We start from the raw sequence: 57,671 nt of genomic DNA, 5'->3' as shown, positions 1-57,671 counted from the left end.
GTGGTAGCTACTGCTAAACATTTTGCAGTACATAGTGGACCGGAAAAATCAAGGCATGAGGATAATTATCATACATCAGATAAAGATTTAAAAGAAACGTATTTACCAGCTTTTGAAGCAGCGATTAAAGAAGCTAATGTACAATCAGTAATGTGTGCATATAATAGATACCGAGATGAAGCTTGTTGCGGAAGTAATTTGTTACTAAATGATATACTTCGTAAAGAGTGGGGGTTTGATGGTTATGTGGTTTCAGATTGTTGGGCGATCAATGATTTTTGGGAACCAAATAAGCATGAATTAGTCGAAACCCCTGCTGAGGCTTCAGCATTAGCAGTAAGTAGAGGTACAGATTTAAACTGTGGAGATGTATATGATCCAAACTTAGGAGATGCTGTTCTTAAAGGCTTAGTAGATGAAGATAAGGTTGATCGAGCATTATCTAGATTGATGGAAGCACGATTTAAACTAGGCATGTTTGATCCTGAAGAAATGGTGTCTTGGTCCAAAATATCTTATGATGTGGTATGTAGTGATGCCCATTATAAATTATCTGAGAAAACCGCTAAGGAATCAATGGTCTTATTAAAAAATGAAGGTAAACTACTTCCATTAAGAAAAGATCTAAAATCCATTGCAGTAATAGGACCCAATGCCAATGCTAAACAAGTCTTATTAGGAAATTATCACGGAACTCCACTTAATAATATCACTCCGCTAAAAGCAATAAAGGAAAAATTACCAAACACTAAGGTAAACTACGCAAAAGGGAGTCACATAGCAAAAGGATGGCCGTTATTACAACCAATACCATCTTCTGTATTGCGAAATGGAGATAACGTTGGATTAAAAGGAGAATACTTTGATAACGAGGAGTGGAAAGGAAAACCAAAATTAACGAGAAATGATAGTATTGTTGATTTTATATGGGTTTCAAAAAAACCAATTGAGATTACTACTTCAGATAGTTTTTCTGTTAGATGGACAGGAAAAATTGTTCCAGAAGAAAGCGGTTCATATCGTATTGGATTAAGAGCTAGTAGTGCAGGTAAACTATATGTTGATGATTCTTTAAGGGTAGATTTTAAAGATGATCACGAGCCAAAAATGAAGTATTTAGATATGAGGCTTGAAGCTGGTAAATCATATGATATTAAAATAAAATATTACAATTATCATACAGATCCACAGGCCCAATTACTTTGGTCTAAATTAGATGAAGATCTATTGTCTCCAGCAATAGAAGCAGTTAAGAAATCAGAAGTTGTAGTACTGTGTTTAGGATTATCTCCAGATATAGAAGGTGAAGAAATGCCAGTAGTTTTGGAAGGTTTTGATAAGGGAGATAGATCAGAAATTTCATTACCACAATCACAGCTTATTTTATTAAAAGAAGTACAGGCTTTGGGTAAACCAACAATATTAGTGTTGATGAATGGGAGTGCCCTTGCTATAAACTGGGCAGATGAAAACATCCCAGCAATTCTTGAGGCTTGGTATCCAGGAGAATTTGGAGGGAGAGCAATTGCCGATGTTCTTTTTGGAGATTATAATCCAGCGGGTAGATTGCCTGTTACCTTCTACAAATCTGTTGATGATCTTCCAGATTTTAAATCTTATGATATGACCAATCGAACCTATAAATATTTTAAAGGAGATCCTTTATATGAATTTGGACATGGATTGTCATATACCACTTTCGAATACTCAAAACTAGAAGCACCAGATGCTATAAAAACAGATGAAAATATTCCTGTAACAGTTCAAATTACAAATACCGGGGATATGAAAGGTGATGAGGTTGTTCAACTTTATGTATCTCACGATAAAAAGCAATATACAGACGGGCCAAAACATTCTTTAATAGGATTTAAAAGAATCAACTTAGAAGTTGGAGAGACAAAAAAGGTAAGTTTTACGGTTACCCCAAAACAATATGCTGTGATTAATTCAGCAGGAAAAGAACAAAAAGCGTCAGGAGCAATTCAAATTTATGTAGGTGGAAAACAACCTAACAGAAATGATGATTCAGATACCGCAACTAACAAACATTTAAATAAAAAAATAGCACTTAAGTAATGCGTAAAAATGAAACCTAGATTAATTGCTATATCTAAACAATTGTAAGGGAAAAGGAATACTAATTAAAGGGAAACAAAAGGAGCTATCAAGCACTTTAAACTTAACTACATAAAAACAATGTCATATGATAAGACTTAAACTAGCAATTATTGTATTTATTTTAATTGGAACACAGCATGTTTTTTCGCAAGAAGATAATGTTAGTGGAACAGTTACGGATAAATCTAATTTGCCATTACCAGGCGTTACCGTTTTGGTAAAAGGCACCACCAATGGTGCTTTAACTGATTTTGACGGTAATTACGAATTACAAGGGGTATCGAAAGGAGATATTATAGTTTTTTCCTATGTTGGAATGCAAACGGTACAAAAAATTGTTATTGACTCCGTACAAATTAATGTTGTAATGATACCCGAAGCAACAGATTTAGAACAAGTTGTGGTTATTGGGTATGGACAAAGCAGAAAAAAAGATCTGACATCTGCGATATCTACAATTAGCGGAGATGTGTTAGATAAACAGACGGTTACTAATATCGATCAAGGGATTCAAGGATTAGTATCTGGAGTTACTGTGACTCGAAGTACAGGTAGACCAGGAGGAGCGGTATCTGTAAGAATACGTGGTACAACATCCGTAACTGGGTCTAATGAACCATTATATATTATTGATGGTGTAAACGTTCAGAATTCAGAGAGTGATTCATTTAATTTTTCGCGTTTTGGAGGAACTGGTGGACAGACGGCTATAAGTCCTCTTTCTGCGCTAAATCCAAATGATATCGAATCCATAACCGTTTTAAAGGATGCTTCTGCCGCGGCAATATATGGAGCGCAATCCTCTAATGGAGTGGTTTTGATTACTACAAAAAGAGGAAAGGCAGGAAAAGCTAAGATAAGCTATGAGACATATGCAGGAATTCAGACAGTTCCTAAGTTATTGGATATGATGAATCTAAGAGAGTTTGCGGCATATTCAAATGAGGTTAGACAGAGTCCGTCAACTAATTTACCACCAGCTCCTCAGTTTGAGAATCCAAATATTTTAGGAGATGGAACAAACTGGCAAAGAGAAATTTTTAGAGCAGCTCCAATAACGAATCATCAATTATCAATTTCTGGAGGAAAAGAGAAAACAAAATTTTATGCTTCAGCTAATTATTTTGATCAAGAAGGTATTGTAATCAACTCTGGTCTTAGAAGATTTGGATTACGATTAAATTTAGACTACAAGTATAATGAATGGATCAAATTTGGACATAACATAAACCTAAGTAGTTCGTTAGAGCAAATAGGATTAAATGATTCTCGAAATGGTACCATTATCAATGCATTAAGACAGACTCCTAATGTACCTGTAAGAAATCCTGATGGAACCTTTGGTTCTCCAGAAAACGGTTTAGGTAATACAGGAGCATTAAACCCGATAGCCGCTTCAGAAATAAGAAACAGTACGCTAGAAAGATTTAAAATGAATGGAAATATTTATCTGGATCTTAAATTGGCGAATAATCTTAAGTTCAGAACAGATTTAGGGTATGACTATAATACAGCTAAAACGCAAAGTTTCTTCCCGACTTATGATTTTGGATCACTTTCGAATCGCTTAAATTCGTCTTTTAGAGCAGCCAATGAAGGGTTATATTACCTATTCAAAAACTATTTAACCTATACTCCTAGTATTGGAAATCATAATTTTGATATTCTATTAGGAACAGAAGCTCAGAAAACCGAGTTTCAAGGATTGTCTGGGCAAAGATCTAACTTTCCTAGTAATGATGTTCCTGGTTTAAATACTGGAGATGCTGAGACATCCTTATCCGAATCATTCGAAGGTGCAGCTTCTCTCTTATCCTATTTTGGTAGAATTAATTATGATTATAATTCAAAATATTTATTTTCAGCATCCTTACGATATGATGGTTCTTCAAAATTTGGACCTAATAATAGATGGGGTTTATTCCCATCAGTATCTGCAGCGTGGGTAGTAAGTGATGAACCTTTTATGGAGAGTATTTCTAGCGCTTGGAGTTATTTTAAAATACGAGCTGGATACGGAACTAGTGGAAACCAGGATATAAATAATTTTCTATATCTGAGCTTTCTTAGAAATCAAAATACGGCACTTGGAAGTGGATTTAGTTTAGCTAATTTTAATAACCCTAATGTTGCATGGGAATCTTTAATTTCTCCAAACTTGGGAGTGGAACTTGGTTTCTTGGATAACAATATTAGATTAGATGTAGATGTGTATAGAAAAACTTCTAAAGATTTCTTAGCAACTAGACCTATACCAGGTTTCTTAGGTAGTTTGAACACCTTGTCTTTTATAGGAGTTAATGCTCCAGTAGAAAATTTTGGTGAAATGATCAATGATGGTATTGATTTAACTTTGAATACAAAGAACATTACGAATGAAAAATTTAGCTGGGATACCAACATTGTATTTAGTTTATATCGTAATGAGATTACTGAATTATCAGGTGAAAATGATGCTATCATTGGAACGCTACAAGATGAGGAAATTATTGCCAATCTAACAAGGTCAGAAGTAGGGCAACCTATCGGAATGTTCTATGGTTTTGTAACCGATGGGTTATTTAGAGATATAGATGAATTAACAGGTGCTGAACCTGCTGCTATTCCTGCAGAAAGCTCTGTGGATGAAGCTAACGGTACTTGGTTAGGAGATGTTAGATTTAAGGATTTAAATGATGATGGAGTGATTGATGATAACGATAGAACATTTATTGGAAATCCACATCCAGATTTTACATTTAGTATGACTAATAATTTCCGATATGGAATGTTTGATTTATCAGTATTCTTACAAGGAACTTATGGAAACGATATTTATAACTATACTCGTACCTATATCGAAGGAGTTAACCGATTTAATGCAAATCAAGCTACTTCTGTAATTGATAGATATAGCGCTACGAATACTGATGGAAGTTTACCTAGATATTCCGATGGAGATAAAAACGGAAATATTAGAGTATCCGATAGATTTATAGAAGATGGTTCTTACTTAAGAATTCAGAGTGTTACTTTGGGATGTACATTACCTAAAGGCACTTTTGGAGAAAAAATTAAGTTTTTTGATCAGATAAGAGTGTATACAACAATACAAAATTTATACACATTTACGAACTACTCAGGATACGATCCTGAAGTAGGATCACTTAATCAAAGTGCTTTATTTAAAGGTATAGATTTTGGAAGATATCCCGTTCCAAGAACAATGACACTTGGACTTAATGTACAATTTTAACATGAAAAAGAAAATAATATGTTTAGTATGAAAAGTATAAAGAGAATTTTTACATATGCTATTGTATTGACCTTTCTCTCATCTTGTGGTGAAGATTTTTTAGAAATAGAGGTTGTTGATTCTATTACTGAAGATAATTTTTATCAAACGGATGAACAATTATTAGCTGGAGCTAATTCCTTGTATGGGCAATCCTTTTTTACAACGAATGATAAGTTTATGTATTCATTGGATATGTTAGCAGGTAATTCTATTGGTTTTGAATCAGATGCCGCTTGGAGATTGTTTTCCGTTGGAGTAAATAATGGAGTATTATTAGAAGGTTGGGAAGGTTTCTATAAAGGAATTGCAGATGCAAATCAATTATTAAAAGTGGTTAGCCAACCATTAAATGCTGAAATTTCTGAAGATGTAAGAAATCAGGTAGAAGGTGAAGCTCGATTTGTGCGCGCTTTTTCGTATTTCTATTTAGTCCGTCTATGGGGAGAAATTCCAGTAATCGATGAGGTTACTTCAGATACTTCTACCTTATATCCGTTAAATACAGTTTCCAGTATTTATGATTTTATTGAAAATGATTTGCAAAAAGCAGCAGAGTTATTACCTGACGGAACAGCAGGTGGAATACGAGTTGGAAAAACAGCCGCTTGGTCTTATCTGGCAGAAATGTATTTAACACGTAAAGAATATAATAAGGCTAGAGATTATGCTCAGTTAGTTATTGATAGCGGGCAACACAGTTTGCAGTCTAATTATCAAGATCAGTTTATAAATCCGTCTGCAAGTGTAAATAGTGAAGGTATCTATCGATGGGTTTGGACATCCATTAATGGATTGTGGGGTATTCAGAATACTAACCAAGCCTATCTTATTGCTAGTGATGATGTGATTGGTAATGATGGATCTTTTGGTTCTGTAAATCCTAGTATAGATTTGTTTCTTTCCTTTGATAATGTTACTGATGCAGGAGAAGAAGATCTACGTAGACAATGGATTATTTGTGAACCTGGAAGATTCTACCCTGAATTGTTAACTAGTGAAGGCGGATGGACATTTCCAGAAAACGGAGATGATTCAGCTACAAAACTACGATATAGAAAATATGTAGTAGGATCATTAGACGAACATCCAAATGTGTTCTTTATGAGAACAGATATGAGTACCCAATTGATGAGATATGCAGATGTACTATTGATCTATGCCGAGGCAATAATGGGTGATGCAGATTCTACTGGAGATGCAGCAGCTGTAGAGGCATTTAACCAAATAAGAAGAAGAGCTGGATTATCCGAAAAAGGAATGATCACAAGACAGTCACTTACAGATGAAAGAAGAATAGAATTTGCTTTTGAAGCAGGTAAATTCTGGTTAGATTTAGTAAGAATGGATAGAGAAACTGCAAAAAACATTATTAGAAATCAAGATAGAGGAACTGTAAATACGTTAGTTCCATTTAATGTAGAATCGTTTTTTGTAGATAGCATTGATGATGATGACTTTTTATTACCAATACCATCTGCAGAGTCATCATTTATAGATACAGCTAGTCCTGCAATAGACTATATAATTAATGATTAATAAATAAGTAATGATGAAAAAAAATAAAGAAATGATGTATATCAAGAAGTTGCTTGTTTTGTGCTCAGTAATTGGCTTATTGGTATGTATATCATCTTGTGATGATGATAACGGAGATGGACTTCAATTTGGAGATCCACAAATAGTAAATATAGTATCACTTGGAGATGAACCCGCGATCAATGAAGGATTCCCTGCAGAGCTAGTAAGAGTAGAAGGTACAGGACTTAATGATATGAAAGAAATTATTTTTGATGGAACTGTAAATACCTTTTTTAACTCCACATTAAATTCTAATGTAGCATTATTTTTTAATGTTCCATTTGATGCGGATCAAGGAAGTCGTTTTGGAAATCAAACAGTAACCTTTACGAACCTATATGGAGAATCTGTTTCTACAGAGTTTACTATTAAGCAACCAGGCCCTACCTTAACAGTAGCAGATACATTTTCACCATCAAAGGGAGAAGGAGGTATCGAGATGAGAGCATTTGGTAATTGGTTTTTTAATGTAGAAGATGTACTTGTTGATGGAGAATCAGTTGGAGATTTTACCGTAGTTTCTCCACAAGAAATCTTATTTACTTTTCCTGAAGGAAAGACCGAAACTACCATTTTTACTGTAGTTACGGCTGGAGGAATGGTTTCTAAAGATTTACCTATCGTTGGAGGTATTGTTCAGATTTTATTTAGTGATTTTGATGGAAATGGAATACCAAATATTAATAATGATTACAATGCTGATTGGTTTTCTTATGGAGATAATATCTTTCAGGTTAGTAACGGTCTTGGTGTAGATGGTAGTGGAGGAGCAGAAATTGTTTGGGATGATACAGGTACAGATGGTTTTACAGGAAGTGGTCACCAAGAAGTAGCTCCTGTTACTACTTCAACTGATTCGGAAAATGCATTTATCCTTCTTGATATTAATGGAGATGATTATCCAGGGACCGTTATGGAGTTTATTTTAAAAGATGCAACTACAGACAACTGGATTTTTAAAGTTCCTTTAACAGGATCAGGGTGGCAAACATTAAGATTAAAACTATCCGATTTTGGATTTGGTTTTGATGTTAACAACCAAAGTATGGGTGATCCTAATCCTGCTACGCTCGTAGCGGTAAGAATGCAAATCAGTCACGAAGGTGATACCGGAGTAGTACCATCGGGTTATAGATATGATAATCTAAAATTAGAGGTATTGGAGCTTGATTAAAGCCCTTTTCAAAATAAAATAATAATAACACATATCCAGAGGGATTTCATCTAATTTGATTGGTTTTACTCCTCTAGATATGTGTTCTATAAAATAATTACAATGAAAATAGAAAAAGTATATAATAAGGTCATTTATGCCTTATTTTTTATTATGATGATGAACTTTGTAGCTTGCTCTGATGATGACAATACAGTAAGTTTTTCAGCAGTCCCACCGGTTGCACAAGATGCTTCCGAAATTAATTTTACAAGTTTTACCGCCAATTGGAGTAATGTGTTTTTGGCAAGTGGGTACGAGCTGGATGTAGCTACCGATCCTAATTTTGGATCCTTTGTACAAGGATATGAAAGTTTAGCGGTAAATCAGTTGTTTCAAGATATACCAGGTTTATCTTTAAATACCCAGTATTACTATAGAGTAAGGGCTATAGTAAATGGTGTTGTTTCCGAAAACTCAAATACTATAAGTGTAGAAACCAATGAGGAGTTTCCAGATGATATAACCCTAAAATCTGCTACAGAGAATAATTTCTTTGTTGGAGTTGCAGTATCTGAAGCTAGAACCAATATAACTGCCTATGATGATCTTTATAAGGGAGAATTTAGCAGTATTACTGCTGAAAATGATATGAAAATGGCTTCTATTTTTACAGGGATAGATGGTTCGGGAGATATAATTTATGATTGGAGTAAAATAGATGCACTAGTTGCTTACGCAGAAGCGAATAGTCTAAATGTACATGGACATACCTTAATATGGCATAGAAGTATTCCCGAAGCTTTAGAGAATTTTAGTGGTACGGATCAGGAGTTCGAAGATTTAATAGAACAATATATTACTGATGTGTTTACAAGATATCAAGGTAAAATTAATTCTTGGGATGTTGTAAATGAAGCTATAGATGATGATGCAGGTACTCAATGGAGAAATACTTTATTCTTACAGCGAATGGGAGATGATTATGTAGAAAAATGTTTTGCTTTTGCTAGAGCCGCTGACCCTAATGTAAAATTGTTTTATAACGATTATAATATGACTTTTGATGGCACAAAAAGAGGAAAAGTGCTAGTATTGGTAGATGATTTATTGGTAAACAATCTTATTGACGGTGTTGGTTATCAGATGCATATAGACTATAATTTCCCTAGTAGAGAGCAGATACAAGAAGCTACGGATGAATTAGTAGCAAAGGATGTATTGGTGCATTTTGCAGAATTGGATGTAAAGGTTAATGCAGCGAATGATTTAACAGAATTAACAGAAGAAAGATCTGAGGCACAAAGACAAAGAGTGCGAGAAGTAGTTGAGATTTTTAATGCAATTCCGCAGAACAAAAAATATGCAATAACGGTTTGGGGATTAAAAGATGATGATACTTGGTTAATTCCCGAAAATAACGGCCGACCAGAGTGGCCGCTATTATTTGATGCTTCCTTTAATAAAAAATCTGCGTATCAAGGATTTTTAGAAGGATTATAGTGATTTTATTCCCATAAACAATCGTCGTAAATGATCCCTGTAAATGCATTTTTACAGGGATTCTTATTTCTAATCATATTAATAAGTCTCTTTTCTAGTCATCTTTTGAGGTATCCTATGCTTTGTAATGTATTTTTTATAAAGATTTATACGTTTACTTAGGTATAGATTATATATAAATACTTCTTGGAATTTTTTACGAAAACGTTTTCGTAAAAAAAGTAGAAATTATATACTACAAGAATGATTATAAAAAACTGATTACCAGAAAATTAACTTATTTTCAAAAATTGTTTTTACGTTATCAAAAGGTGTTAGTTAATTACTTTTATAAGTGGTTTTTTATGTATTTAATTGTTTGCTAATTGTTTGTGTGAAAATATCATAGTTTAGATTAACTAAATTTCTAAACACAAACTTCTTATGAAAACAATTAAAACTTTTTTTTTGAAATTATTTTTACTCTGCGTAGTAATCGTCTCTGGACAAAACACTGTTCAGATTGAGGATTTGGGTATTAGCGGCCCATATGCAGGAATGATAGATTCACCTTTTGATGGTGTGGGCTTTTATGGTAATGGAGATAAGGCCGAAGGATCAATTAATCTTTCAACATTACCAGGTCTATATAAAGTAGAAATAAGAGGAGCATCCTCCACTGATACTGAGGCTAAGATTAATTTAAATATAGGTGATAATGTTAGTTCGTTTAGTTTTTCTGGAACTTCTGTTTCTAATAGTTCTAGAGAGATTAGCATTATAGGCAGTAATCCTCTTAATTTCTCTTTAGAATTGATAACAGATAATGGATCAAATGATACATTTTTAGATCGAATTACTTTTACATTTTTAGGATCTCCGCCACCACCAAGACAAGCTCCGGTTATTCCGTCAGTACCTTCATTCGAATCTGGAGTATACAGAAATATGTTTGTAGAATCTGGAAAAACCGAAACGGAAGTACAACAAAAGATGAACGCTATCTGGGAGCATTATTTTGTAAACGGAGATAGTAACAATGAAAGACTTTATTACGAGGTAGGTAATGATATGGCTTATATTTTGGATACAGGAAATAATGATATAAGATCAGAAGGAATGTCTTATGGAATGATGATCTGTGTTCAACTAGGAAAGAAAGCACAGTTTGATAAATTATGGCGTTTTGCAGAAACTTATAGTCAACACCCAGAGGGAACAGAAAGAGAAGGCTTGTTTTCCTGGCAATTAAGTCGATCAAATTTTTCTATGATTGACCAAAATTCTGCACCGGATGGAGAAGAATATTTTGTAACTGCTTTATTTTTTGCAGATGCTCTTTGGGGCAGTAATGGTTCTATTGATTATAGAGCAGAGGCAAATTATATTCTTGATAGTATGCTTAATAAACCAGCACCTAGTTCAGGAGGTTGCCCTACTAGTTTGATAGATGAGAATGAGAAACAAATAGTTTTTGGGATTTGTGGAAATTCTGCAAGTTTTACTGATCCATCGTATCATCTTCCGGCTTTTTATGAAATATGGGCTGTAGAAGCTGATAGTAATAATCAATTATGGACAGATATGGCGACAGTAAGCCGTACTTATTTACTTCCGAGAGCAGCACATCCCCAAACTGGATTAATGCCAGATTATTCGGAGTTTGATGGTAGACCTGTAAATCAAGGAAATCATGGTAATTTTGAGTTTGATGCTTGGAGAAATATTATGAACATGGGATTTGATTTTGCTTGGTTTCAAAAAAGTAAAAACGATATACAACCATTAATAAACAAGCAGATCAATTTTTTTAAAGATAAACCAGGGTATAGCACCTTATGGACATTGGATGGTTCATTTAGTAGAAACAATGATCATTCACCTGGTTTAGTAGCATGTAATGCGGTTGGGGCTTTGGCTCTAGAAGATCCAAAAGTATGGCCTTTTATTGATGAGTTTTTTGATACTCCAATTCCTTCAGGGCAATTTAGGTATTATGATGGGTTGTTATATATGATGAGTTTTATGCATTTATCAGGAAATTTTAAAGCAATTACGGGTAATGTAGATATTCCGGATTGTAATGGCACACCTTTTCCAACGGCTACTGTAACTGCAACTGATGAAACTACCCAAGGAGCTAATGATGGAAAAATCACCTTTACGTTTTCTGATGAACCTGATAGAGGAGCTATAGAGTTTAGTAGTGATGGAGGGTTAACATATCCTCTAGACGTAAATGATAATTTAGGTTCTGCAACTTTTGATAATGTTGCTCCAGGAATTTATAATGTATGGGTTCGTTGGGGTAATAACGATTGTCCTATTAGTTTAGGCAATGTGGTAATAGAACAAGGAGATATAGTAGATCCTATACAGTCACCATTTATAAATCATACTATTCCTGGAATAATACAAGCAGAAGATTATGATAATGGAGGGCAAGGAGTTGCTTATAATGATTCCGATTCAAGTAATAATGGAGGTCAAGGTAGAACAGATGAGGGTGTTGATCTACAGAATACATCTGATACTGGAAGTGGTACTAATCTAGGATGGACAAATAATGGAGAATGGTTAGAGTATACAATAGGAAATGTTACTCCTGGAACTTATGACATAGTCTTAAGAGTTGCAAGTACTCAAAATAATTCTAAATCACTATCACTTAAATTAGGAACATCAGAATTAGGTTCTACAGTTATTCCTAATACAAATGGATGGCAATCATGGCAAAGTTTACGTATAGAAAATGTACAAATTTCCAGTGGAAACGCAAATCAAGTATTACGATTAGACATTTCAGGAGGTCTTTTTAATATCAATTGGATAAGATTCGAAGAATCGGAAGGTGACACAGGAGGTTCAATCTGTAATAAAATACAAGCAGAAAATAATTCAGACAGTTTTTATCAATTGAATACTGTAAATGGAATAGTAACAAATATTGGTTATTCTCATTGGTTGAAGTTTGATAATATTGATATATCAGGTGGCAAGTTTACCTTTAGGTATTCTAAGGGAAATAATGAAAACGGTTATATGAAAATAAGACTTGATAATAATCAGGATAGTAATAATATTGCTGAAATTTATCCAGAAAGTACAGGAGGATGGAATAACTATGTAGAAGAAACAGTTGATATATCAGGATCTGGTAATCATGTTGTATACCTATATTTTCATAATGCAAGTAGAAATATTCAATTAGATTGGATCAGTTTTAAAACTGGATGCGATCAACGAATTGATGATAATAATGGATCTAAAGAGGAGGAAGAAACTATAAGGGTTTTTCCTAATCCAAGTAAAGGAAATGTAAACATAGAAGTATCAGATTACAATGATATAAGACAAATAGTTTTATTTGATTTATCCGGTCGAGAGATAAGAAGTATCAGAGAAATAAATCAAAAAGAATATAGTTTCAGTAATCTTAGTAAAGGTGTTTATTTTTTAAGGGTATATAAGAACAAGAAATCAATAGTTGAGAAGGTAGTAATTAATTAACTTCGGTTTACCTTTTAACAAATATTATAAAATCCCTGTTTAGTAAAATTTACAGGGATTCTATTTTTAGAAAAATCAATATTATTCCTTGTAAACTCTCTAAAATGAAAAGATATTTCAGATATAATATATTATTGTTTTTTTAACAAAAAAAGATATAGTATTTGTTCTTAAGCAAATTAATGAAACGGAGATAAAAGAGATTTTTTTGCTTGAAAACACACTCTTTTTGAATAAAAATTGTAGTTTTTTTATAAATTTCACTCCATTTTAAGTAAAAAATGAAATCATCAAAACAATTTTTAGTGTTTTATTAACATTTTAATCAGTGATTTAACAATGCTTATGTTAAAGAGTCTTAACACAAGTTAAAGCCAGTTAAATGTCTTGACAAAATTCAATTATTACTTATATTAAAGATGTATTTGATATATAAACAATCTTTAAAATATATTCTTTTCTACTACTATGTTGCAATCCCCTTTTAGAATTGTTTTAGTACGAATAAATTTCTTTAGCATCTAGAAATAATAAACAAAAACTTTTATCAATATATGAAAGAAGTTAGCGTATTATGTTTAAGAATTGAACACAAGAAATCTATAATTTTTCAGAGATTAACGGGCAGATAGAATTTTATTATATAGAATTTGAGGACAGTTTAGTTAACCTTCTAGATAGATTTTCAGTAATAATAAATTAATAATGGAAAAAACACTTAAACTACAATTTATATACCCAAAATCATTTTATATTAGTATTTAGTAGTGTTTTTAAAACGTTGTAATAACGAAAACAGATTAATAAGGCTAATTTTTTTTTGAATTGATTAATTTTTCTGTTTTAGTTATTTCACTTTTGCATATCAATTTTATTACTCATACTTCCTATAGGAAATTAAATTTTAGTAATTTTAAAACAAAACATTTTGAAAAATAAAAACAATATACAGCGACCAGGATTAAAGAAAAAGCATTTTGGTAGCAGAGGGTTTTTAAGGAAAATCCGGAATAAAGTGAAACATAGCGTGACACCTAAAAAGTAAAATGATATATAAAACTCCCAAAATCTTATGAAAAAACTATTACTTATTCTTTTTGTTTTCAATTTTATTAATGTGGTAGCTCAAGAAAATATAGATGATTTATTAGCTGCCGGAGTAAATGATGCTCAACGTTTTGCTACTTATTATTTAGAACCGGTCTCTGGAGGGCTTATCTATAGTATGAATCAAGGTTGGTTCAATAGTGCAAAGTCTAAAAGAAAATTTGGATTTGATATCTCAGTTATTCTAAATACCTCTTTTGTGGGGAGTGATAACAAATCATTTATTTTAGATACTTCACAATATGAAAATTTGCAATTTAGAGATGGTAGTGTTGAGAAAGAAGTAGCTACTGCTTTTGGAGATATTGAAGGTGTTATTGTTGTTGTAGAAGGAGAAAGTTCAATTCCTGGATTACCTCCGCAAGATGCAGAATTCGAACTACCTACTGGACTAGGAGAATCTAATATTAATTTTGTTCCAACGGCTTTTTTACAAGCTAGTTTTAGCCCTCTGAAGGGAACAGAAATAAAAGCAAGATTCTTTCCGCAAATTAAAACTAGTGATGCAAAAGTAGGTTTTTATGGAATTGGGTTACAGCACGAATTTACTTCTTGGTTACCAGCTGATAAATTATTCCCAGTAGCTATTGCTGGATTGATAGCATATACACATCTTGATGGAAGCTATGATTTTACTAACACAAATATAGTAGATGGAGAAAATCAACAATTCGAGAATAATACTAATACATTACTTTTTCAATTAATAGGGTCTACAAAATTACCAGTGTTTAATGTGTATGGAGGGATTGGTTATATTTCTGGAACTTCAACTACTGATCTTAAGGGAACTTATAGAGTGCGGTCAGGAATTGTGTCAGAGGAGGAAATAACAAATCCATTTTCTGTAGAAAATAAAGTTTCAGGGGTAAGAGGAACGTTAGGAGCTAAAGTATCGGTAGGGTTTTTTAAGGCTAATTTAGAATATAGTTTATCAGAATATAGTGGAGTATCCTTAGGGTTAAATTTCGGATTTTAAACATCAGATAAAAGAAATTTAGAAAAATTCTTACGTCCAAATAAATTTATATAAATATTTAAATTTTTAGGATAATTTCTCTGCATATGAAGCAGGGTGTATTCCTGAGCCATATTTAGAGGCTAAAACTTTGGTGAATTCTGCGCCAAAAAAAAGAATTAAGCTGGAATACGAAACCCAAAGTAAAATTAGTATCACGGAGCCTGCCGCTCCAAAAGTTGATTGAGGATTAACTGTACCAAAATAAATGCCTAAAGCACTTTTTCCGATACTAAATAAAATGGTAGTCACAAAAGCGCCAAGCCAGACATCTTTCCATTTAATTTTTACATCAGGCAGAATTTTAAAAATCATTGCAAAAAGTATTGTTATCAGTATCAATGATAAAATAAAATTGATAATTTGAATCACATAGATGACAAAATTTGGGAAATGTTGACCAATCCAATCTGTTGTTGCGGTAATAAAAGCTGTTAATACCAAGGATGTAAGTAATAAGAACCCAATTACGAGAATAAGGCCCAAAGAAAAAATACGGTCTTTAATCATTTTAAAGATTTCATTCTTCGGTTTGGGCTTTACCTTCCATATTATATTCAAGGACTTCTGAAGTGCAATAAACATTCCTGTAGCTCCATATAGTAATGTTACTATTCCGATAATAATTACTAAAGTTGATTGTTCTTGATCAATAGCATTTTTCAACATACCTTCTATCGTATTTGCAACGTCTTGACCAAGTACTTCCGATATTTCTCTAATAATTTTCCCCTTTATTTCATTTTTTTTATAAAAAATACCCGTTGTCTGTATGATAATAATAAGCAATGCTGGAAAAGAAAATAATGCATAATAACTAACGGATGCACTCATTTGAAATGGTTCATTGGAGCTCCAGTTTTTATAAGTTGTAACTAAAATCTTAAAAAATGATTTAATTTTCATGATGATTCTATTCACTTTTAGATAAAAAAATTATTCTGTAACTTCACTTATTACATTTCCAGTAGTTCCGTTTGGGAAAGAAATACCTAATAATACAGCAATAGTAGGTGCAATATCTGATACAAAAGTTGATTTATTAGTAATTCCTTTTTTAATATTAGATCCATAGAAAAGTAGTGGAACATGAGTGTCATATATATATCCACTACTATGTGCGGAACCAGTTTTGGAGTATGTTATGGTAGAAGGTGTCAAAACGTAACAAACATCACCACTACGCTTAGGGTCAAATCCTTTTTTAATCTTTGATCCAATAATACTCGAAAAGTCAGAAGCCTCAATTTGAGATCTAGTAAACACTCTGTTAATTTGTTTTTTTTGGAATAGATAATCAGCAATCTCCTTTTGTATTTTTTTACTATCGAGCTGAAGTTTATTTATTAGTTCATAGTTTAAAAAAACCTGATGATTAGAAATATTTTCGATAATACTATCCCTCTTATATAATTTCTGGATATAATTTTTTAATTCCAAATGTATAGTAGCTTCTTTAAAATAACCTGAAGGTATTTTCTTCGTTTTTAAATAACTGGGCACGTGAGTAGCACCGTGATCAGAAGTCAGAAATAATATGTATTCTTCCTTTCCAACAAAAAAGTCCAATTTTTTTATGAGTAACTCAATATCTTTATCCAGTCTGATATATGTATCTTCAATTTCTTTAGAATTTACTCCAAAATTATGACCTATATAGTCTGTGCTCGAAAAACTAATCATTAAGAAATCAGTGTGATTATCTTTTCCTAGCTTCTCTTCTTCTATAGCTTTGATTGCAAAATTTGTTGTCAAACTGTTACCAAAAGGAGTTCGGGTTATAATATCATATTCTCCATTGAGGTTTTTTAATTTATCTAAATCATAAGGAAATACAGCTTTTTCCTTCCCTTTAAAACCTCTTTCAAAATTAGTGAAATCAGGACCACTTTCATCGTAAGTATTAATGTCGTATAATGTATTCCATGTTTTATAATAACTATCAATAAGTTCTGATTCATTAAAATCAATAACCCATTTAGGTAACCTGTCCATATAGAAAGAAGATGATATCCAATTTCCTTGAGCCTTCCCTCTAAACCAGTATGCCGCATTTGCAGTATGTCCTCCGGATAATATAGCTCCTCTTTCTTTAAGACCAATACTAATCGATTTGCCTTTCATTTGGGTATGGATTCGATTTTGATCTGCAATTGTAGTAAGTTTAAGAAGAGAAGGAGACATTTTGCCATCTGGGCTACTTGTTCCTGTAGGAGATACATCAGAATCAGACACGCAGTATATTTTTTCTTTTTTCTCTCTGTCATACCAAATATTTCCAATGATTCCATGATATCTGGGAGTCGTACCTGTAAAAATTGAAGCGTGCCCTGGCCCAGTGTTAGTAGGTATATAATCAAAATGATGATTATTACAGGAAAACCCATTCGATATAATTTTTTTAAATCCGCCGGTACCGTACTTATTGTAGAAACGGGTCAAATAATCATACCGCATTTGATCAACAACAATACCAACAACCAATTTGGTTTTTTTTTCGGCCTTTTTTTGATCGCCTTTTTGCTGTGCATTTACAGCAGAAAATATTATAAAAAATAGAATAAAAGTTTTTTTAAAAATCATAGAAGTTGAAGTTACTTAAAATGCTTTTAATTATAGAGCAATTTTATGGATTACGATAAACTTTATATGGATAGTGTTATTTTTTCATTTTATTACATCGATCTTTGTTTTAAATCCTAAAACACTATATGAAAATTCGAGGACTACTTTTATATGTTTTTTTATTTTGTTCGGTACTTCACTCACAAAATGTTAAAACCATTGTCCCAAAAAAAGAAAGCTATTGTGTAGACGAAAAAAATAATATAATCATATGGTATTCTAGTATTTCAAAATATAAGAATGAAGGTTTCACTGGTATAAAGGCAACTTTTAATGATAATTTGATATTTTCCGAAGAGGTAAAAGAACTTTCTTATCAAAGAAGTTTTGAGGTTAACAGGAATGGGAATTTGTTTAAACTTTATTTTACAGAATCACCTCTTATTCAAATTAATACCTCCGAAAAAATAATAGATGATCCCAAAAGGGATGCTACATTTTCAATAGTTAGAGACAGTCTCGTAAAGTCTGCAATAGTTGGAATTGAACATCGGGGTAATATTTCATTAAAGTTTCCTAAAAAATCATATGATTTAGAGTTTTGGAAAGATCCTGACATACAAGAATCAGAGGATATGCAGTTTGGTAACCTAAGAGAAGATGATGATTGGATTTTAGATGGATTGTATAATGAACCTTTAAGATTGAGATCATATTTCTGCAATAAATTATGGTTATCAATACATAAACCATATTATCTGGATAAAGAACCAGAAGCTAAAAGTGGTATTGATTTAATGTATGTTGAGGTTTTTGTAAATAAAGCATATAAAGGTGTATATGCATTGACAGAACAAGTTGATCGAAAACTGCTGAAATTAAAAAAATATAAGAAAGGTTCTGTTTACGGAGAATTATTTAAAGCAGCGAGTTACAGCGGAGGCCCATCTTATAAGAGCGCTCCAAAATATAGAAATATCTTTCCGCATTGGGCAGGATATGAAATGGAATATCCTTTTATTAATTATAAATCTCATTGGAAAAATATTCATAAATACACAAAGTTTGTAATTAAATCAAAAGAGAACTCTTTTAAGAAAAAGATTAGTAAAAAGTTTTATCTAGATAATGCAATAGATTACTTTCTATTTGTAAACTTAATTAGAGCTACCGATAATTTGGGCAAGAATTTCTACGTAGCTCGATACACGAAACAAACTCCATATTTTAATATTCCTTGGGATTTAGATGGTGTGTTAGGTGTGATCCAAGATGGTAAAAGAATTTCCACTACCGATGACGTTCTAAGTAATGAATTATTTGATAAATTATTAAGAGTAAATCCTAACAATTATCGTCAAAGATTAAAAAACCGTTGGTTTGAATTAAGAAAAGAAGCACTTAGTGATCAACAGCTGTCACATACGCTTAGAGAAAACTATGATTTTTTTAAAAACAATAAGATCTACGAAAGAGAAGTACTAGTTTGGGGATCTGATATAAAATTACATGATCATTACGAGTATTTAGAGAACTGGTTAGAAAAAAGATTAGTTTTTTTGGATACATATTTCGAGAAGCTCAATTAGTTCCACGACAATTAGCTTTTAGCCCATAAGGCTTTTTTCTTACGAGTTTTGACTAAAAGAGTCACCCTTTATATCATATGGATTAAGCAAAATCTAAGTTGTTATTTAACTTGCCCAAGTAATAATGACAGAATCATTTGTATTTAGAATTCTTTGTTTAACAAGACTGATTATAGTTTTATATCCTTTCATGATCATAGCTCAAGACGTATCAACTAAAAATAAAATTATTCCAAACGAAATTATGGAAGAAGCTAAGATTTCTTTGAACTATTACCCAGAATTAGAAGATGTTTTAATCGAGTTTAAGTTTAAATCATCGCTTAAGAAATCCTTCATGAAAGCTCAACCTGTTTTTTTATCACTTTTTAAATCAAAAAGGAAAAGAAGTTATCTAATACTAATGAGCGAGACATTTAAAATTGATGGTCTAGAATTATCTATAAAGGATGTGCCTTCAGATATTCTTGTGGGTTGGCTTGGGCATGAGTTAGGACATATAATGGATTATCATAGAAGAAGTAGTGTAAACCTAATTTCGTTCGGTATAAAATATTTGTTTTCATCTAGTTTTATTAGGGATGCGGAACGCACAGCAGATACGCAGGCAGTATCTCACGGGATGAAAGATTACATATTGGCTACTAAAAACTTTATTCTAAATCATAGCTCTTTATCCGAAAAATATAAAGCAAGAATAAAGAAATTATACCTATCTCCTGATGAAATAATGTTATTGATTAAAGAACAAGAGGAGGATTAATCTTTTTCTTAATTAACATTAAAAAAGTAAATAATAATGGAAATGATACTAGATAAAGCTGAAGACTACATATTTAATCTTTTTAAGGATAATTTATCCAAGATATTTTTATATCACAACTTTTTGCATACTCAGCGAGTCGTAAATAGTGTAAAAGAAATTTGTGAGCATATAAATATTGATGAAGAAGACAAAGAAGTTGTATTAATATCAGCTTGGTTTCACGATGCAGGTTATGTAAGAGGTACAAAAAATCATGAGGAAGAAAGCATAAAAATATTCGAAATATTCTTAAAAGGAGTAACACTAAATGAGACAAAAAAAACGAAGATTTTAGGATGCATAAGAGCCACAAAAATCAATAAAGAACCAGCAAATTTAATAGAAGAAATAGTAAAGGATGCGGATAGTTCTCATTTGTCAAAAGATTACTATAAAGAAGTAAATGAATTATTAAGACAAGAATTAAGTTTATTAAAAGTGGCAGAATATTCTTCAGAAGAATGGAGAATCGAAAATTTAAAACTTTTTACAGAAAAGCATAAGTATTATACGAGATATGCGATTGAAAAATGGGAACCATTAAAAAATAAAAACCTTTTAAATATTATTAAAAAAGGAAAGAAAAGAAAAAAGAAAAGACAAAAAGAGGATTTAAAAGCGAAACTAAAGGCAAAATATAAAGATGAAAGTCCTGAACGAGGTATACAAACTTTATATCGTGTTTCTCTAAGAAACCATATAAAACTTAGTGATATAGCAGATACCAAAGCCAATATACTTCTTTCGGTAAACGCGATAATTATTTCTTTGGCACTAGCAAATCTAATCCCAAAGTTAGATGCTCCTTCAAACAGACATTTGATGATACCTAGTCTGATATTAGTTTTGTTCAGTGTAGCTGCAATAATCCTTTCGATAATGTCAACTCAACCAAAGGTTACTGGAGGAGAGTTCACAAGAGAGCAAGTGAAAAATAGAAAAGTAAATCTTTTGTTCTTCGGTAACTTTTTTAAAATGTCTTACGATAGATATCAGGAAGCAATTGATGAAGTAATTGGAGACAAAGAATATGTTTATAAAATGCTTACTAAAGACCTTTATTTGTTGGGTTTAGTGCTCAAGAAAAAATATGCGCTTCTCAAAATAACATACATAGTATTTACAATTGGAATCATCTTATCTGTTGTGGCTTTTATCGTGGCTTTTACAGGAATTGACTTGGTACAAGAAGTAAGTACACCAGAAATTATAGAGAAAATTACAAACTAGATATGGCAATTATAGGATCGTTAATCAAAGGAGCAATCAACTTAAAAGATGCATTGTCTCCAGAACTGAATCATGAAGAATCGCAACAAAGAGTATTAGAAGAATTACTAACGACAGCTTCAAATACTGAATTTGGTAAAAATTATGATTTTGAAAATATATTAAAATCTAAAAATATACAGGAAGAGTTTGCAAACAAAGTTCCATACTTCGATTATCATCAATTATTAGAAAAATGGTGGGGTCGAGTTATTGATGGAGAACCAAATGTAACTTGGCCGGGAAGCCCGGATTATTTTGCCTTAAGCTCAGGAACTACTGGTAAGAAGAGTAAACGTATTCCTGTAACTAACGAAATGATAGAATCTATTCGTAGAGCAGGTATTAAACAGGTAGAAGCTTTATCTAATTTTGATCTTCCAGCTTCTTTTTTTGAAAAAGATATTATGATGTTAGGTAGCTCTACTGATCTACAAGAAAGAGAAGGACATTTAGAAGGAGAAATTAGTGGAATAAGTGCGAGTAATATTCCTTTTTGGTTTGAAGGTTTTTACAAGCCAGGTAAAGAAATTGCAAAAATAGATGACTGGGATAAAAGAGTTCATAAAATTGCTGAAAATGCAAAAAGTTGGGATATAGGAGCGTTAAGTGGGATTCCTTCGTGGATGGAATTGATGATACAAAAAGTGATCGAATATCACAATGTAGAAAACATTCATGATATCTGGCCAAACCTACAGGTGTACACCTCAGGAGGGGTTGCATTTAGTCCTTATGAAAAAAGTTTTAATAGTCTATTAAAACAACCTATAACTGTAATAGATACATATTTAGCTTCTGAGGGATTCATTGCCTGTCAGCAGCGACCTGAGACCGATGCAATGAAATTGATTACTGACAATGGAATTTATTTCGAGTTTGTCCCTTTTCAGCCAGAATATATTAATCAGGATGGATCATTAAAGCAGGAAGCGCCTTCGATAACCTTAAAAGAAGTGGAAACTGATCAGGATTATGTACTCTTGATAACCACTGTTTCTGGAGCCTGGCGTTACATCATAGGCGACACTATAGAGTTTACAAATGTAGAAAGAGCCGAGATTAGAATTACTGGTAGAACTAAATTCTTTTTGAATGTAGTAGGGTCTCAGTTATCGGTTAATAAAATGAATGCAGCTTTAAGAGAAATAGAAGAGAAATTTGATATAGAAATTCCAGAATTCACATTAGCAGCAACTAGGATACACGATGAATTCTATCATCATTGGTACCTAGGTTTAGAGACAACAATTGATAATACAATGTTGGCCAAAGAGCTTGATGAGGTATTAAAAAAAGCTAATAAAAACTATAAAGTTGCTAGAAGTAAAGCATTAAAAGGTGTAAAAGTAACCACTGTTTCTCCTATTGTTTTTTCAGAATGGAGTGGAGCACAAAAGAAAAAAGGAGGACAAGTAAAAATGGAACGAGTAATGTCTGAAGAGAAGTTTGCTACTTGGGAAGCCTTTATTTCTGAAAACAACCCTAAATGAAACAATAATGATAAAAATAAAACATACAATTCTTCTTATTCTAACAATACTAGTTTCTAGTTGTGCACTTTACGAACCTAAGTATAGAGAACCTTTTGATCAATCAATTACTGCTAATGAAAAAGAAATTGAAAAGACTTTTTATTTAATAGGTGATGCGGGATATGCACAGCCTAATAAGAGCACACCTGCATTATTAGCCTTCGAGAAATATCTTGATAACCATAAACAAGAAGGAAACTATACTATTTTTTTAGGAGATAATATTTATCCAGATGGAATGCCTAAAAAAGATAAAAAAGACAGGAAAATTGCAGAACATCGATTAGATGTCCAAATCGAAGCGGTTAAAAATTTTGAAGGACAAGTGTTTTTTATTCCTGGGAATCATGATTGGTATAATGAAGGTTTAAAAGGATTAGAACGACAAGAAAAGTATTTTGAGAAAAAATTAAAAGACAAGAAAGTATTTCGTCCATCAAAAGGCTGTGCATTAGAAAGTATAGAGATCACCGACGATATTCAATTAATTATTTTAGATTCTCAATGGTACTTAGAAGATTGGGATAAACATCCTACAATTAATGACAATTGCCCAGAAATCAAAACAAGAGAAGCTATGTTTCTCGAAGTAGAAAGTGAATTTAAGAAAAATCAAGATAAAACCATTGTATTTGCATTACACCATCCTTTATATACAAACGGAGTTCACGGAGGTAAATATGCACCAATAAAACACTTATATCCTTCTCAAAAAAAGATACCATTACCTGTTCTTGGATCTCTAGCAATGCAAATACGTACTTCTGGAGCCATTTCAACTCAGGATAATCAGAATAAACAATATAAATCTCTAGTCAGGAGATTAGAAACATTAGCAAGAGGAGTAGAACGAATTATTTTTACTTCGGGACATGAACATTCTTTACAATACATAGAGCACAAAGGGATTAAGCAAATTGTATCTGGTGCTGGAGCTAAAAACTCTTTCGCAAAACTTAATAATAATGGACTTTTTGCTTACGGAGGTCAAGGTTTTGTTCGTTTAGATATCCATAAAGATGGGTCTTCCTGGGCTTCTTTTTTTGGAGTTGAGAATAGTGAACCAAAACTGCTTTTTCAAAAAGAAATTTATAAAAAAGTAGAGCAATATGATATTTCTAGTATACCCGAGAGTACAGATCAAACAGTGATGGCGTCTGTCTATAAAAAAGAAGGTACGGATCGCACCGATTTTTATGAGAGTATCTGGGGAGATCATTATAGAGATTTGTATGGAAAAAAAATTAAGACCAAGGTTGCTTTCTTAGATACGCTTTACGGAGGTTTGGAAGTGGTAAGAAAAGGAGGAGGACATCAAACACGTTCCTTAAGGTTAAAGAGTAAAGATGATAGGGAATATAACATGCGTGCACTTAAAAAAAGTGGAGTTAAATTTCTTCAATCTACTGTTTTCCAAAGTAATTATATAGAAGAATCTTTAGAAAATACGATTTCTGAGGATATCTTATTAGATTTTTATACTGCATCACACCCTTATGTTTTTACTGTTATTCCTGATTTATCTGATGCAGTTGGGATTTATCATACAAATCCAAAGGTTTATTATGTACCTAAGCAGAAGGCTTTGGGTAAACATAATGATACGCATGGAGATGAATTATATATGATTGAAGAGCGTCCGGAAGAAAATCATAAGAATTTAGAATCATTTGGTAAACCGGACGATATAGAGAGTACTTCTGATGTATATGAGCGTCTACGAAGAGATGAAAAATATAAAATAGATGAACCTGCTTTTATTAGAGCAAGACTGTTCGATATGTTAATAGGTGATTGGGATAGACATCAAGATCAATGGCGCTGGGCAGAGTATAAATTAGAAAATGGGAATCACATTTTTAAACCAATTCCACGAGACAGAGATCAAGCATTTTCTAATTTCGATGGTGGGTTTTTGGGAACACTAAAAGGGCTACTTGGATTTGCAAATCAATTTCAGATTTATGATGAAGAATTAAAAGACGTAAAATGGATCAATGCATCCGCAACCAGATTAGACCGAACCTTAATCCAAAATAGTGGAAGAGAAGAATGGCTAAAACAAGCAAAATACATTCAGGAAAATCTTACGGATATTGAAATTGAAAATGCATTTAAAAATATCCCTCCAGAAGCAAAAGGGGAAGATTTAGACCGTATTAAGAAAAACCTAAAAGGTAGAAGAAAGAACTTAGTGGATATTGCTAATAGGTATTATGATTACCTAGCAAGTCTAGCTATCGTGATGGGGACGGATAAAGATGATTTAATAGAGATTATACGAACAGAAAAAGGAAAAACAAGAGTCCTTGTTTCTCGAATAAAAGATGGAAAGAAAGGGATTGTTGTAAGTGATAAAATTTTTGATAAAAAAGAAACTAAAGAAATTTGGATTTATGGATTGGATGATGATGACGTTTTTGAGTCGAGTGGAAAACCTCAGGACCCAATTCGAATAAATATAATTGGAGGACAAAATAATGATGTTTACAAATTCATGAAAGGTCGCAGAATTTCTGTGTACGATCATAAAAGTAAGCCTAACACTGTGGAGAAAAGAGGAGGTGCAAAAATTAGATTTACAGATAATTATCATATAAATAGTTTTGATAAAGATGAAAAAGTAAGAACCACTTCTTCTTTATTACCAGTTATAGGTTTTAACCCAGATGATGGGGTTCGTGTTGGACCTATGTTAATTTATACTATTAATGGATTTCATCGTAATCCTTTTTCTAGTAGTCATAGTTTTTCTGGCGGATATTATTTTGCAACCCAAGGTTTTGATTTAGGTTATAGAGGAGAGTTTGCAGGAATTTTAGGTGATTATAACTTGTTTGTAGGAGCCACTTATACAAGTCCAAATTTTGCAGCTAACTTTTTTGGTTTTGGAAATGAAACTGAAAACAATCAAGATGAACTTGATTTTGATTATAACCGAGTAAAATTAAGTACATACGCTGTATCCTTAGGTGCTGTTAAAAATGGTCGTTTGGGAAGTAATTTTGAATATAAAGGATCTCTAGAAGGAATCAAAGTTGACGACACCGCGAATAGATTTATTACTCAGGAAGCAGGTTTTGATAATTCAGAGTTTTTTGAGCGCAAATGGTTTGCTGGGCTAGATGGAACCTATCGATATGAAAGTTATGATGTGGTTTTAAACCCCACGCGAGGAATGAAATTTGAAGTTAATGTTGGAGGAAGAATGAATCTGGATGATACTAAAAGAACTTTCGGTTATATAAAACCACACTTAGGATTTTATAACTCATTGAGTCGTAACCGTAGAGTAGTTTTAAAAACAGCCATTCAAGGTCAATTTAATATAGGAGAGAATTATGAATTCTATCAAGCTGCTCAACTTGGAGCGGATAATCTATTACGTGGTTACAGAACGGAACGATTTACAGGACAATCTTCATTAGCAGGTAGTGCTGATATAAGATATAGTTTCAAACAGTTTAAAACTAGAATTTTACCCCTTCAAATAGGAGTGTTTACAGGAGTTGACACTGGAAGAGTTTGGATTTCCGATAATGATACATCTGATAAGTGGCACAGTGATTATGGAGGAGGTCTATGGATAAATAGTACTAATGCCATGAAAGCAACTTTTAATCTTTTTGCTGGAGAAGATGGTGCTAGATTTTCTTTTTCTTTTGCATTTAAATTTTAAAACTAATTACTAAAAACTATTATAATATGACTTTTAAATACGTAATATTATTAACATCAATGTTTCTTATATCTAATTTGTTTTCACAAACGGATTCTCCATATGAAACTGATCTATGGATAGATGGTGCTTGGGTTACTGGAGCTGTAGGAGGCTCTGTATATGGCTTCACATTACTTTTGAATAAAGAAGGAATTACTGAGCAAGAATTAGGAAATCTTAATAAAGATGATATTTTTTTTATTGATCGCTGGGCAGCAGGAAATTATTCTGAGCGAGCTAGTCAAATTAGTGATATCCCTTTTTATACCTCTTTTGCAACCCCCTTTTTATTGTTGTTAAATAAAAACACAAGACGTGATTCTGGAAAATTATCAGTTATGTTAGTGGAAAGTATGGCAACAGCGGGAGCTTTATTTACAATTACTGCTGGTTTGGTAAATAGACCACGTCCTTTAGTATATGCAGAAGACGCTCCTTTAAAAGATAGATTGTCAAAAGACTCGCAACGTTCATTTTTTAGTGGACACGCTGCGGCATCCGCTGCAGCAACTTTTTTTGCTGCTAAAGTTTTTAGCGACTATTTTCCAAATTCCAAAGCTAAACCATTTGTTTGGGCAGGTGCAGCTGTATTACCCGCAGTGGTAAGTTACTTTCGTGTTCAATCAGGAAATCATTTCCTTACGGATGTGATTTTAGGATACGCAATTGGAGCTACTACTGGTATTTTAGTTCCAGAATTACATAAAAAGAAAAACAAAAAATTAAGTATTACACCAGGTATCGGATTACATCAACAAAGTATCAGGCTTTCTTATCGTTTCTAAAGAAATAAGGTGCTTAATTTTTTTTAATTAATTGTAAATCAATGAATAAATTCTGTTTTTCTATATCCATTTTCTTTTTTTTCTGTTCATTTACCATGTTAGGTCAAGTCAGTGATCTAGCTAGAGTTGAGTACACTTATTTTCCACAAAGAGGAAGTGATAACTCTTTTAAACGGTTTAGAGCATTATTAAATTACCCCATAAAACTAGATGATAAAGGAAGTTATCTGGTAACTGGATTAGAGTATAGAGAAGTTAATTTTGACTATGAAGATCTTACTTCGTTTGATGTATCAGGATTTGACCGTTTACGCTCTGCAGAATTTACTATAGGATATACTTTTAAATTAAAGAATGATTGGCGTTTTGCCATAAAATCTGGTGCCATGGTTGCTTCCAATTTTGAAAACAATAAAATTACAAGTGATGATTTACTATATTCTGGTGCGATTTTCTTTATTAAAGACAAAAAAAATGAAGGTTTAAAAAAACCATGGAGATTGATTTTAGGTCTTCAATATTCGACTACAGCAGGAAGACCATTTCCACTACCAATTGTCAATTATTTTAAAGAGTTTCATCCTTCTTGGTCGTATTCCTTAGGAGTTCCTAAGAGTAATATAAAATATGCTATTGATGAAAAAAACAAATTACAGGTGTTTGCTACCTTAGATGGTTTTTATGCAAACCTTCAAAATGACCGATTAGTTACCAATGGTTCCATTGGCTCAAGAAATCAAGTAGCAGAAAATATATCAATGACAATAGCCTTAGGAGGTTTAGGTTATGAACATTTATTTACGAAACACTTAGTTTTTTATAGTTATTTTGGATATACCTTGTTGAACGATATAAGATTACGAAATGATGATCAGGAAAATGTGCTAACAATAAACGATCAGAACAGCTTTTATATAAGAGGAGGACTTAAATTGAAATTATAATAAAGGACTAAAAAATCTGGCAACTCCTTCTGATAGTTTTCTTTTAATAGATCTATTTTTGTAAGTTTTATATTCTAATAAGAAACTGTTATTACAGTCTGAAATAAAGTTTTTACAAACATTTTCTGCCACAGTTTTATCATAAATTAAAGCATTTGTTTCAAAATTGTGTTCAAAACTTCTATGGTCAAAATTTCCAGATCCTATGGAGACTATTTCACCATCCATTACAATTACTTTACTATGAAGAAAATCATCTTTTTGTTGGTGTATTTCAATACCTAAAAAGAGCAATTCTTCGAAAAAAGATAGCATACTATATTTGGCTAACCAAGAATCTGATTTTTTAGGAACTAATAATTTTATATTTACTCCACTGAGTGCAGCCATTCTTAATGCTTCTAGCATTGCATTATTAGGGATAAAATATGGGTTAGAAATATAGATATACTTTTCTGCCAGATTGATCATCGATATGTATTGATGCATTATTGATGCATAATCCGAATCAGGTCCTCCAGCAACAATTTGGACTGGTATTGTTCCTTCATCTTCTATTTTTGGAAGATAATGGTCGGTTAATAGAAGTTCTTGATCACTCGCAAAGTAATAGTCTTTAATGAAAACTCTATGCAAGTTGTCTACTGCTGGGCCTTTAATATATAAGTGTGTGTCATCCCAAATACCTAATTCCGAATTTGACTTAATATATTTGTCAGAAATATTAACCCCACCAGTAAAGCCAACTTTACCGTCCACAATAATTATTTTTCTATGATTTCGATAGTTTAAAGTGAACAAAAAACTACCATAATGTAAAGGCATAATTGGATATACTTTTACTCCAATACCTTTTAATTTTTTAACTGCTTTTTTGCGAAGTGAGTAGCTTCCAATTGCATCATATAATATTCTAACTTCAACTTTGTTTTCAAGTTTTTCTTTCAACAGTGAATAGAGTTTTTCAAAAAGCTCTCCTTCTTCAAAAATGTAATATTGTAAATGAATAAACTTTTCAGCTTTTCGTAATTCTTCGAAAATGGTATCGAATGTTTTTTTACCGTTCTGCAGTACTTCAACTTTATTTGATGCTTGTGTTCCGAAATTAGAACTGTTTCGCATTAGTTTTGATAGTTTTGAAGATTTATTGTCCGTAAACACTACGTGTTTCTCCTTTGTAAGCCTATCTCCAAAATTTTGTTCATATAAACGCCTTCTGACTGTTTGTTTAAGTTTAAAAAATTTGAAACGTCTTCGATTAACACCAAAAATGATATAAAGAAAAATTCCTATTACTGGCAGAATCAAAACAATAAGTAACCAGCTTAGGGATTTTGTAGGCCTTGAACCATACAATATAATATGTAAAATTGCGAGTGAAGTAAGAAGAATATAGAGGCTAATAGCAATGATCATTTTATGAGGTATTAATGTAATGTATTAGCAAATTTATTTTGTAAATGGGCTACCATTTATTCGGATCGGATTATCAAAGCATAATCTAAAAATATATTTTTATAAAAAAAAAAAATTCATTGATTATGGGGGTTATTTCGACTGATAAAAATAAAATCATATTAATTTACAATTCCAAAGAGTCTATTGGTAAGCAAACATATAGCTATGTTGTCGCATCAGAAAAAGATATTCTTGCTATAGATACAACTAAAACGGAAATACCTGGGACACAATGGTTAGAAATAGCAGAAAATCTGGGTATAAATATTTCGGATTTGATTCAAAAAAAATTTCCAAATTATCAAGGACTATATGATCCAAATGTAACCCTAAATACGCATGATTGGTTAAAGGTTATAAAAAAGAATCCTAGAATCGTAAGGCGGCCTATTCTAATAATAGGAGAACAATTCCATCAAATAGAAACTCCATCTGATTTTGTAAGGATTATGGAATCTAACAGTGCTGGCGAATTAAATACTCCCTCAAAAGAAGGATAAAATAAATGTTTTATTAATCTAACTATTTCAAAGATGCATTCGTCATAAACGACATACTATTTAAGTCAAAATATTAATGTAATAGATGCACATGATTAGAAACAATACGAAAAAGAAATTAATCGCCATTTTTACGATTTTTTTTAACTGAAAATTTCGCATCTCTTGTTAATTTAAGTTTATTTTTTTTACAAAAACAGGTAATTGACCAACGTACAGTTACCTGTTTTTATTCAACTAATTTTATTTAAAAATTAGTTGTCATCTGTAGCATCTTCTACAGCGTCTTTTACTTCTTCAGCACCATCTTCTACTGCATCACTTACATCTTCTACCGCATCTTCTACTTTTTCTCCTGTGGTTTTTTCTCTACAGCTTAATGTACTCGCAAATAAGAAGCACATAGCAGTAATTGATATGATTGTTTTTTTCATGATATTATATTTAATGTTTAATTTAAGCTTTAAATTTCTTACCGAATATGAGAGATACTATAAAAAGTACTATGAATATAAAAAATAAGATTTTTGCAATACTAGCAGCCCCTGCTGCTATACCACCAAATCCGAAAACTCCAGCAACTATTGCCAAAATGATGAAAATTACTGTCCAACGTAACATAATTAGTGTTTTTAATTATTAAATGACTCTAAGTGAGTGATTTGTTTTTCAAATCGATTACAATGTAAAGGTCAATAAATCTATCTTAACTCTTTAGCTGTATCGCTTGTAACATTGACTCCTTTGCTTTTTGGTTATTATTTTGTTAAAATTCTATAAAATAAGGGTATCTTTAGATTGTAATTTTTCTAAAAGTATATTTAGTTGAAAAAAAAGATACGCTTACAAGATCAAAAGGTCCAGGATATTGTCATAGATATGGCCAATGATCTAGGAGTAAGTTATGAGAAATCTAACCAAGAGTATTGTGTTAGTATACCAGAAAATATGGGTTCAGGATATATTCGTTCTTTTGAATTTGATTTTGGAGTAGGTGTTGTAGAGACAGATTATTTATTGAAAAAGGAATTTCAATTTCATTTAAAAAAAGGAATTGTACATCCACTAAAAGTAATTTTTAATAGAGAATCTAACTTTTTTCATTGTTTTGAAGAAGATGATAAATTAAATGAAGTAAAAAGATTAGAAAGTGTTATTGCTGCGAGTACGCCTACTAATAATCATATTTTTAAAATCCCTGCCGATCAACCGATTTGTATTTTTAGTTTAGAAATAAATAGAAAATTGTTTGAAGAGAAAATAGAGTCTTTTCTTCCGGACATGAATGAAGATCTCATGAATTTATTTCGAGATGTGAACGGAATCAGACAATTTTATTATAAAAACTATTATAGCTTAGAGATTTCAAAACTAATTTCTGAGTTTACAGAGTGCGAACTAACAGGGTTTATGAGGCAAGTTTATTTAGAAGGTAAAGCTTATGAAATATTTACACTTCTTTTAAAACAATATTTAGATGATTTAAGAGATCCCGATAAACGTCAGATTATACGACAGGCTACTATAGAGTCTATAGAAACTGCTGTATCTATCATAGAAAATGAAATCGAAACTATTGGTAATATTGTTAATATTGCTAAAAGAGTAGGATTAAATCAGAATACTCTCCAAAACGGTTTTAAACAATTATACAATACTTCGGTTAATGAGTTTATAAAAAATCATAGAATTGAGACAGCAAAGGATTTGTTAGAATCTTCAAATCTTAATATTACCGAAATCACATACAAGGTCGGAATAAACTCTAGAAGTTATTTTTCTAAATTATTTAAGAAAAAATATGGGATTGCTCCTAAACAATATCTTGATAAAGTTAGAAATAATAAAGACGATTCTAGATCAGCTTGACACTTTTTTTTGCTTAATGCGTAAGCTATTTTATTAAGTACTTTTCTTTTTCTTATACTTTTCTTTTTTATAAAACTGATCAATAGTGTTAGTATAAATTTCAAAATTGTTAATGTGTTTGAGGTAAATCTAATTTCTTTGTAAAAAGCGCAAATTATAAGTTAGATTACACAATAGTATGCAGAGAATTGAAATACATAGTATTGAAGGTTCGGAAATATTAAAACAATTAAATGATTATTTAAAAGGGGAAGTTGAAGAACAATGGGGTGAGTATGTTCTCCGTTTTGATAATAAGTTTGGAAAAGGAATTATACGTAGTATTTCGTTTGATTGGGGAGTGTCATTATTAGATTATGATCTTCACTTTTTTGAAGATACTAAAGTCATTTTTACAATAAAAGATGTCAATCCGATAGAATTTATTTTTATTTCTGAAGGTAGATTAGAATATGATAATGATTCAAATGATGAAAAATCGCAGTGTTTTGAACGTTATCAAAATATTATTATATCTACAAAAAAGCTATCTAAGGAAGCGTATGTTTTTCCTAAGTTAGAGGATGTAAAAGTTAATTTTATATACATTTTACCTAGAGAGTATGCTAAGAAAAACAATAATAATCTCTCTTATTTAGGTAAGAAGTTACTATCTGTATTTAATCAAGAAGAATCATCATTACCTTATCATCATTTTGGTAATTACAATCTCAAAATAGCTGATCAGATAGAGCAGTTAAAAAAGAGTAATGATATTGGAATTGTTAGGACTCTTTCTATAGAAGGTCAGTTAAATCTAATAATGGCAATGCAGTTATTAGAACATTTTAATCACGAAAATGAGGTAGGCTTACCAGAATCCTTGTCAAAAGAGGATATAAAAAAGATTCAAAACCTCTCGGGTTACATCATAGATAATATTTCTGATCCTCTTTCTGTAAATTTATTGGCCAATAAAGCCGGTGTTAGTACTAAGAAATTACAATTAGGATTTAATGTACTATATTCTAAGTCTGTGAATGAGTATATCAGGCAACTAAAATTAGAAGTTTCTCGAGATTATATTAAGAATACAAATGATTCTATTTCTGAAATAGTATATAATATAGGTTTAAAAAGTAGAAGTTACTTTTCTAAAATATTTTTTGAACGTTACGGGATTCTGCCTACAGAGTATAGAAAAAAAGTTAAAAGGGATAAATAAGTTTTGCGTAAGCACATGTTTAGAATGTGGATAAGAGGAGTACCTTTTAGGAAAGGTATGTCTTTTATTATTGGGATATTAAATTTTGATAACTTGTAGAATAAAGTATAACCCAAATTTGTATGAATAAAACCTTAATACAAAACGAAAAAGCAATAGTTAATTTAAAATTTAAAACAACCTTACCCTTAGAAGATCTAGAAAAAATCTCATCAGAAAGGAAGCGTATTCTAAAAAAGACTAGAGGATTGGTTTCTTTGCATTGTTATGTAAATGAAGAAACTAAAACCTTTGGAGGGATTTTTATGTTTGAGGATATTAGGTTTGCTAATCAGTATTTAGAAAATTTTTTAACTGAAGGAATGGGTCCTAAATATGGTATTATTGCTAAAACACTTAAAATTGATATAGGTGCTGTTAAGTATAAAATTGATGGAGAAAACTTAGATTCTTATGGCAATATTATGGAGTAGGGATGTTTTTATAATAGACAGGCGCTAACATGGATTCATATGATATATCGTTTTTAAAAAACTCTTTAGCAATAGTGTGTGCTTCTAATTCAGAAGAGGATGATGTTTTAAGGATATGATCAATTTCTGTCATTTCTGTTTCGGTGTTTAACCAGTTTTTAAGAGTTTTTTTTGATATAATAATGGGCATAGTAGAGTTAAGGTTTTGTATTGCTTTAACTACTCCAGTCGATGTTGATGTCAACATGCTACAAGTAATAAATCCATCATCTAATGTATTGTAAACTCCCGCTATAAAAAAAGGCTTTTTATTTTTTTGATAAACATAATATGGATATAGACTTCCATTAGACAAATGATAAACGAAAAATCCCGTAATAATAATAACACACCGTCTGTTTTTAAAAGAATCTCGGAATAATTGATTTGTGTCTAATTGTTCTGTATGAATTTGAAGAGTATTATAAACTTTTTGAAAATCATTCCATTCATCTTTGTAATCATGAGGCAATAGCCCCCAAATACCATAAGATATATAATCAGGATTTTCTGTAGTAATGATAGAAATGGTTGATTCTTCGCTTCCATCGATTACACGTCTAGGAGAGTAAAGTTTAGGAAACTTAAAATTGAATCCTACTTCCTCTTCAATAACTTCTCTTTCCGCTTCGTTTGCAATTTTTTTAAACATCTCTTTTTCTTACCGTTGCAAGTAAAAAAAATTTAAGAAATAAAATTATCTCGTATAATTTAATTCGTAACGCATTTACTAGTTATTGGTAAATATATTAATAAATGTTCGACTTTTTTTTCAATAGAGTTAAGCAAAAACTTAATAAAGATAAAGAATTGACAATTTAGCTGTTAATTTTGCAATAAGAGTTTAGTTGTAAGATTCTAAAAATCAATTAGGTAAATAGTTAATCTGGGTGTTATGGAAAATGTAAAAGACAATGGCATAAATATTCCATCCGAATTAGGTGTACTGAATACGTATCTACCTGGAAATATAGAAGTAAATTACGATATTCACATACTCACGATAGATTCATCCTTTGGTAAAGGTCAGGTTAGGCATACAAGTTTGCAAAATGGATTGGAAAGCTATGACTTTGACATTAAGTTATATCAAACTGTAAAAATTCCTATAAATTATATTGCAACAGACGCTCTTCAGTTTTTTTACTGTTTAGAAGGGTATTGTAATCATCAATTTGAAGATTTCGAGGAAAAGGTAAAAATAGATCAATTTCAAACCGCTGTTGCTCATAGTAATCCTCAATTGTCTAACAGTATAATAATAGAAAAAAATATTTCTTTTATGTTTAATATTATATGTATTAATAAAAAAGAATATTTTGATAAGTTTAGTGCAGAAAATAATCGTTTCGATAAGAAGATTCAAGATCTTTTATCTGATATTAAAAATAAATCAAAACACTTTCATTTAGGTAATTATAATTTGAAAATAGCAGAACAACTAAAATTGTTGTTTGGGATAGAGCATAGTAATGAAATTTCTGAGCTACTTTCACAGAAGGGTAGGTACTATCTTATTTTGGCTAAACATATAGAACAATTCCATACAGAGATCGAGAATAATTCTAATACAAGTGGCCTTCTTAAAAACGAGTTGATATCTATTTCCGAATTGGGCGAGTATATTAAAGAACATCCCGAAATCCAACATAGTATTAGAACATTGTGTTTGCAATCAGGACTTTCTCCAGCTAAATTACAAGAAGGTTTTAAGTTTATATTTGATAGAACAGTATCAGATTTTGTTAGAAATATTCGCTTAGAAAAGGCGGAAAAATTGATTAGAACAACAGATTTATCGATATCTGAAATTGTTTATTCTATAGGATTGACAAGTAGAAGTTATTTCTGTAAAATTTTTAAGAGAAAGTACTTCTGTAGCCCTAAAGAATATAAAATAAGAAAGTCTTGTTAAATATAATTAGCAGACGATCTAATTCATAAGTTTAAATAATAGAAACATAAAAAGATCACTCCGTAGTCTAAAATATTAGATGGAGTGATCTTTTTATATCAATTAGTTTAGTTAAGATCTTCTAATCTTTTGATCGTAGATAATCCACTTTCTATCTTATTTTTTTGCTCCACTAAAATTGACTTGGTACTTAAAGGAAGTGTCGTTTCTGAAAGTACATCGTTATATTCTTCTACCGAAGCTTTTTCACCTCTAATCGCTTCTTCAAGCATAGATTCTTCATTATCACCAGAAACGAAAGATTTAATATCCATCCACGTTCTGTGTAAGTTTCCGGATATACTACCACCCTTATCTACTTCTTGGCCAAAAGATTTAATTTCATTTTTTAATTCATGCCCAAAATCATAGCGTTCTTGAGCTTTCTGATTAAAATAATTTTTAAGAGGAGTATGAGTTACATTCTCAGCAGCTTTTTTAAAGCCTTTTTCCGCATCATACGTTTTTTCAAGCAAATCATTTAGTTTATTACCTGTTTTTTCAGAATACGTTGCCATATTTTTTCAATTTTTAAGTTTTACGATATTTTCTTTTGAGATGTCTATCGCTTTTCATCTTATATTTTTAAAATTCTTTTTTGAGAAAATTTGTTTGCGATTGATTTTAGTTTTGATTAATCCTTTCGTAACAACTAAGATGATACCAGTTGCGAATCCACAAACAAAAATCAATAGAATTTCTAATAACATATCTTATGTTTTCTGAACTCTAAATTAGAGTAATGATGAGTAAAACATTTGTTCTAAACAGTGAAAAGTTAACTCATTTGATTTTCGGTAAGAGCACTAAGATTGTAGTGGTTTTGAGTTAATAAAAATTTCGATTGAATCAGTTAGTGCGATATAATAAATTGATATTGTCGCTAAAAATCATGATAAGAAAAGGAACTTTAGTACAATGGAAGTGGGGAAATGGAATTGCAGAGGGTAAAGTTATAGAAACGTACACGAAAGAAGTTACTAGAACTATTAAAGGAACTAAAGTCTCTAGAAATGGAAAAGAAAATAATAAGGCATTATACATCGAGCAAGAAAACGGAGATCACGTTCTCAAAAGTGAAAGTGAGGTTGAGAGAACTTTTTAGATTTTTTTGTTTTAATAGACTTAGAGCTTATGATAAAAAAAGGAACAAAAGTACAGTGGGCGCAAGATCAATTTGTGCATTTTGGAGTTGTAGAAGAGACTTATACATATAAAGTAACTAGAAAAATAAAAGAAAATTCATTAGTCAGTTTTAGCAATACTAGCGTAGCCCTATATATTAAAGTAATCGATGGGACATTTGTATTAAAAAATGAAACAGAAGTACTGCTTAATCTTCAATCAGTAAATAAAAAAGAGAAAAATATAAATTATTAAAATTAAAAAGTATGTCATTATTAACCATTATTCTAAATATATTTTTACCACCCTTAGCAGTCTTTTTGAAACACGGATTAGGGACTACATTTTTAATTAGTTTAGTTCTAACAATTATCGGTTGGATTCCTGGTGTAATTCATGCTTTTATTGTTAATAAATAATTTTGTGAAGAATTTTATAGAATTACAGGAAGTTTTAAAAGGGATTTTTGCTACTGAAAGGAAATATCTTGAAGTCTCAAGAAAAGTTCAGGTTCCGGAGTTATCTCGTTTTTTAAATCATCAAAATATTGTTAGAAATAAATATATAAATGATTTAACAGAAGCATTTGCGTTCAACGAAATAGAGTTAGCTGTTTTCGACATCGAGCATGGTATAATTGAGTCTGATTTTAATGAGATAAATATTGAACTAAATCATAAAAAGCAGGCCTATGTATCACTAGTGCATTCATGTTTAAAACTTGATCAAAAGTTGATTAAAGCTTGTATTGTCTGTTTAAAAAACAATAAAATACCATTAGATATTCTTGAAGTTTTGACTAAAATTTGTACTTCTTTAATATTTAATGGTATAGATGGAAATAATAAGATAGAAGAATTTAAAGCAAAGGAGCTCGAAAAACAACAAATAGAATTACAAAAAAATCGAAGTAGTTACTTTTATAAAAATTCTTAAAAATATTTAGAAACGATCTTATAGTCGTTCTTCGCCTTTATTATCTATTTTGCCATATTCGGATTTATAGATTTGAACTACTATTAAAAATAAACTTATTAGAAGAGGACCAAAAATAAGTCCTATAAATCCAAAAAGAGGAACTCCAACGATTACCCCAATTAATGTAATTATTGGGTGTACATTGTCTAATCTTTTCAGCACGTATAAACGCACTAAATTATCAGAAGATCCGACAATTACTAGACCATAAATAAGTATTCCCCATGCCTGAAACGTATTTCCTGTAGATAATGCTATTATAAAAATTGGAATGATAGCGATTAGTGTACCGATAAAAGGTATCATAGAACCTACAGTAACAATCACAAACCAAAACATAGGATCTGGTATTCCAAAAATAAAAAAACCAATCAGTGCAACCACCCCTTGAATTATTGCGACTAAAGGAATTCCGACAGCATTAGAACGTACCATTTTTTGACTTTCATCTCCTATAATTCTTAAATTATCATCGTTAATAGGAATATATTCAAAGAGAGATTCTCTTAGCTTTTTTCGATTAGTAAGCATGTAATAAAGCAAAAAATACATAATACCAATAGAAATGAAAACATTAAAAGTTCCACCAGCTAAATTCTGAAAATTTTCAGCAATCCAAGAAGAAACAGCATCAGGGTCAATTTGATCACTTATATCATACCCAATTTGGGATTCCCAGGTATCAAGTTGTTTTTTAATCGCAAAAACAAATTTTTCCGAGTTTTCAGTAACATTACCTATTTTATTACTTAACATAAGAATTAGACCTATTACTGGTACTAGTATGCCAACAAATGATATCAATAATAATAAACTTGCTGCTAGGTCTGGGTGCCAGCCTTTTCTAATAAGTAATATCATCCATTTTCTTAATATAACATAGATAGTTATTGCTCCTAATATTCCAGACAGATACGGTAGAATCTCACGAAATATAAGTCCTCCGATAAGAAAAATCAGAAGAAGAATAAATACCTGTCGTATAATGTTAGGACTTATGTTTTTTATCATAGATATATTGAGATTAGATAATTTTTCTTACCACTATTCTTCTATTGATGATTGGCTTGCGTTATGTGTTAAACTAAAATTTTTAGGTAGATCTAAAGTACGTATTGGGAATGGAATATTAATATTATTTTGATCATAAACTTCTTTGATCAACATCATTGTTTCACTTTTTGCTTTTGCCACTTCCAGTGCCGAGGTAGAATTAATCCAAAATCGCAATTCATAATTAATAGAACTGTCGCCAAATTCTCTCCATAAAAATAGGACATCTTCCTGATTTTCGACAGCTTTAAAATGATTTACAACGGTATCTATAGTAAGTCTTTTAACTTTTTTTAAGTCTGATTCGTAACCAACACCACATTTAAGTATAACTCTTGATTGCGCTGTTGTAGAATAGTTTTTTATAGGATTCTCAACAACTAATTTGTTTGGAATATATACTAGATTATTATCAACTTGTTTAATAGTCACGGCTCTTAAATCAATATCAATTACTTCTCCTTCATAATCATTAGTTTCTATCCAATCACCGTATTTTAAGTTTTTAATATAAGACAGTACGATACCAGAATATGTGTTAGCGAGTGCGCCTTGAAGTGCTAAACCAACTGCTAACCCTGCAACTCCTGCACCTGCTAAAATGGTATTAAGAGCCTTACCAAGATTTAGTATACCTAAGATAAAAAATAGCCCTAATAATATAACAAAAATTGAAACTAGTTTTGCAATCACCCTTTTCATTGAACGCTGGAGATTACTTTTGTCCAAAAGTTTTAAGGCCAGTTTACTAACATATTTAGATACGATCAGTGCTATGATAAAGACTATTACTGCGATTAGTAAATTAGGTAAATTTATTATAATAGTATCTAACCAAGATTTTAGTTTTGATAACATTTTATTCCAAGCTTCTACTAATTGATCGTACATAGTATTCTATTTAATTGGTTTATTTTTGATTTAAAAATTCTGGTCTATAGTTTTTTAGTAATTCTAATATCGCTAGTTCGGTATTAGAAAAATAAGCAGTATCCCCATTATAACTATCTACCTTATCGAAATAAGACTTTATAGATCCATTTGCATAATGTGCAATTATAGCCGGGTGCACATAGTATTTTTTACAAACGTTTCTGGTATTCCCTAAACTTTCTGCTGCCTTATCATAAGCGGCAAGTATGTTCTCGTGTATTTTTCTTTTGCTATTTGTAACTCCTTTTTCCATAAGTTGTTCAAATACAATAGTAGTAGCTCCCCAGGTTCTAAAATCTTTTGCTGTAAAAAGCTCACCGCCTATCTCGTGTAAATAATTATTTACCATACCACTCTCTACAGAATGTTTTATACCATCGTTATCATAATACTGAAAGAGTTCCCATCCAGGAATTTCTTCACATTTATTTATCAAACGGGTTAATTTTTTATTTCGAAGCGTAACAGAGTGTCGTTTACCTTTTTTACCTACGAATTCAAATTTTGTTTTATCTTTTTGGATATTAACATGACGAGTTCTCATGGTAGATAATCCATAGGTTTTATTTCTTTTTGCATATTGCTCATTACCTATGCGAATATGTGTTTCTTCCATCAGTCGTATAATGAGTGCTAAGACCTTACTTTTAGGCCAGCCTTTTTGTTCTAGATCTGTATCGACTTTTTTTCTGATTTTAGGAAGTTGCTTTCCAAAATCATACATTTTATAAAACTTAGTTTGGCTTCTAATTTTTTGCCAAAGCGGATGATAGCGATACTGCTTTCGTTTTTTTAGATCTCTGCCAGTAGCTTGTAGATGACCATTGTCTAATACAGCAATTCGAACGTTTTTCCATGCTGGTGGGATTACTAATTTTTTGATTCTATCAATATCCTTTTGAACTGATAATATCTCTCCGTTTAGTTTATAAATGAAATCTTCACCTTTTTTATATCTACGAATTGTTAATTTGTGATCATTTGTATACACCAAGTTTAGTTTATCAATAACTTTTTCTGGAGTTTTGATAAGCTTAGTTAAAAACGTTGGATTTGTAATATCAGGAATCATTAATCGGATAAATTATTCTGCATCGGATACTTTGAGATAAAGGATAAGGAAAAACACTCTATTTTTTCTCAGTACTTCTTAAATATTTATTACTTCAATTTTAAATGAAAATGATCTCGTTTACTAAATGCAAAAGAGATCATTTTCGATTGAAAAATCAACCATATCTATCGTTGATACTACTTAGTATAGATTACTTTAGTATTTTGCATATTAGATTTGAATTCATTTAAATCTTTAACATACTTATATTGATCGTTAAAAACACGGTCAGGTTTTTCTCCAACAATAATATGTTTAACATTTAAATCAGGAGCGTTAAGAATAACTCTATCTGACACACGCAATTTTTTGTCACCTAAGGTTTGGTCTGCTTCTTTTAATTGAGAAATTACATACAGCTTATCTTTACTAGCTACAATTTCTTGAATTTCTATAGTGTGTTCTTTGTCGCTAACTTCAGCTTCTACAGTTAATGTAAGTTCTTCTTTTTCAACAGAATTAGGCATATCAACATCAACATATGGAACCTCTACTTCTACTTCTTCCATTACCACGACAACTTTCGGGATTTTAACCATTTTGGTTTTAGTTCCCACATTTACATCAGCCCAATCAACATCAAAAGTTGGCAGTTGACCTGATTCAGTCTCTATATCAACATCAACATCAGGTAATTTAGCTTCTTTTTTTTGTTGTACATCACAACTACTAATTAAAAGAATGATCATTAAAACCCCTATAAATTTTTTCATAATTAAATTGTTTAAGATTAGAAATTACTAAGGGCTACCTTATTATTTAACACATCACATTTGCTCTAATGAGATCTTTTTTAATTGTTGTAGTAGCCCTCAATTTTTTTAGATACTGCAAAGCTATGGCACTAGTTCTCTTAAACTGTGCGCATATACGATTTTGATTAACTGCTTTGGTTTGAGGTTTTTAAAAAAAAGGATTTATAGTTATTGAGTTAATAAATATTGCATTTGCACACCTAAGCTTAAAATAAATTATACATTTTATCGGAGTAATAAATAATTCTTAATTCTACATTTATGAGAACTGAAAAGAAAATGGATTTTTCGAACTTAAAGGCTATCTATATCAACTGTACGTTAAAAAATTCTTCGCGGAAAAGTCATACAGAAGGTTTGATGAAGGTATCAATGAATATAATGAGATCAGAAAATGTAATGGTCGAGTATCTTCGATTAGTGGATCATAATATTGCATATGGTTTAATGCCTGATATGAAGAAAGAAGGGAAAGATGTAGATGAATGGCCAGATATTTATAAAAGAATAATGAGTGCGGATATTTTGGTAGTAGGAACACCTATATGGTTGGGCGAAAAATCATCGGTCGCTACTAAATTAATAGAAAGATTATATGGAATGAGTGGAGAAATGAATGATAAAGGACAATATATTTATTACGGAAAAGTGGGGGGTTGTATAATAACAGGTAATGAAGATGGAATTAAACATTGTGCTATGAGTACACTATATGCGTTACAACATTTAGGATACAGCATTCCACCACAAGCAGACTGTGGTTGGATAGGCGAGGCTGGACCTGGACCAAGTTATATGGATGAAGAATCGGGAGCAAAAAATAACGAATTCACTAATCGAAATACAACTTTTATGACGTATAATTTATTGCACCTAGCTAATCTAATAAAGAGTAATGCTGGTTTTCCTTCTTATGGTAATTCTAGGTCGGCGTGGGATGATGGTACACGATGGAATTTTGAAAACCCTGAATACCGTTAATAAAACCTATTTAATTCATTTAATTTTTAGCTATGAAGTCGACTTTAAAGTTTTTAAAAAGATTAAAAAGCGCTGTATTTCATAGCATAGCTTTTTATCCAATCCTTATTAGTTTAGGTTTTTTTTTATTAGCAATTACGTTATTGTATATTGAGAATTTAAAAGTTATAGACTCTATTAAAAATAAGGTCACCTATCTCATAGTTCAGGATAATGAAACTGCAAGAACAATTTTGTCAACTTTGTTTGGAGGAATTTTATCGTTGACTGTTTTTAGCTTTACTATGGTAATGGTAGTGCTTAATCAAGCTTCTTCTAACTTTTCTCCAAGGTTACTTCCTGGATTAATATCCAATAAAAAACATCAAATAATTTTAGGCTTTTATATAGGGACAATATTATATACTATTATTGTTTTAATGTCATTGGGCGCATATGGATCGTCGAATAATGTAGGCTTTTCTGTAATGATAGCAGCAGCTTTAGGCGCATTTTGCATAGGCTTATTCGTATATTTTATTCATAGTATCTCTCAAGCTATTCAAATACATAATATTATAGACAAGATCTATAAATCTTGTATTAATTTGTTTACCAAAGAAAAGGAGGATCAAGAAAAATTCGATTATAGTATAGAGGATATTCCAGATAAATTTTGGAAAATAATTAATAGTAATAAAACAGGTTATTACAGATCATTTGATCAATTCTTTCTTATGGATTCATTAAAAATGGAAGAAAATATCATTGAAATAATCCCATATCCAGATCAGCATGTTTGGAAGGGAGATCCAATACTAAGAATTGAGAAACCGATTACGAAAGAAGAATTAGAATCTCTGCACGTTTGTGTGTATATTTTGTCTAATAGACATGAGGATGATAGTGGAGTTGGTGGGATGATAAAACTCACAGAAGTTGCAGTGAAGGCTTTATCACCTGGAATTAATGATCCAGGTACAGCAATCAATGCTATTTCTAAGATAGGACAATTATTGTACGAAGCGCTACAAATTCAACCTAAAACTATTATTTCTGAAAAGAATTGTAAGATCAAGGTTATACATAATAAGATTCCAGCTGCAGAAATGATGCGCATCATTATAGAGCCAATAAGACAATATTCTAAAGCGGATAGTTCTGTTTCCTACGAATTATTGAATGCTTTAATTTTCTTGGGAAATAGCAAAAATATATGTTCTGAGTATAAAGAAGCTGTACAGTCAGAGATAGAAGCCCTAATACATGATTTGAAAGATAATATTACCAATAATAATGATCTAAAACGTATCTTAGTGCTATTGAATAAACAAAGTTAGAATGGAATCGGAATCAATACTAATCTGTATACCGGATATTAGTGGTTTTACGGAATTTATGAGTTCAACAGAAATTGAATTGAGCTCTGAGGTAATTCCTGCTTTACTTAATAAGGTAATTTATGCAAATGAAATTGGACTCAAGGTATCCGAAATAGAGGGCGATGCAGTGTTATTTTATAGACCTGGAGAACTACCAACTTTTAAAGTGCTTATAGATCAATGCAGAAAATTCTATGACGAGTTTTATTCTCAATTGAATATATTATATAAGAAACATTCAGACAATAAAGAAAGAGAGCATATCCCAAATATGTTAGGATTAAAAATTGTTTTACATCTGGGGAAACAAGTTAGTGCGGTTCCTATTGGTAAAAATATAAAACTGATGGGAGAGGATGTAATTATTGCACATCGTTTACTCAAGAATAAGGTGCCAATAGACGAGTATATTTTATTATCAGAAAACCTTTTGTCAGAATATAAGGATCATATTATCGATCGTAATTTTGGTTGGGGAAAACTTCACGACAGAGAAACAGAATATGAACATATTGGAGAGGTTAATTATAGTTATATTGATTTAAGACCCCTGCAATCCTAATTTCTTCATACAAAAAAGTCAATTTTAAATAATTACTTCTTTTCTAGAGGATTAAGACTAGTTATTACCTATTTACGATAGCGTTAAGATAAATAGTATATGAGCAAATAACACCTTGTTCGTTAAAGTATCTTTGTATTAACTAAAATGAAGCGCTTCTTTTTAGTTGATTTTAATAGAATACTAATCTTAAAAAAAATTGCTATGAATTATTTAAATATAGATGAAAAAAAATTGTTACCAGTTGTATTAGAACTCAATGTTTTACTGGCGGATTATAATTTATACTATCAAAAGTTAAGAGGTTTTCACTGGAATATATTGGGGAAAAACTTTTTCGACCTTCATGTAAAGTTTGAGGAATTATATAACGATGCAAAGGTAAAAATCGATGAGATAGCGGAACGTATTTTAACCTTGCAACATCATCCGGTAAGTCAGTTTAAAGAATATATAAAATTAGCTGATGTAGAAGAAGTTTCTCCATTGATGAAGGACACAGAAATGATCGAAGAACTGTTAAAAGATCATGTAAAGATTCTAGCACAAATGCGAGTAGTTCTTAAACATGCGGATGAAGCAGGTGATGAAGGGACTATAGATATGATTGGAGCATACATTCGTGAGTTGGAAAAGTTCAGCTGGATGTTAAACGCTTGGTCAAAAAGCACATCAGATAAATTAGATACTAGCTTAATTAGAGAAGCATAAACATTTTAATAAATTAAATACTCAACAACAATATGAATATCTTAAAAACAATAATGGCATTACTTATTTGCTTCACGGTAACTACTAATGCAGTATCGCAAAGCGATTCACAAAGGATAAAAACTAAAACAACTAAAACGTTCGAGTTTAAGAAAGATGGAAAAACAATTCCCTATAGAATTACTGTTTATAAAACCAGTAAAACTCCTTTAAAATTAAAGAAAGCAGATAAAGGAAAGTTAAATCAAGGTAAAAAAGAAGTGTCGACTCAAGTAACAAAATTGATTTATGTAGATAATGATGTTTGGAGTGACTATGATAAATATATTGTACTACGTTATAATAAAGATCCTAGTGATAGTTTTGAATTAAAACAAACAGAAAAGGGTTTCAAAGTAATTGTGGATAACAAAAATGTAGAATATATTTTTGGAGAAGGTGTATACTTCGTTAATAACGAGGATCGTGATTTCTTCTTTGTGGATGAATTCGATACCATCTAGATTTTAAATACATTTTTTTAAAACACATAGGAAAGTTCTCTACTTTTAGAGAACTTTCCTATGTGTGTTTATAGAAAGGAATAAAGGTCAAAACGAAGTTGTTTTTAACAAATTTTTACAAGTAAGATTTTCATAAAAATCATTTTGTTTATTATTTTTGAAAATAAGTTAAACAAACTTAATAATTCTTGTTAAATCTTTAGCTCATGTATAATTACCCTAACCAACCACTAGAAATAAATATTACAGCCCAAGATACAGAAGGAACCGTAAAACAGATACAACAGGTTATAGGAGGAGAAATTAAAGAAAGATGGGGAGAGTATATCCTTACAGTCAATAATCTTAATGCTCACGGTACGATTAGGTTTATCACTTTTGATTGGGGAGTTAGTTTGTTGGAATATGATATTATATTTCATGAGGAAATAATCTTAAAGATGGATGCTTCAGAATACAACCCTATACACTTTGCTTATTGTTTAGATGGGTTTTGTGGACATCGTTTCGGTTACCAAGAAAATATACACACTTTAGAAAAATTTCAATCCGTTATCATTACTAGTAGGGATGGTGGATTTAATTACGGGTATTTTCCGAAGGAAGAAAAATTGGAGATTAATGTAATTCAGATAGCTAGAAATAAATACCTTAAAAAGAGATTAAATAATGTATCTCAACTTAATGAAAACCTATACAGGGTTTTTATGGATGAAGACCATGAAAAGGCCTTTGCCTACTTTGGAACATATAATCTAAAACTAGCAGATCAGATAGGAGCTTTACGTAAGGTAAAGCAAAAAGGAATGATTAGAATTTTACAAATCGAAGGAATGGTTTATCAGATTCTTTCTATGCATATACAGCAGCATGATCGTGCTATGAAAGAGGAGGTATTACCGACAACTTTGTTAAAAAGGGAGTTAAAAATAGTAAGAAATCTTGCAAAAGAAATTATTAAAAATGTATCAAAAGATTATTGTTTAGAACAATTATCTGATGAAACAGGGCTTTCCCAAGCTAAACTTCAGGAAGGATTTAAGTTATTATACGCTAGAACTGTTACAGAATATATACGTCATGTAAGATTAGAAGCTGCAAGAGATTTGATAAGAAACACAGATATGAATATTTCCGAGGTTGTATATTCAATAGGATTTAGTAGTAGAAGTTATTTTTCAAAAATTTTCAAACAAAAATATAATATTAGTCCAAACGAATTTAAAAATAGTGTAGAAAGTCCTGTAGAACAAGTAGTAGCGGGATAGCAGAAGAAAAACTATTTAAACATTCTTTTTATCAAATAAAGAAGACCATATTTTTTAAGTGCACTTAAAAAAGTAGACATCCATTGGTAAGGCTGGAGATCCTCTTTAAATTCGGATTTTGCTAATTTCATTTCTTCTAACGAAATTTGTCTCTTAAGTTGTAATGTTTTTAATTCATTATGAATTTCCTCAAATGAAGTGTATACTTTTATTTTTTTCATACTATTAGGAGTTTTAATCAAAAAATTCTTTCGAAATTTTTCTTATGATATAGTGATCGATCTTTTTTCTCATTAAAAAACTAATAGTAGAAAATAAGAATAACGCACCTGCTATTATTAAGCAGGCTACAACGGTACTATCCAATAATTTGCCTAACCAGATTGCTCCAGCAACGGTGCTAAAAATGATTCCAAGAAAAACTAATCCCCCAATAATAAATAATTTGGTTATAGAACTAAAAGATCTGGTTAGTTGTTGAAATACTTTTAACTTATAATATTCTTTTGAGTGTTTTATATAAGATTCTCCAGAGTCTAAAGCTTTATTGGATGTTTCGTTTAGCGCTTCAAAAACTCCCATTATGATTTTTGTAATTTTTTGTTTTTAGCTTTCAATTCGTTAAGCTTTTTTTCTAAAGTAGTAATAAGATCCTCAGCTTTATAACTGGCATCAGATACTAAAGATTCAACCTTAGTGTCTAAAGTATCTTTTTGAGCAACTACAGTGTCTGTAATTTTATGTTGAAGAATAGAAGCCTCTCTAGTTAGATTTTCTTTTGCATTTTGTGCTTCATCAACTATTTTTTTTCTGGTATTAACTCCTTTATCGGGAGCAAATAATACGCCTAAAGCTGCTCCTACTGCAGTTGCTGCTAGTATTCCTAATAAAGAATTGTTGTTAGAACTCATAATATATTGTTTAAAGATTAATTTCTTCTTCAAAGTTCTGAAAACATACTCATTATGTTTAACTCAAATCATAACGATGTTAACGTAAACGCATTTTGGTAAAAGGATCAACATTTATTTTAAATGCGTTCATCCTTCCTTTATTTCGAATTTATCTTTGGAGCAGATTAAATTTATAATACTATATCTAATGTCTAATAAAATAGAAACAAACTATCCCTTTACAGGAGAAGTTTTAAAAAAATACAATTTGTTTACAGATAAACAAGTAGAAGATGTCTTAAAAACTTCGAACAAAACTTTTCTTGCTTGGAAAAGAACATCAATTTCCGAGAGAACAGATCTTTTAAAAAAACTGGTTTCTATTTTAAATAAACAGAAAGAAGTATTGGCTAATTTGATAACGCAGGAAATGGGTAAGCCTTTTAAAGAAAGCGTTTCGGAAATTGAAAAATGTATTTGGTTAGGTGACTTTTATATAAAGAACTCAGAACAATTTCTTGCTGATAGTATTATCGAGACAGAGGCTAAGGAAAGTTTTATAAGTTATGATCCTTTAGGAACTATTTTAGGAATTATGCCATGGAATTATCCATTATGGCAAGTAATGCGTTTTGCTATTCCAACCATTACAGCAGGCAACGCTGTAATACTCAAACATGCCAATAATGTAACTGGATGTTCATTAAAAATTCAAAATATTTTTGAAGAAGCGGGGTATCCAGATGGTTGTTTTCAGTCAGTAATTGCATCCCACAATCAAATAAATTATATGATTGGTAATGATATTATAAAAGCAGTGAGTTTAACAGGTAGTGAAAAAGCTGGTCGAAAAATTGCAGAAACGACGGGAAAACATCTTAAAAAGCTTGTTCTTGAGTTAGGCGGAAGCAATGCTTGCATCGTGTTAAAAGATGCAGATTTAGAAAAACATATAGAGACTATGGTTACTGCTAGAATGCAAAATGCAGGTCAAAGTTGTATCGCTGCCAAAAGATTTATTGTCGAAGAGGAAATTTACGATAAGTTTTTGAGTCGTTTTAAAGCCAATATCGAAAAATTAAAATTCGGAAGTCCACTTGAGCCAGAAACTGATATAGCGACCATGGCAAGAGTTGATTTAGCAGAAGAAGTTGAACAGCAAATTAGTGACTCTGTCAAGAAAGGAGCAAAAGTATTGATCGGTAATAAACGTGAAAAAGCCTATTTTGAACCAACGATTTTAACGGATGTAGAACCAGGAATGCCTGTGTTTGATGATGAGGTTTTTGGTCCCGTAGCCTCAGTAATAAGAGCAAATAACGAAAAGCACGCAGTAGAACTAGCTACCAATTCTAAGTACGGTTTGGGGACCATGATTTTTACCGAAAAAATCGAAGAAGCTAAAAGGTTAATTGGAGAAATCCAAGATGGGGCTTTATTCATTAATGAAATGGTGAAATCTGATCCTAGATTACCTTTTGGCGGAACTAAATACTCGGGATATGGAAGAGAACTTTCTAAAGAAGGAATACTAGAGTTTGTAAATAAAAAAACGGTTTACATAAAATAATTGAAGTAAAATAAAAAGAAAATACAAATGAAATTTATAAAAGAAGAAGAAGAAAATAGAAGAGATTACATTTTTCAGAAGAATAAAAAAACAATAACTGGAGCTAAATTTATTGTAATAGTTCTCGCACTTTTGATAGTCGGAGTAATTGCATCAGGAATATTTCTAGAATATTTTTAAATGAATCAATTATAATTTGGAAAGAGGTAATGTCTATTGTAAATCTAAAATAAATTAGTAAAAGTCAATATTTGTAGTAACGAAAAGAATAAAAATATTTTAGAATAAATAAAAGATAATAAAACACATTAGGTAGATCTATATCGGTATGAAAATAATTGTGTGAATTGATAGATGATTAGATTTGATTAATGATGATTGGGGGATTGGATTTGGGGTATTCAATTCCCCTTTTTTTTAAAATGTGATAATTAATAAAAGATAAAAAATGGCAAAAATAAAACAGATAATATTAGACAGAATACCAGAATATGTAGAAGTAGATGATCATAAGATAAATAATATTATAGTAAATACAGAAATCGAATTTCATCCATTAGATATAAGCGGCAATATGGAGTATTTGCTGCACCTTTTCGTTTATGATATGCATGGAGCCAGTGATGTTCCTGTGTTGATTTCTAATTGGGACGAAACTAAAATTGTAAGGGTAGAACAGGATGATAGAAAAGATGATTTTTTGTGTAAAGAAAGTGTACTAATTAAATGTGATCAAGCAAATAAAAAAGAATTAGTGATTAAGACTCCAATGTCTGTGAAATTAGGCAAACTTCAGGGTAACAGTTCTGTATATCATAGAAACTTTAAGGTGTTTGGGACGTTAATTCCTGCAGTATTTAGGGCATCTAAGTGGTCAGAAGCATTTGAATCTAAACTGGTTTTTTAGTAATAGATTTTGAATAGACCAAGATTCGAAAATTTGTCTTAAGTGAAAGAAAATTTGGAACAATAACAAAGAAAAAGAATAATAGTAGAACATCAAGTAAAAAATTGAAGTATAAGTTGATTAATGTATTTTTTAATGATGGAAAGGGAAATAATCAAGTTGATAATAGATAAAAATTAATCGTAATATGGAAAATTAGGGCTTATCGCAGAAAACTGGAATCAATTTATTGCCTGGGTATGGGATTTTGTGCCAGGATTGATTTCTGCTATTCTAATATTTTTGGTAGGAGTGTGGGTTATCAATATTTTTAGTAAGGCACTTCGTAAATTTTTTCAAAGGAAAGATTATGATGTTACTTTAGAAAAATTCTTATATGACTTAATTAATATTGGTCTGAAAATCCTTTTAATTGTATTGGTTGTGACCCAACTTGGTGTTCAAACATCCTCTTTGGTTGCAATATTAGGAGCAGCAGGATTAGCAATTGGTCTAGCTCTTCAAGGTTCATTGGCAAATTTTGCAGGAGGTGTGTTAATTTTGTTTTTTAAGCCTTTTAAAATAGAAGATTTTATCGAAGCACAAGGAGTTACTGGGACAGTAAAAGAAATTTCAATTTTTACTACAAAACTAAACACATTTGGGAATCAATTAGCAGTTATTCCAAATGGTAAAATTTCTAACGGAAACATAATTAATTATTCTTCAGAAAATAAAAGAAGAGATAAAATAGAAATAGGAATATCTTATAAAAGTAATATCAAGGATGCAAAAGACACTTTGTTAGAATTAATTGATAGTCAGGAAAAGGTAATTAAGGATCCTGCTCCAGAAATATATGTGTCAGAACTTGGGGAGAGCTCAGTTACTCTATCATTGCGTTATTGGGCATTAAATGATGATTTTTGAGAAGTTCATTTCTATATAATTGAGGAAGCAAAAAGACGTTTAGAAGGTAAAGGTGTATCAATACCTTTTCCACAACGTGAGATTCGATTGATTTCTGATAACGTATCAAAGAACGACTAACTAAAGTATATTATTGGATAAAAACAGTTACATTATTTATTCATTGATGTTTTAAAAATATTAGAAAAAAGCAGGGGATTTTGCTTTTTTCTAATATTATTTTTTGATCAGAAAAGTAATTAGTTCTTAAGAAGATTAAATAATTTTTCTACTACTTTCTCTGATGATGCTGGATTTTGCCCAGTGATAAGATTATTATCTTGTACTGCATAAGGTTCCCAGTCATTTGCTTTACTGTAAGTGCCTCCATTTTCTTTTAGCATGTTTTCTACCAAAAAAGGAACTACTTCTGTAAGTTCCACAGCGGCTTCCTCACTATTGGTAAAACCAGTCACTTTCTTACCTTTAACTAAATAATCTCCGTTAGATGTTTTTACATTTTTTAATGCGGCAGGAGCGTGGCAAACAAGACCAGTTGGTTTTTGGTTTTCATAAAAAGATTGAATCAATCTAATAGAATCAATGTCTTTAGATAGATCCCATAGTGGTCCGTGACCTCCAGGATAAAAAACAGCATCATAGTTTTTTTCGTCTATCTCAGATAGTTTAATTGTTTTACTTAGCTTATCTTTTAATGCTTCGTCTTTATGGAAACGTTTTGTAGAATCAGTTTGATTTTGTGGTTCATCGCTAGAGGGGTCGATAGGAGGCCGCCCGCCCTTAGGAGATGCCAGCGTGATGTCAACACCTTTATCTATTAAATAATAATAAGGAGTGGCGAATTCTTCGATCCAAAATCCTGTTTTTTTTTCTGTATCCCCAAGTCTATCGTGAGATGTTAAAACAAATAGTATTTTCATGATTTTATTTTTTAATAAGTTTTCATTTTTTCTTTTCTTCTTTCTAATTGATCTTTTAGATCGCTAATAGTTTTAGATATAGCGTCTTCAAAATTTAATTCATCAGAAGAAGCATATAATCTTGGTCCAGGAGCACTTAAACGAATTCCACAAATATGACCAGTGCCATCTGTTTTATTTTCTTTTTTAAAGAAAATATCTCCACGAATGACAAATGAATATTTTGTGGATAGATCATTTAGTTTTTCTTGTACAAAAGATTCCAATCTATCGCTTTTACTTATGTTAGTGTATTCAAAAATTGTTTTCATTATTAATGTTTTATGGTAACTGCTATAATAATAATAGGGAAACCTGATAGTGTTTGTTGTTTCAATTATTATTGAGCCCTATTTATCAATCTCTTTAAGACTAAATAACTTCGTTTGGTATGTAATTACCGTTAAAAGTGAAATTTAGTTGAGGCATTCTTGTTCTATGTTCTGGAGTTTCTTGTGTTCTCAAATCTTCAGGGAGATCTTCGATATTGCCTCCGTAATATCCTAAGGCTACGGCGGTGACCACATGGTATTCTTCGGGAAACTTAAACTCTTTCTTCGCCTGCTCGTGGTTTACTCCTGCCATTTGATGAAGTGCAATACCTAAATGTTGAGCTTGGGCAGTAACATTTCCCATATATAGCCCTAGATCGTGTAATGCGTGAAAGTTTTCTTCTCCTTGATCTGTGGTTTTTTTAAATGCATTGAGAAACAGAGCGGGAGCATTTATGGCCCAAGATTTATTAAAATCGCTTAAGCAGTCCAATATTCTATCATATGTTTTACTTCCTTTTATACCCCATATCGTTCTCCAAGGTTGTCTGTTATATGAACTTGGCGCCCACCTTCCAGCCTCTAAGATTGTGCGTATTTCGGTTTCTGATATTGGAGTTTTTGCAAAAATTCTTGGAGAATATCGATCTTTAAGTATTGGTAAAATTTCGAGTTTTGTTTCTTTTTTAATATTTTTATTTTCTAATTCCATGCTTTTTTCTTTTTTAAAAATGTAACTTCAGATAAAGGTAGATTTCCTGTTCTGAATTAAGGTGCTGAAAAAAGAGATAGATTAACTCAAATCATTTTGAATATGTATTAATTGTTGGCTATAAGTTTTATTTGTTGATTTTAGAAAACCATAATAGCGACAAAAGAAGAGCCATAAAGGATTAAAAATCCTAGAAATAATAGTAATAATGATTTAATTAGTCTTTGTTTAAAGTTTATTTTTCGTTTCATTTAAATTATTTGTTGTTATTAGGTAATGCGTTTTCGACTTTTCTTTTTTTAATTGTAAATAAGGGAATCCTTTTAACAATTAAATATGAGCCTTGGATTTAGATTAGGATAGAAATTAAAGCTATAGCAAATACGAAAAGGGAAATGCTGGTTAATACGATTAAATTTTTATTTCCATTATATTTCGAATCAACAGTTTTCAGGATTAATATTTTTTTCTTAAACTAAAAATATTTAAAACTAGTTAGTTTAGTACTGTACATTAATTAAAATAGAATCCATTCAAGCGATGTCAAGCTCTTTAACGGTGTTTAACCATTATGAGTCATTTTTAACATAAGAACTGTTAAATAAACAGTTTTAAGGTTAATGTCATTAACAACTATTTTGCAACTTAATTTTGGATATAGTAATACTACGTTACGAAACGGAATGTTTGTAATATTAGTAATGTATCTGATGATCTGTGGAGAAGATGGGACTCGAACCCACGACCTCTTGACTGCCAGTCAAACGCTCTAGCCAGCTGAGCTACATCCCCTGATTATAAGTTAATCACGCAATGCACCCTTAAGGACTAATAAAGGAATCCTACTTTCAAAATCTTTTTTCAATATGGTATTCTCCTCCCATAGTTTAGCAAAAAAACCTCTACTACGCCTAAATACACATAACAAATCTGGATTGTTCTCATTAAGATGTTCTAAAACTCCCTGAAACAAGGTTGCGTTTTCTGAAGATTTATAGGATGTTATAATTTCTGCTAAATCTTTCTGAAATTCCGCGTCTTCGGGCAAAAATTCTTTTGTTTTAACCTGAAGTAATTTTATTTCTGAATCAAAAGCACTTAGAATTTCTTTTATGGGGTTCAATGTTTTTTGCTTTTTAATGACTCCTGATTTTATAGCCATTAATGTCCTATTGATTGGCTGAAAAACATAATTCTCGGGAACAATTAATACAGGTATCTCTGTTTTCTTTAGTAAACTTCCAGAGGTCTCTCCAAGGAAATAAGAATTTTTGATATCATGGCTTTCCGAACCTAGAACAATTAAATCTATAGAGTGTTTTAGATTAAATTCTGGAATAGCTTCTAATAGATCACCTTCTAGCGGAAGGGCAATGACTGATACACCTTTTTTTTCTACTTGAGCAAATTTTTCTTCAATTGTTGTAACCGAAATATTTTTTAGTGTTTCATTTACCGAAGGGAGACTACCGGATCTAGGTAGTTCTTTAAAAACCTGTACGGCGTAAATGGTTCCTCCTAGTTCTTTTGCAAAATCAATTGCATATTGAAGTCGTGCGATACTTACAGAGTTTTCTGATAGTCCTAAAGGAACAAGAATATTTTTCATTTCTAAGCTTAATTTGTGTGTCAGGATGCAAAATTACAATTTTTGAGCAGTAAATCTCTCTTTTGATAGGTTGAAGATATACGGGTTATTATTTCTTTTCTTAAAGTTTATATAAAATGATGTTTTGTTATACTATAAGTCGTTTTCTTAGAAGGAATAGTTTGTATTTTTGGCATTTGTAAAAAAGTATGATTCGTAAAGCTACACTTTCTGATTTAGATGCTATTCATAAATTAACTCAATCTTGCGCTAGGGCTATGATAGCAAAAGAAATTTATCAATGGAATGAACACTACCCTACTCGATCACGTTTCGAAAAAGACATTGAATTACAAGAGTTATATCTTTTAGAAGAAGAAAATCTGATTAAAGGAATTATTGTAATTACTGAATTGATGGATGATGAATATATACCGATCGAATGGATTACCGAGAATAAAAATAATATCTATATACATAGATTAGCTGTACATCCTGATTATTGGGGTAAAGGATATGCTCAGGAACTAATGAGTTGGGCAGAAGCTTACGCAAAAAATAATAACTATGTATCAGTTCGTCTAGATACATTTAGTGAGAATAAAAGAAATCAAAAATTTTATGAAACTAGAGGATATAGGAAATTAGGAAATATTTTCTTCCCTAAACAAAGTGAACACCCCTTTTATTGTTATGAACTTGTATTGTGAGCAGTGTTATAAGTTTTAAAAATATAAACCGATTGGCAATTCCTGCGATCATTGCTGGAATTGCAGAGCCTGTATTATCAGCTACAGATACTGCAATTGTTGGTAATATTCCAATAAATGGAACAGAATCCCTTGCTGCTGTAGGAATCGTTGGTTCATTTCTTTCTATGTTGATATGGGTTTTAGCACAAACTCGAGCAGCAATTTCTGCTATTATTTCACAATATTTGGGAGCAGGAAAATTGGATGAGGTAAAGACACTACCTGCACAAGCAATTCTTTTTAATATTGGATTGAGTATTACCATTCTTTTAGCCACCGTTCCTTTTATTAAAGAAATTTTTATTCTTCTAAAAGCAGAAGGATTGGTATTGGATTATTGTATTTCTTATTATAGTATTAGAGTGTGGGGCTTTCCATTATCCCTTTTTGTATTTGCAATTTTTGGAATTTTTAGAGGATTACAAAACACATATTGGCCGATGATTATTGCCATTATTGGAGTTGTAGCAAATATTATATTGGATTTTGTTTTAGTTTATGGAATACAAGGTTTTTTAGAACCAATGTATCTCGAAGGAGCAGCATGGGCAAGCCTATTCTCTCAGATTTTAATGGCTGTTTTGTCATTAGTATTATTACTTAAAAAAACGGAGGTGTCATTGCGATTAGAAAAACTTTGGCACCCAGAGATGAAACGTTTTTTGGTAATGAGTGGAAATCTATTCATTCGTTCTCTTGCATTAAATACTACATTACTTTTGGCAGTAAGAGAAGCGACAAGCTTAGGAACAAACTATATCGCGGCTCATAGTATTGCGATACAATTATGGTTGTTCTTTGCATTTTTTATTGATGGATATGGAGGTGCTGGTAATATTTTAGGAGGGAGATTATTAGGGGCAAAAGACTATACTAACCTTGTTTCGATGGCTAAGAAAGTGAATATTTATGGAGTTATTGTAGCTTGTATCTTAGGAGGAATTTCGTTACTAATTCCCGAACGATTAGGTTTGATCTTTACTAAGGATCCGGAGGTACTAAATGTATTTACAGGTTTCTTTTATTTAGTTGTAATCGCTTTGCCAATTAATGCGTTAGCATTTGTAGGTGATGGAATATTCAAAGGGTTGGGAGAAACTGGTTTTTTACGAAATGTATTAGTAGGATCTACTTTTTTCGGTTTTATACCAATGTTATTTATTGCTAGATATTTTGATTGGAAACTTTATGGAATATGGATTGCAATTTCAGTTTGGATGTTATTTAGAGGGGTAGCTTTGGTTATTAAGTTTAGGAATAAGTATTATCCATTAGCAAATGTTTAAAATGCAAATTTCATAATTACCATCACGATAATGACGTATAAACAGATTAGAAAAGCTACTAATCTAAATTTTTCTAAATACTTTTTTTCCATAAACCAAATATAATTTATCAATTAGAAAACGTAAACCCGTGAAAATACGGGTTTTATATTGTGGTTAAGAATGTAGAATGAGAGTCTAAAATATTATTTATTTTTATCAAAAATCTAGCTTAATGACTACTACAAGAACTAACGGAAGTTTATATACACATTCGGATAATCATATTGCAACCATAGAGTTTGGACATCCGTCTAGTAATTCTTTTCCATCAGAATTATTAGAAAGATTAACAAAAGCTATTGATATTTTATCTGATGATGCATCAATTTATGTGATTGTTTTAAAATCGGAAGGAGAAAAAGCTTTTTGCGCGGGGGCTTCTTTTGATGAACTTGTATCAATTACAAATTTAGAGGATGGAAAAAAGTTCTTTTCCGGATTTGCCAATGTAATTAATGCTATGAGAAGATGTAAAAAACCA

The 57,671-nt window shown here is 31.2% G+C and carries 54 protein-coding genes and 1 tRNA gene (2 of these 55 cut by a window edge); 36 read left to right on the top strand and 19 right to left on the bottom strand.

Annotation, left to right across the window (positions count from 1 at the left end; all coding sequences use genetic code 11):
- The 7 genes from D1815_RS16120 to D1815_RS16090 all read left to right on the top strand — a co-directional run.
- Positions 1 to 2,079: the 3' portion of a glycoside hydrolase family 3 protein gene (locus D1815_RS16120; RefSeq protein WP_118388197.1), read on the top strand. It extends 591 nt beyond the left edge of the window; 2,079 of the gene's 2,670 nt are visible here — the last part of the coding sequence; its start codon lies beyond the left edge, outside the window; it ends in the stop codon at positions 2,077 to 2,079.
- Positions 2,080 to 2,206: 127 nt separating this feature from the next.
- On the top strand, positions 2,207 to 5,356 hold the full coding sequence (locus D1815_RS16115; RefSeq protein ID WP_118388195.1) for a TonB-dependent receptor: 3,150 nt from the start codon (positions 2,207 to 2,209) through the stop codon (positions 5,354 to 5,356).
- Positions 5,357 to 5,383: 27 nt separating this feature from the next.
- Entirely contained in the window at positions 5,384 to 6,934 is a 1,551-nt protein-coding gene (locus D1815_RS16110; RefSeq protein WP_158594441.1) for a RagB/SusD family nutrient uptake outer membrane protein, read from the top strand.
- A gap of 13 nt (positions 6,935 to 6,947) precedes the next feature.
- Complete coding sequence (locus D1815_RS16105) at positions 6,948 to 8,150, top strand: hypothetical protein (protein ID WP_027394613.1); 1,203 nt, start codon at positions 6,948 to 6,950, stop codon at positions 8,148 to 8,150.
- 102 nt (positions 8,151 to 8,252) lie between these two features.
- Positions 8,253 to 9,632, top strand: coding sequence for an endo-1,4-beta-xylanase (locus tag D1815_RS16100; protein WP_118388191.1), 1,380 nt, complete (start codon positions 8,253 to 8,255; stop codon positions 9,630 to 9,632).
- A 423-nt stretch (positions 9,633 to 10,055) separates the two neighbouring features.
- Positions 10,056 to 13,121 carry a glycosyl hydrolase family 8 gene (locus D1815_RS16095; RefSeq protein ID WP_118388189.1) on the top strand — a complete coding sequence of 1,022 codons (3,066 nt, stop codon included), beginning with the start codon at positions 10,056 to 10,058 and terminating at the stop codon, positions 13,119 to 13,121.
- A 1,072-nt stretch (positions 13,122 to 14,193) separates the two neighbouring features.
- Entirely contained in the window at positions 14,194 to 15,207 is a 1,014-nt protein-coding gene (locus D1815_RS16090; RefSeq protein ID WP_118388187.1) for a DUF6588 family protein, read from the top strand.
- A gap of 66 nt (positions 15,208 to 15,273) precedes the next feature.
- Here D1815_RS16090 and D1815_RS16085 read toward each other — a convergent pair whose 3' ends face one another.
- Together D1815_RS16085 and pafA are read right to left on the bottom strand one after the other, a co-directional pair.
- Positions 15,274 to 16,152 (bottom strand): YihY/virulence factor BrkB family protein, encoded by an 879-nt coding sequence (locus D1815_RS16085; RefSeq protein WP_118388185.1) that lies wholly within the window; start codon positions 16,150 to 16,152, stop codon positions 15,274 to 15,276.
- Positions 16,153 to 16,182: 30 nt separating this feature from the next.
- Positions 16,183 to 17,829, bottom strand: a complete 1,647-nt coding sequence (pafA, locus tag D1815_RS16080) for an alkaline phosphatase PafA (RefSeq protein WP_118388183.1) — start codon at positions 17,827 to 17,829, stop codon at positions 16,183 to 16,185.
- A gap of 128 nt (positions 17,830 to 17,957) precedes the next feature.
- On the opposite strand from pafA, the gene D1815_RS16075 reads away from it, so the two are divergent.
- From D1815_RS16075 to D1815_RS16045, 7 genes are all read left to right on the top strand, one after another.
- On the top strand, positions 17,958 to 19,400 hold the full coding sequence (locus D1815_RS16075) for a CotH kinase family protein (RefSeq protein ID WP_118388181.1): 1,443 nt from the start codon (positions 17,958 to 17,960) through the stop codon (positions 19,398 to 19,400).
- Positions 19,401 to 19,524: 124 nt separating this feature from the next.
- Positions 19,525 to 20,163, top strand: coding sequence for a hypothetical protein (locus D1815_RS16070; RefSeq protein WP_027394619.1), 639 nt, complete (start codon positions 19,525 to 19,527; stop codon positions 20,161 to 20,163).
- A gap of 36 nt (positions 20,164 to 20,199) precedes the next feature.
- Entirely contained in the window at positions 20,200 to 21,435 is a 1,236-nt protein-coding gene (locus tag D1815_RS16065; RefSeq protein WP_118388179.1) for a Pycsar system effector family protein, read from the top strand.
- Positions 21,436 to 21,437: 2 nt separating this feature from the next.
- Positions 21,438 to 22,967 (top strand): GH3 auxin-responsive promoter family protein, encoded by a 1,530-nt coding sequence (locus D1815_RS16060; RefSeq protein ID WP_118388177.1) that lies wholly within the window; start codon positions 21,438 to 21,440, stop codon positions 22,965 to 22,967.
- A gap of 7 nt (positions 22,968 to 22,974) precedes the next feature.
- Entirely contained in the window at positions 22,975 to 26,688 is a 3,714-nt protein-coding gene (locus tag D1815_RS16055; RefSeq protein WP_118388175.1) for a metallophosphoesterase, read from the top strand.
- 26 nt (positions 26,689 to 26,714) lie between these two features.
- Entirely contained in the window at positions 26,715 to 27,515 is an 801-nt protein-coding gene (locus D1815_RS16050) for a phosphatase PAP2 family protein (protein ID WP_118388173.1), read from the top strand.
- Between the two features lie 41 nt (positions 27,516 to 27,556).
- Positions 27,557 to 28,459 carry a DUF6268 family outer membrane beta-barrel protein gene (locus tag D1815_RS16045; protein WP_027394622.1) on the top strand — a complete coding sequence of 301 codons (903 nt, stop codon included), beginning with the start codon at positions 27,557 to 27,559 and terminating at the stop codon, positions 28,457 to 28,459.
- Here the strand turns inward: D1815_RS16045 and cls are convergent.
- On the bottom strand, positions 28,454 to 29,875 hold the full coding sequence (gene cls, locus D1815_RS16040) for a cardiolipin synthase (RefSeq protein ID WP_118388169.1): 1,422 nt from the start codon (positions 29,873 to 29,875) through the stop codon (positions 28,454 to 28,456). The two genes, D1815_RS16045 and cls, sit on opposite strands and share 6 nt — an antisense overlap.
- A 125-nt stretch (positions 29,876 to 30,000) precedes the next feature.
- On the opposite strand from cls, the gene D1815_RS16035 reads away from it, so the two are divergent.
- A complete protein-coding gene (locus D1815_RS16035) occupies positions 30,001 to 30,417 on the top strand; it encodes an arsenate reductase family protein (RefSeq protein ID WP_118388167.1) in 417 nt (138 codons plus the stop codon).
- 254 nt (positions 30,418 to 30,671) lie between these two features.
- Here D1815_RS16035 and D1815_RS16030 read toward each other — a convergent pair whose 3' ends face one another.
- Together D1815_RS16030 and D1815_RS16025 are read right to left on the bottom strand one after the other, a co-directional pair.
- Positions 30,672 to 30,851, bottom strand: coding sequence for a hypothetical protein (locus D1815_RS16030; protein WP_118388165.1), 180 nt, complete (start codon positions 30,849 to 30,851; stop codon positions 30,672 to 30,674).
- A gap of 22 nt (positions 30,852 to 30,873) precedes the next feature.
- Positions 30,874 to 31,038 (bottom strand): DUF1328 domain-containing protein, encoded by a 165-nt coding sequence (locus D1815_RS16025; protein WP_035086101.1) that lies wholly within the window; start codon positions 31,036 to 31,038, stop codon positions 30,874 to 30,876.
- Between the two features lie 204 nt (positions 31,039 to 31,242).
- On the opposite strand from D1815_RS16025, the gene D1815_RS16020 reads away from it, so the two are divergent.
- The 3 genes from D1815_RS16020 (at position 31,243) to D1815_RS16010 (ending at position 33,963) form a co-directional block, all read left to right on the top strand.
- Positions 31,243 to 32,286, top strand: a complete 1,044-nt coding sequence (locus tag D1815_RS16020; RefSeq protein ID WP_240337523.1) for an AraC family transcriptional regulator — start codon at positions 31,243 to 31,245, stop codon at positions 32,284 to 32,286.
- A 178-nt stretch (positions 32,287 to 32,464) separates the two neighbouring features.
- Positions 32,465 to 33,490: an AraC family transcriptional regulator gene (locus tag D1815_RS16015; RefSeq protein ID WP_118388160.1), complete on the top strand. Its 1,026-nt coding sequence runs from the start codon at positions 32,465 to 32,467 to the stop codon at positions 33,488 to 33,490.
- A 122-nt stretch (positions 33,491 to 33,612) separates the two neighbouring features.
- Positions 33,613 to 33,963: a YdhR family protein gene (locus D1815_RS16010; RefSeq protein ID WP_118388158.1), complete on the top strand. Its 351-nt coding sequence runs from the start codon at positions 33,613 to 33,615 to the stop codon at positions 33,961 to 33,963.
- Here D1815_RS16010 and D1815_RS16005 read toward each other — a convergent pair.
- Positions 33,953 to 34,654, bottom strand: coding sequence for an SOS response-associated peptidase (locus tag D1815_RS16005; RefSeq protein WP_118388156.1), 702 nt, complete (start codon positions 34,652 to 34,654; stop codon positions 33,953 to 33,955). The two genes, D1815_RS16010 and D1815_RS16005, sit on opposite strands and share 11 nt — an antisense overlap.
- Before the next feature lie 243 nt (positions 34,655 to 34,897).
- Here D1815_RS16005 and D1815_RS16000 point away from each other — a divergent pair, with 243 nt between their 5' ends.
- The gene (locus tag D1815_RS16000) at positions 34,898 to 35,917 is read left to right on the top strand and encodes a helix-turn-helix transcriptional regulator (RefSeq protein ID WP_118388154.1); all 1,020 of its coding nucleotides are present in this window, start codon (positions 34,898 to 34,900) and stop codon (positions 35,915 to 35,917) included.
- 107 nt (positions 35,918 to 36,024) lie between these two features.
- Here the strand turns inward: D1815_RS16000 and D1815_RS15995 are convergent, their stop codons facing one another.
- A complete protein-coding gene (locus D1815_RS15995) occupies positions 36,025 to 36,474 on the bottom strand; it encodes a PA2169 family four-helix-bundle protein (protein ID WP_118388152.1) in 450 nt (149 codons plus the stop codon).
- 374 nt (positions 36,475 to 36,848) lie between these two features.
- On the opposite strand from D1815_RS15995, the gene D1815_RS15990 reads away from it, so the two are divergent.
- Genes D1815_RS15990 through D1815_RS15975 form a run of 4 tightly spaced genes read left to right on the top strand, consistent with a single transcriptional unit; the run spans position 36,849 to position 38,017 of the window.
- Positions 36,849 to 37,061, top strand: a complete 213-nt coding sequence (locus tag D1815_RS15990; protein WP_027394632.1) for a DUF2945 domain-containing protein — start codon at positions 36,849 to 36,851, stop codon at positions 37,059 to 37,061.
- Positions 37,062 to 37,090: 29 nt separating this feature from the next.
- Entirely contained in the window at positions 37,091 to 37,336 is a 246-nt protein-coding gene (locus D1815_RS15985; protein ID WP_118388150.1) for a hypothetical protein, read from the top strand.
- 11 nt (positions 37,337 to 37,347) lie between these two features.
- Entirely contained in the window at positions 37,348 to 37,500 is a 153-nt protein-coding gene (locus tag D1815_RS15980; protein ID WP_027394634.1) for a YqaE/Pmp3 family membrane protein, read from the top strand.
- A gap of 4 nt (positions 37,501 to 37,504) precedes the next feature.
- Complete coding sequence (locus tag D1815_RS15975) at positions 37,505 to 38,017, top strand: hypothetical protein (RefSeq protein WP_147404026.1); 513 nt, start codon at positions 37,505 to 37,507, stop codon at positions 38,015 to 38,017.
- A gap of 18 nt (positions 38,018 to 38,035) precedes the next feature.
- Here the strand turns inward: D1815_RS15975 and D1815_RS15970 are convergent, their stop codons facing one another.
- The 4 genes from D1815_RS15970 to D1815_RS15955 form a co-directional block, all read right to left on the bottom strand.
- Positions 38,036 to 39,067 carry an AI-2E family transporter gene (locus D1815_RS15970; RefSeq protein WP_118390040.1) on the bottom strand — a complete coding sequence of 344 codons (1,032 nt, stop codon included), beginning with the start codon at positions 39,065 to 39,067 and terminating at the stop codon, positions 38,036 to 38,038.
- A 36-nt stretch (positions 39,068 to 39,103) separates the two neighbouring features.
- Positions 39,104 to 40,003 (bottom strand): mechanosensitive ion channel family protein, encoded by a 900-nt coding sequence (locus D1815_RS15965; protein WP_118388146.1) that lies wholly within the window; start codon positions 40,001 to 40,003, stop codon positions 39,104 to 39,106.
- A 19-nt stretch (positions 40,004 to 40,022) separates the two neighbouring features.
- Positions 40,023 to 41,117, bottom strand: a complete 1,095-nt coding sequence (locus D1815_RS15960; RefSeq protein ID WP_118388145.1) for a DNA topoisomerase IB — start codon at positions 41,115 to 41,117, stop codon at positions 40,023 to 40,025.
- A 179-nt stretch (positions 41,118 to 41,296) separates the two neighbouring features.
- Positions 41,297 to 41,848 (bottom strand): hypothetical protein, encoded by a 552-nt coding sequence (locus tag D1815_RS15955; RefSeq protein ID WP_233557461.1) that lies wholly within the window; start codon positions 41,846 to 41,848, stop codon positions 41,297 to 41,299.
- A 327-nt stretch (positions 41,849 to 42,175) separates the two neighbouring features.
- Between D1815_RS15955 and D1815_RS15950 the strand changes: the two genes are divergently transcribed.
- The 6 genes from D1815_RS15950 to D1815_RS15925 all read left to right on the top strand — a co-directional run bounded on the left by D1815_RS15950 (position 42,176) and on the right by D1815_RS15925 (position 47,300).
- Positions 42,176 to 42,895, top strand: coding sequence for a flavodoxin family protein (locus tag D1815_RS15950; RefSeq protein WP_233557462.1), 720 nt, complete (start codon positions 42,176 to 42,178; stop codon positions 42,893 to 42,895).
- Between the two features lie 32 nt (positions 42,896 to 42,927).
- Positions 42,928 to 44,214 (top strand): DUF2254 domain-containing protein, encoded by a 1,287-nt coding sequence (locus D1815_RS15945; RefSeq protein WP_118388141.1) that lies wholly within the window; start codon positions 42,928 to 42,930, stop codon positions 44,212 to 44,214.
- Position 44,215: 1 nt separating this feature from the next.
- Complete coding sequence (locus tag D1815_RS15940; protein ID WP_027394642.1) at positions 44,216 to 44,818, top strand: DUF2652 domain-containing protein; 603 nt, start codon at positions 44,216 to 44,218, stop codon at positions 44,816 to 44,818.
- Between the two features lie 204 nt (positions 44,819 to 45,022).
- Positions 45,023 to 45,529, top strand: a complete 507-nt coding sequence (locus D1815_RS15935; RefSeq protein ID WP_027394643.1) for a Dps family protein — start codon at positions 45,023 to 45,025, stop codon at positions 45,527 to 45,529.
- Positions 45,530 to 45,561: 32 nt separating this feature from the next.
- On the top strand, positions 45,562 to 46,032 hold the full coding sequence (locus D1815_RS15930; protein WP_120650141.1) for a hypothetical protein: 471 nt from the start codon (positions 45,562 to 45,564) through the stop codon (positions 46,030 to 46,032).
- Positions 46,033 to 46,238: 206 nt separating this feature from the next.
- Positions 46,239 to 47,300 carry a response regulator transcription factor gene (locus tag D1815_RS15925; protein ID WP_118388137.1) on the top strand — a complete coding sequence of 354 codons (1,062 nt, stop codon included), beginning with the start codon at positions 46,239 to 46,241 and terminating at the stop codon, positions 47,298 to 47,300.
- 11 nt (positions 47,301 to 47,311) lie between these two features.
- Here the strand turns inward: D1815_RS15925 and D1815_RS15920 are convergent, their stop codons facing one another.
- The 3 genes from D1815_RS15920 to D1815_RS15910 are packed head-to-tail and all read right to left on the bottom strand — an operon-like array spanning position 47,312 to position 48,211.
- The gene (locus D1815_RS15920; protein ID WP_035086439.1) at positions 47,312 to 47,521 is read right to left on the bottom strand and encodes a DUF6327 family protein; all 210 of its coding nucleotides are present in this window, start codon (positions 47,519 to 47,521) and stop codon (positions 47,312 to 47,314) included.
- Between the two features lie 13 nt (positions 47,522 to 47,534).
- Entirely contained in the window at positions 47,535 to 47,882 is a 348-nt protein-coding gene (locus tag D1815_RS15915) for a hypothetical protein (protein WP_027394646.1), read from the bottom strand.
- Positions 47,882 to 48,211 (bottom strand): YtxH domain-containing protein, encoded by a 330-nt coding sequence (locus D1815_RS15910; RefSeq protein WP_027394647.1) that lies wholly within the window; start codon positions 48,209 to 48,211, stop codon positions 47,882 to 47,884. The genes D1815_RS15915 and D1815_RS15910 overlap by 1 nt, the downstream gene beginning before the upstream one ends.
- A gap of 190 nt (positions 48,212 to 48,401) precedes the next feature.
- On the opposite strand from D1815_RS15910, the gene D1815_RS15905 reads away from it, so the two are divergent.
- The 4 genes from D1815_RS15905 to D1815_RS15895 all read left to right on the top strand — a co-directional run bounded on the left by D1815_RS15905 (position 48,402) and on the right by D1815_RS15895 (position 51,579).
- Positions 48,402 to 49,763 (top strand): NAD-dependent succinate-semialdehyde dehydrogenase, encoded by a 1,362-nt coding sequence (locus D1815_RS15905; protein ID WP_118388135.1) that lies wholly within the window; start codon positions 48,402 to 48,404, stop codon positions 49,761 to 49,763.
- Between the two features lie 27 nt (positions 49,764 to 49,790).
- Complete coding sequence (locus D1815_RS23715) at positions 49,791 to 49,943, top strand: hypothetical protein (protein ID WP_162897369.1); 153 nt, start codon at positions 49,791 to 49,793, stop codon at positions 49,941 to 49,943.
- A gap of 268 nt (positions 49,944 to 50,211) precedes the next feature.
- Complete coding sequence (locus D1815_RS15900) at positions 50,212 to 50,670, top strand: hypothetical protein (protein WP_027394649.1); 459 nt, start codon at positions 50,212 to 50,214, stop codon at positions 50,668 to 50,670.
- A gap of 204 nt (positions 50,671 to 50,874) precedes the next feature.
- On the top strand, positions 50,875 to 51,579 hold the full coding sequence (locus tag D1815_RS15895; protein WP_369899413.1) for a mechanosensitive ion channel family protein: 705 nt from the start codon (positions 50,875 to 50,877) through the stop codon (positions 51,577 to 51,579).
- Positions 51,580 to 51,818: 239 nt separating this feature from the next.
- Here D1815_RS15895 and D1815_RS15890 read toward each other — a convergent pair whose 3' ends face one another.
- The 5 genes from D1815_RS15890 to D1815_RS15870 all read right to left on the bottom strand — a co-directional run bounded on the left by D1815_RS15890 (position 51,819) and on the right by D1815_RS15870 (position 55,131).
- Positions 51,819 to 52,499 carry a type 1 glutamine amidotransferase domain-containing protein gene (locus tag D1815_RS15890; RefSeq protein WP_118388133.1) on the bottom strand — a complete coding sequence of 227 codons (681 nt, stop codon included), beginning with the start codon at positions 52,497 to 52,499 and terminating at the stop codon, positions 51,819 to 51,821.
- Between the two features lie 11 nt (positions 52,500 to 52,510).
- A complete protein-coding gene (locus D1815_RS15885) occupies positions 52,511 to 52,810 on the bottom strand; it encodes an HPF/RaiA family ribosome-associated protein (protein WP_027394652.1) in 300 nt (99 codons plus the stop codon).
- Between the two features lie 100 nt (positions 52,811 to 52,910).
- The gene (locus D1815_RS15880; RefSeq protein ID WP_118388131.1) at positions 52,911 to 53,522 is read right to left on the bottom strand and encodes a nitroreductase family protein; all 612 of its coding nucleotides are present in this window, start codon (positions 53,520 to 53,522) and stop codon (positions 52,911 to 52,913) included.
- A gap of 718 nt (positions 53,523 to 54,240) precedes the next feature.
- Positions 54,241 to 54,314, bottom strand: a tRNA-Ala gene (locus D1815_RS15875).
- 10 nt (positions 54,315 to 54,324) lie between these two features.
- Positions 54,325 to 55,131: a universal stress protein gene (locus tag D1815_RS15870; protein ID WP_027394654.1), complete on the bottom strand. Its 807-nt coding sequence runs from the start codon at positions 55,129 to 55,131 to the stop codon at positions 54,325 to 54,327.
- A gap of 188 nt (positions 55,132 to 55,319) precedes the next feature.
- Here D1815_RS15870 and D1815_RS15865 point away from each other — a divergent pair, with 188 nt between their 5' ends.
- From D1815_RS15865 to D1815_RS15855, 3 genes are all read left to right on the top strand, one after another.
- Complete coding sequence (locus D1815_RS15865; RefSeq protein WP_118388129.1) at positions 55,320 to 55,820, top strand: GNAT family N-acetyltransferase; 501 nt, start codon at positions 55,320 to 55,322, stop codon at positions 55,818 to 55,820.
- Positions 55,817 to 57,148, top strand: coding sequence for an MATE family efflux transporter (locus tag D1815_RS15860; protein ID WP_118388127.1), 1,332 nt, complete (start codon positions 55,817 to 55,819; stop codon positions 57,146 to 57,148). Before D1815_RS15865 ends, D1815_RS15860 begins: the two co-directional genes overlap by 4 nt.
- A gap of 214 nt (positions 57,149 to 57,362) precedes the next feature.
- Positions 57,363 to 57,671: the 5' end (the start) of an enoyl-CoA hydratase/isomerase family protein gene (locus tag D1815_RS15855; protein ID WP_027394657.1), read on the top strand. Its footprint extends 459 nt past the window's final position; the window shows 309 of its 768 coding nt (coding positions 1–309); its start codon is at positions 57,363 to 57,365; the stop codon falls past the right edge of the window.

Origin of the sequence: Aquimarina sp. AD1 (assembly GCF_003443695.1) — a bacterium.
Classification (GTDB): Bacteria; Bacteroidota; Bacteroidia; order Flavobacteriales; family Flavobacteriaceae; genus Aquimarina; species Aquimarina latercula.
This window is presented reverse-complemented; position numbering and strand designations above follow the sequence as displayed.

Excerpts from the sequence above, each read along its gene's own strand:
- D1815_RS16115 (WP_118388195.1), top strand. The coding sequence starts at position 2,207 with ATGATAAGACTTAAACTAGCAATTATTGTATTTATTTTAATTGGAACA.
- D1815_RS16110 (WP_158594441.1), top strand. The coding sequence starts at position 5,384 with ATGAAAAGTATAAAGAGAATTTTTACATATGCTATTGTATTGACCTTT.
- D1815_RS16105 (WP_027394613.1), top strand. The coding sequence starts at position 6,948 with ATGAAAAAAAATAAAGAAATGATGTATATCAAGAAGTTGCTTGTTTTG.
- D1815_RS16100 (WP_118388191.1), top strand. The coding sequence starts at position 8,253 with ATGAAAATAGAAAAAGTATATAATAAGGTCATTTATGCCTTATTTTTT.
- D1815_RS16095 (WP_118388189.1), top strand. The coding sequence starts at position 10,056 with ATGAAAACAATTAAAACTTTTTTTTTGAAATTATTTTTACTCTGCGTA.
- D1815_RS16090 (WP_118388187.1), top strand. The coding sequence starts at position 14,194 with ATGAAAAAACTATTACTTATTCTTTTTGTTTTCAATTTTATTAATGTG.
- D1815_RS16085 (WP_118388185.1), bottom strand. The coding sequence starts at position 16,152 with ATGAAAATTAAATCATTTTTTAAGATTTTAGTTACAACTTATAAAAAC.
- pafA (WP_118388183.1), bottom strand. The coding sequence starts at position 17,829 with ATGATTTTTAAAAAAACTTTTATTCTATTTTTTATAATATTTTCTGCT.
- D1815_RS16075 (WP_118388181.1), top strand. The coding sequence starts at position 17,958 with ATGAAAATTCGAGGACTACTTTTATATGTTTTTTTATTTTGTTCGGTA.
- D1815_RS16070 (WP_027394619.1), top strand. The coding sequence starts at position 19,525 with ATGACAGAATCATTTGTATTTAGAATTCTTTGTTTAACAAGACTGATT.
- D1815_RS16065 (WP_118388179.1), top strand. The coding sequence starts at position 20,200 with ATGGAAATGATACTAGATAAAGCTGAAGACTACATATTTAATCTTTTT.
- D1815_RS16060 (WP_118388177.1), top strand. The coding sequence starts at position 21,438 with ATGGCAATTATAGGATCGTTAATCAAAGGAGCAATCAACTTAAAAGAT.
- D1815_RS16055 (WP_118388175.1), top strand. The coding sequence starts at position 22,975 with ATGATAAAAATAAAACATACAATTCTTCTTATTCTAACAATACTAGTT.
- D1815_RS16050 (WP_118388173.1), top strand. The coding sequence starts at position 26,715 with ATGACTTTTAAATACGTAATATTATTAACATCAATGTTTCTTATATCT.
- D1815_RS16045 (WP_027394622.1), top strand. The coding sequence starts at position 27,557 with ATGAATAAATTCTGTTTTTCTATATCCATTTTCTTTTTTTTCTGTTCA.
- cls (WP_118388169.1), bottom strand. The coding sequence starts at position 29,875 with ATGATCATTGCTATTAGCCTCTATATTCTTCTTACTTCACTCGCAATT.
- D1815_RS16035 (WP_118388167.1), top strand. The coding sequence starts at position 30,001 with ATGGGGGTTATTTCGACTGATAAAAATAAAATCATATTAATTTACAAT.
- D1815_RS16030 (WP_118388165.1), bottom strand. The coding sequence starts at position 30,851 with ATGAAAAAAACAATCATATCAATTACTGCTATGTGCTTCTTATTTGCG.
- D1815_RS16025 (WP_035086101.1), bottom strand. The coding sequence starts at position 31,038 with ATGTTACGTTGGACAGTAATTTTCATCATTTTGGCAATAGTTGCTGGA.
- D1815_RS16015 (WP_118388160.1), top strand. The coding sequence starts at position 32,465 with ATGCAGAGAATTGAAATACATAGTATTGAAGGTTCGGAAATATTAAAA.
- D1815_RS16010 (WP_118388158.1), top strand. The coding sequence starts at position 33,613 with ATGAATAAAACCTTAATACAAAACGAAAAAGCAATAGTTAATTTAAAA.
- D1815_RS16005 (WP_118388156.1), bottom strand. The coding sequence starts at position 34,654 with ATGTTTAAAAAAATTGCAAACGAAGCGGAAAGAGAAGTTATTGAAGAG.
- D1815_RS16000 (WP_118388154.1), top strand. The coding sequence starts at position 34,898 with ATGGAAAATGTAAAAGACAATGGCATAAATATTCCATCCGAATTAGGT.
- D1815_RS15995 (WP_118388152.1), bottom strand. The coding sequence starts at position 36,474 with ATGGCAACGTATTCTGAAAAAACAGGTAATAAACTAAATGATTTGCTT.
- D1815_RS15990 (WP_027394632.1), top strand. The coding sequence starts at position 36,849 with ATGATAAGAAAAGGAACTTTAGTACAATGGAAGTGGGGAAATGGAATT.
- D1815_RS15985 (WP_118388150.1), top strand. The coding sequence starts at position 37,091 with ATGATAAAAAAAGGAACAAAAGTACAGTGGGCGCAAGATCAATTTGTG.
- D1815_RS15980 (WP_027394634.1), top strand. The coding sequence starts at position 37,348 with ATGTCATTATTAACCATTATTCTAAATATATTTTTACCACCCTTAGCA.
- D1815_RS15965 (WP_118388146.1), bottom strand. The coding sequence starts at position 40,003 with ATGTACGATCAATTAGTAGAAGCTTGGAATAAAATGTTATCAAAACTA.
- D1815_RS15960 (WP_118388145.1), bottom strand. The coding sequence starts at position 41,117 with ATGATTCCTGATATTACAAATCCAACGTTTTTAACTAAGCTTATCAAA.
- D1815_RS15955 (WP_233557461.1), bottom strand. The coding sequence starts at position 41,848 with ATGATCATTCTTTTAATTAGTAGTTGTGATGTACAACAAAAAAAAGAA.
- D1815_RS15950 (WP_233557462.1), top strand. The coding sequence starts at position 42,176 with ATGAGAACTGAAAAGAAAATGGATTTTTCGAACTTAAAGGCTATCTAT.
- D1815_RS15945 (WP_118388141.1), top strand. The coding sequence starts at position 42,928 with ATGAAGTCGACTTTAAAGTTTTTAAAAAGATTAAAAAGCGCTGTATTT.
- D1815_RS15940 (WP_027394642.1), top strand. The coding sequence starts at position 44,216 with ATGGAATCGGAATCAATACTAATCTGTATACCGGATATTAGTGGTTTT.
- D1815_RS15935 (WP_027394643.1), top strand. The coding sequence starts at position 45,023 with ATGAATTATTTAAATATAGATGAAAAAAAATTGTTACCAGTTGTATTA.
- D1815_RS15930 (WP_120650141.1), top strand. The coding sequence starts at position 45,562 with ATGAATATCTTAAAAACAATAATGGCATTACTTATTTGCTTCACGGTA.
- D1815_RS15925 (WP_118388137.1), top strand. The coding sequence starts at position 46,239 with ATGTATAATTACCCTAACCAACCACTAGAAATAAATATTACAGCCCAA.
- D1815_RS15920 (WP_035086439.1), bottom strand. The coding sequence starts at position 47,521 with ATGAAAAAAATAAAAGTATACACTTCATTTGAGGAAATTCATAATGAA.
- D1815_RS15915 (WP_027394646.1), bottom strand. The coding sequence starts at position 47,882 with ATGGGAGTTTTTGAAGCGCTAAACGAAACATCCAATAAAGCTTTAGAC.
- D1815_RS15910 (WP_027394647.1), bottom strand. The coding sequence starts at position 48,211 with ATGAGTTCTAACAACAATTCTTTATTAGGAATACTAGCAGCAACTGCA.
- D1815_RS15905 (WP_118388135.1), top strand. The coding sequence starts at position 48,402 with ATGTCTAATAAAATAGAAACAAACTATCCCTTTACAGGAGAAGTTTTA.
- D1815_RS23715 (WP_162897369.1), top strand. The coding sequence starts at position 49,791 with ATGAAATTTATAAAAGAAGAAGAAGAAAATAGAAGAGATTACATTTTT.
- D1815_RS15900 (WP_027394649.1), top strand. The coding sequence starts at position 50,212 with ATGGCAAAAATAAAACAGATAATATTAGACAGAATACCAGAATATGTA.
- D1815_RS15890 (WP_118388133.1), bottom strand. The coding sequence starts at position 52,499 with ATGAAAATACTATTTGTTTTAACATCTCACGATAGACTTGGGGATACA.
- D1815_RS15885 (WP_027394652.1), bottom strand. The coding sequence starts at position 52,810 with ATGAAAACAATTTTTGAATACACTAACATAAGTAAAAGCGATAGATTG.
- D1815_RS15880 (WP_118388131.1), bottom strand. The coding sequence starts at position 53,522 with ATGGAATTAGAAAATAAAAATATTAAAAAAGAAACAAAACTCGAAATT.
- D1815_RS15870 (WP_027394654.1), bottom strand. The coding sequence starts at position 55,131 with ATGAAAAATATTCTTGTTCCTTTAGGACTATCAGAAAACTCTGTAAGT.
- D1815_RS15865 (WP_118388129.1), top strand. The coding sequence starts at position 55,320 with ATGATTCGTAAAGCTACACTTTCTGATTTAGATGCTATTCATAAATTA.